52 protein-coding genes, 1 other RNA gene, 1 pseudogene, 1 riboswitch and 1 other annotated feature (1 of these 56 running past the window's edge) are annotated in these 57671 nt (G+C 40.3%); of the genes and pseudogenes, 43 read left to right on the top strand and 11 right to left on the bottom strand.

All coding sequences use genetic code 11. The features are described 5' to 3' along the window. Positions 1-61 precede the first annotated feature (61 nt). The 3 genes from ADA55_RS24215 to ADA55_RS24225 are packed head-to-tail and all read right to left on the bottom strand — an operon-like array spanning position 62 to position 2039. Positions 62-448, bottom strand: coding sequence for a 5-carboxymethyl-2-hydroxymuconate Delta-isomerase (locus tag ADA55_RS24215; protein ID WP_048688491.1), 387 nt, complete (start codon positions 446-448; stop codon positions 62-64). A gap of 17 nt (positions 449-465) precedes the next feature. Further along, positions 466-1254, bottom strand: a complete 789-nt coding sequence (locus ADA55_RS24220; RefSeq protein WP_048688339.1) for a fumarylacetoacetate hydrolase family protein — start codon at positions 1252-1254, stop codon at positions 466-468. Next, a complete protein-coding gene (locus tag ADA55_RS24225) occupies positions 1251-2039 on the bottom strand; it encodes a fumarylacetoacetate hydrolase family protein (protein ID WP_048688344.1) in 789 nt (262 codons plus the stop codon). Before ADA55_RS24225 ends, ADA55_RS24220 begins: the two co-directional genes overlap by 4 nt. A gap of 204 nt (positions 2040-2243) precedes the next feature. On the opposite strand from ADA55_RS24225, the gene ADA55_RS24230 reads away from it, so the two are divergent. From ADA55_RS24230 to ADA55_RS24255, 6 genes are all read left to right on the top strand, one after another. After that, positions 2244-3773 (top strand): 4-hydroxyphenylacetate 3-hydroxylase family protein, encoded by a 1530-nt coding sequence (locus tag ADA55_RS24230; RefSeq protein WP_048688347.1) that lies wholly within the window; start codon positions 2244-2246, stop codon positions 3771-3773. Between the two features lie 146 nt (positions 3774-3919). Beyond that, entirely contained in the window at positions 3920-5779 is a 1860-nt protein-coding gene (locus ADA55_RS24235) for a XylR N-terminal domain-containing protein (protein WP_048688349.1), read from the top strand. 247 nt (positions 5780-6026) lie between these two features. Beyond that, complete coding sequence (asnS, locus tag ADA55_RS24240) at positions 6027-7319, top strand: asparagine--tRNA ligase (RefSeq protein WP_048688353.1); 1293 nt, start codon at positions 6027-6029, stop codon at positions 7317-7319. A 114-nt stretch (positions 7320-7433) separates the two neighbouring features. Beyond that, positions 7434-8129 carry a DnaD domain-containing protein gene (locus tag ADA55_RS24245; protein WP_048688355.1) on the top strand — a complete coding sequence of 232 codons (696 nt, stop codon included), beginning with the start codon at positions 7434-7436 and terminating at the stop codon, positions 8127-8129. Positions 8130-8151: 22 nt separating this feature from the next. Continuing rightward, a complete protein-coding gene (nth, locus tag ADA55_RS24250; protein ID WP_048688359.1) occupies positions 8152-8808 on the top strand; it encodes an endonuclease III in 657 nt (218 codons plus the stop codon). Further along, positions 8805-9344, top strand: coding sequence for a YpoC family protein (locus ADA55_RS24255; RefSeq protein ID WP_048688362.1), 540 nt, complete (start codon positions 8805-8807; stop codon positions 9342-9344). Before nth ends, ADA55_RS24255 begins: the two co-directional genes overlap by 4 nt. A 43-nt stretch (positions 9345-9387) precedes the next feature. On the opposite strand, the gene ADA55_RS24260 is transcribed toward ADA55_RS24255, so the two are convergent. Both ADA55_RS24260 and recU read right to left on the bottom strand, forming a co-directional pair. Continuing rightward, on the bottom strand, positions 9388-12147 hold the full coding sequence (locus ADA55_RS24260; RefSeq protein WP_053087459.1) for a PBP1A family penicillin-binding protein: 2760 nt from the start codon (positions 12145-12147) through the stop codon (positions 9388-9390). Positions 12148-12173: 26 nt separating this feature from the next. Next, positions 12174-12785: a Holliday junction resolvase RecU gene (recU, locus tag ADA55_RS24265; RefSeq protein ID WP_072273947.1), complete on the bottom strand. Its 612-nt coding sequence runs from the start codon at positions 12783-12785 to the stop codon at positions 12174-12176. Positions 12786-12928: 143 nt separating this feature from the next. On the opposite strand from recU, the gene ADA55_RS24270 reads away from it, so the two are divergent. From ADA55_RS24270 to ADA55_RS27820, 4 genes are all read left to right on the top strand, one after another. Continuing rightward, positions 12929-13876, top strand: coding sequence for a DUF2515 family protein (locus ADA55_RS24270; RefSeq protein ID WP_048688366.1), 948 nt, complete (start codon positions 12929-12931; stop codon positions 13874-13876). 355 nt (positions 13877-14231) lie between these two features. Beyond that, positions 14232-14507, top strand: coding sequence for a hypothetical protein (locus tag ADA55_RS24275; RefSeq protein ID WP_048688368.1), 276 nt, complete (start codon positions 14232-14234; stop codon positions 14505-14507). Positions 14508-14576: 69 nt separating this feature from the next. Then, on the top strand, positions 14577-14945 hold the full coding sequence (locus ADA55_RS24280) for a YppE family protein (RefSeq protein WP_048688372.1): 369 nt from the start codon (positions 14577-14579) through the stop codon (positions 14943-14945). Between the two features lie 76 nt (positions 14946-15021). Next, the gene (locus ADA55_RS27820; RefSeq protein WP_053087460.1) at positions 15022-15660 is read left to right on the top strand and encodes a YppG family protein; all 639 of its coding nucleotides are present in this window, start codon (positions 15022-15024) and stop codon (positions 15658-15660) included. A gap of 70 nt (positions 15661-15730) precedes the next feature. On the opposite strand, the gene ADA55_RS24290 is transcribed toward ADA55_RS27820, so the two are convergent. After that, on the bottom strand, positions 15731-16183 hold the full coding sequence (locus ADA55_RS24290; RefSeq protein ID WP_048688374.1) for an Hsp20/alpha crystallin family protein: 453 nt from the start codon (positions 16181-16183) through the stop codon (positions 15731-15733). A 141-nt stretch (positions 16184-16324) separates the two neighbouring features. On the opposite strand from ADA55_RS24290, the gene ADA55_RS24295 reads away from it, so the two are divergent. The 11 genes from ADA55_RS24295 (at position 16325) to ADA55_RS24340 (ending at position 29276) form a co-directional block, all read left to right on the top strand. Next, positions 16325-17086, top strand: a complete 762-nt coding sequence (locus ADA55_RS24295) for an alpha/beta fold hydrolase (protein WP_048688377.1) — start codon at positions 16325-16327, stop codon at positions 17084-17086. Positions 17087-17208: 122 nt separating this feature from the next. Then, the gene (locus ADA55_RS24300; protein WP_048688380.1) at positions 17209-19485 is read left to right on the top strand and encodes a DEAD/DEAH box helicase; all 2277 of its coding nucleotides are present in this window, start codon (positions 17209-17211) and stop codon (positions 19483-19485) included. 36 nt (positions 19486-19521) lie between these two features. Beyond that, on the top strand, positions 19522-20778 hold the full coding sequence (locus ADA55_RS24305; protein ID WP_048688383.1) for a ribonuclease H-like domain-containing protein: 1257 nt from the start codon (positions 19522-19524) through the stop codon (positions 20776-20778). Positions 20779-21230: 452 nt separating this feature from the next. Continuing rightward, on the top strand, positions 21231-21728 hold the full coding sequence (locus ADA55_RS30815) for a CotD family spore coat protein (RefSeq protein WP_226990540.1): 498 nt from the start codon (positions 21231-21233) through the stop codon (positions 21726-21728). A 65-nt stretch (positions 21729-21793) separates the two neighbouring features. After that, entirely contained in the window at positions 21794-22345 is a 552-nt protein-coding gene (locus tag ADA55_RS24315) for a DUF1273 domain-containing protein (RefSeq protein ID WP_048688386.1), read from the top strand. Positions 22346-22543: 198 nt separating this feature from the next. Beyond that, complete coding sequence (gene gpsB / locus ADA55_RS24320) at positions 22544-22855, top strand: cell division regulator GpsB (protein ID WP_034307876.1); 312 nt, start codon at positions 22544-22546, stop codon at positions 22853-22855. Positions 22856-22935: 80 nt separating this feature from the next. Next, positions 22936-23325: RNase P RNA component class B (rnpB, locus tag ADA55_RS28050), an RNA gene on the top strand. A 621-nt stretch (positions 23326-23946) separates the two neighbouring features. Beyond that, on the top strand, positions 23947-25095 hold the full coding sequence (locus tag ADA55_RS24325; protein ID WP_048688389.1) for a THUMP domain-containing class I SAM-dependent RNA methyltransferase: 1149 nt from the start codon (positions 23947-23949) through the stop codon (positions 25093-25095). 193 nt (positions 25096-25288) lie between these two features. Next, complete coding sequence (locus ADA55_RS24330; RefSeq protein WP_034307871.1) at positions 25289-25489, top strand: cold-shock protein; 201 nt, start codon at positions 25289-25291, stop codon at positions 25487-25489. Positions 25490-25718: 229 nt separating this feature from the next. After that, a complete protein-coding gene (locus ADA55_RS24335; RefSeq protein WP_048688392.1) occupies positions 25719-27632 on the top strand; it encodes an ATP-dependent DNA helicase in 1914 nt (637 codons plus the stop codon). Positions 27633-27764: 132 nt separating this feature from the next. After that, complete coding sequence (locus tag ADA55_RS24340; RefSeq protein WP_048688395.1) at positions 27765-29276, top strand: carboxypeptidase M32; 1512 nt, start codon at positions 27765-27767, stop codon at positions 29274-29276. Between the two features lie 167 nt (positions 29277-29443). On the opposite strand, the pseudogene ADA55_RS30820 reads toward ADA55_RS24340, so the two are convergent. Continuing rightward, positions 29444-29727, bottom strand: a pseudogene (locus ADA55_RS30820) (IS5/IS1182 family transposase); the annotation flags it as partial. Positions 29728-30150: 423 nt separating this feature from the next. Then, positions 30151-30252: riboswitch (purine riboswitch) on the top strand. A 159-nt stretch (positions 30253-30411) separates the two neighbouring features. Between ADA55_RS30820 and ADA55_RS24345 the strand changes: the two are divergent. Together ADA55_RS24345 and ADA55_RS24350 are read left to right on the top strand one after the other, a co-directional pair. Continuing rightward, complete coding sequence (locus tag ADA55_RS24345) at positions 30412-31011, top strand: xanthine phosphoribosyltransferase (protein ID WP_034311269.1); 600 nt, start codon at positions 30412-30414, stop codon at positions 31009-31011. Further along, entirely contained in the window at positions 31004-32317 is a 1314-nt protein-coding gene (locus ADA55_RS24350) for a nucleobase:cation symporter-2 family protein (protein ID WP_034307865.1), read from the top strand. The genes ADA55_RS24345 and ADA55_RS24350 overlap by 8 nt, the downstream gene beginning before the upstream one ends. 375 nt (positions 32318-32692) lie before the next feature. Here ADA55_RS24350 and ADA55_RS30160 read toward each other — a convergent pair whose 3' ends face one another. Further along, complete coding sequence (locus ADA55_RS30160; RefSeq protein ID WP_161922408.1) at positions 32693-32863, bottom strand: hypothetical protein; 171 nt, start codon at positions 32861-32863, stop codon at positions 32693-32695. 350 nt (positions 32864-33213) lie between these two features. Here ADA55_RS30160 and ADA55_RS24360 point away from each other — a divergent pair, with 350 nt between their 5' ends. The 8 genes from ADA55_RS24360 to ADA55_RS24390 all read left to right on the top strand — a co-directional run bounded on the left by ADA55_RS24360 (position 33214) and on the right by ADA55_RS24390 (position 42189). Further along, complete coding sequence (locus ADA55_RS24360; RefSeq protein WP_048688404.1) at positions 33214-34302, top strand: type III polyketide synthase; 1089 nt, start codon at positions 33214-33216, stop codon at positions 34300-34302. Next, a complete protein-coding gene (locus tag ADA55_RS24365) occupies positions 34302-34832 on the top strand; it encodes an isoprenylcysteine carboxyl methyltransferase family protein (protein ID WP_048688407.1) in 531 nt (176 codons plus the stop codon). The genes ADA55_RS24360 and ADA55_RS24365 overlap by 1 nt, the downstream gene beginning before the upstream one ends. A gap of 146 nt (positions 34833-34978) precedes the next feature. Then, positions 34979-35137, top strand: coding sequence for a hypothetical protein (locus ADA55_RS30165; protein WP_153246172.1), 159 nt, complete (start codon positions 34979-34981; stop codon positions 35135-35137). Between the two features lie 189 nt (positions 35138-35326). Then, on the top strand, positions 35327-39040 hold the full coding sequence (locus tag ADA55_RS24370; RefSeq protein ID WP_048688410.1) for a dynamin family protein: 3714 nt from the start codon (positions 35327-35329) through the stop codon (positions 39038-39040). A gap of 15 nt (positions 39041-39055) precedes the next feature. Further along, positions 39056-39817, top strand: coding sequence for a nucleotidyltransferase domain-containing protein (locus ADA55_RS24375; RefSeq protein ID WP_048688412.1), 762 nt, complete (start codon positions 39056-39058; stop codon positions 39815-39817). A gap of 11 nt (positions 39818-39828) precedes the next feature. Further along, on the top strand, positions 39829-40656 hold the full coding sequence (locus ADA55_RS24380) for a sulfurtransferase (protein WP_048688415.1): 828 nt from the start codon (positions 39829-39831) through the stop codon (positions 40654-40656). Positions 40657-40741: 85 nt separating this feature from the next. Continuing rightward, the gene (locus ADA55_RS24385; protein ID WP_048688418.1) at positions 40742-41617 is read left to right on the top strand and encodes a 5'-3' exonuclease; all 876 of its coding nucleotides are present in this window, start codon (positions 40742-40744) and stop codon (positions 41615-41617) included. A 278-nt stretch (positions 41618-41895) separates the two neighbouring features. Beyond that, on the top strand, positions 41896-42189 hold the full coding sequence (locus tag ADA55_RS24390) for a DUF6123 family protein (RefSeq protein WP_048688421.1): 294 nt from the start codon (positions 41896-41898) through the stop codon (positions 42187-42189). 44 nt (positions 42190-42233) lie between these two features. On the opposite strand, the gene ADA55_RS24395 is transcribed toward ADA55_RS24390, so the two are convergent. Together ADA55_RS24395 and ADA55_RS24400 are read right to left on the bottom strand one after the other, a co-directional pair. Beyond that, positions 42234-43142: a DMT family transporter gene (locus ADA55_RS24395; RefSeq protein WP_048688425.1), complete on the bottom strand. Its 909-nt coding sequence runs from the start codon at positions 43140-43142 to the stop codon at positions 42234-42236. Beyond that, a complete protein-coding gene (locus ADA55_RS24400; RefSeq protein ID WP_048688428.1) occupies positions 43126-43539 on the bottom strand; it encodes a reverse transcriptase-like protein in 414 nt (137 codons plus the stop codon). The genes ADA55_RS24395 and ADA55_RS24400 overlap by 17 nt, the downstream gene beginning before the upstream one ends. Before the next feature lie 211 nt (positions 43540-43750). Between ADA55_RS24400 and ADA55_RS24405 the strand changes: the two genes are divergently transcribed. The 3 genes from ADA55_RS24405 (at position 43751) to ADA55_RS24415 (ending at position 45672) form a co-directional block, all read left to right on the top strand. Then, the gene (locus ADA55_RS24405) at positions 43751-44422 is read left to right on the top strand and encodes a ribonuclease H family protein (protein WP_048688434.1); all 672 of its coding nucleotides are present in this window, start codon (positions 43751-43753) and stop codon (positions 44420-44422) included. A 5-nt stretch (positions 44423-44427) separates the two neighbouring features. After that, positions 44428-44613 carry a zinc-finger domain-containing protein gene (locus ADA55_RS24410; RefSeq protein WP_034307842.1) on the top strand — a complete coding sequence of 62 codons (186 nt, stop codon included), beginning with the start codon at positions 44428-44430 and terminating at the stop codon, positions 44611-44613. Positions 44614-44697: 84 nt separating this feature from the next. Beyond that, the gene (locus ADA55_RS24415) at positions 44698-45672 is read left to right on the top strand and encodes an HD-GYP domain-containing protein (protein WP_048688440.1); all 975 of its coding nucleotides are present in this window, start codon (positions 44698-44700) and stop codon (positions 45670-45672) included. Positions 45673-45687: 15 nt separating this feature from the next. Here ADA55_RS24415 and ADA55_RS24420 read toward each other — a convergent pair whose 3' ends face one another. Next, positions 45688-46152: an RrF2 family transcriptional regulator gene (locus tag ADA55_RS24420; protein ID WP_048688442.1), complete on the bottom strand. Its 465-nt coding sequence runs from the start codon at positions 46150-46152 to the stop codon at positions 45688-45690. A gap of 170 nt (positions 46153-46322) precedes the next feature. On the opposite strand from ADA55_RS24420, the gene hmpA reads away from it, so the two are divergent. The 9 genes from hmpA to ADA55_RS24470 form a co-directional block, all read left to right on the top strand. After that, a complete protein-coding gene (gene hmpA / locus ADA55_RS24425; protein WP_048688446.1) occupies positions 46323-47531 on the top strand; it encodes an NO-inducible flavohemoprotein in 1209 nt (402 codons plus the stop codon). A gap of 62 nt (positions 47532-47593) precedes the next feature. Next, positions 47594-47808 (top strand) — a binding site (T-box leader). 57 nt (positions 47809-47865) lie between these two features. Then, positions 47866-48954, top strand: a complete 1089-nt coding sequence (gene proB, locus ADA55_RS24435) for a glutamate 5-kinase (RefSeq protein ID WP_048688451.1) — start codon at positions 47866-47868, stop codon at positions 48952-48954. 35 nt (positions 48955-48989) lie between these two features. Next, the gene (locus ADA55_RS24440; protein ID WP_048688460.1) at positions 48990-50237 is read left to right on the top strand and encodes a glutamate-5-semialdehyde dehydrogenase; all 1248 of its coding nucleotides are present in this window, start codon (positions 48990-48992) and stop codon (positions 50235-50237) included. An 80-nt stretch (positions 50238-50317) separates the two neighbouring features. After that, on the top strand, positions 50318-50752 hold the full coding sequence (locus ADA55_RS24445; protein ID WP_081088807.1) for a general stress protein: 435 nt from the start codon (positions 50318-50320) through the stop codon (positions 50750-50752). Between the two features lie 657 nt (positions 50753-51409). Beyond that, a complete protein-coding gene (locus tag ADA55_RS24450; protein ID WP_048688463.1) occupies positions 51410-53344 on the top strand; it encodes a sigma-54-dependent Fis family transcriptional regulator in 1935 nt (644 codons plus the stop codon). Between the two features lie 188 nt (positions 53345-53532). Beyond that, a complete protein-coding gene (locus ADA55_RS24455; protein WP_048688465.1) occupies positions 53533-54507 on the top strand; it encodes a hydroxyacid dehydrogenase in 975 nt (324 codons plus the stop codon). A gap of 86 nt (positions 54508-54593) precedes the next feature. After that, entirely contained in the window at positions 54594-54785 is a 192-nt protein-coding gene (locus tag ADA55_RS24460) for a DUF3311 domain-containing protein (protein WP_034307824.1), read from the top strand. Further along, positions 54785-56281 (top strand): sodium:solute symporter family protein, encoded by a 1497-nt coding sequence (locus ADA55_RS24465; protein ID WP_048688468.1) that lies wholly within the window; start codon positions 54785-54787, stop codon positions 56279-56281. Before ADA55_RS24460 ends, ADA55_RS24465 begins: the two co-directional genes overlap by 1 nt. Positions 56282-56360: 79 nt before the next feature. Further along, positions 56361-57671, top strand: partial view of a thiamine pyrophosphate-dependent enzyme gene (locus ADA55_RS24470; protein WP_048688471.1) — the 5' portion only. 354 nt of this gene lie beyond the right edge of the window; only the first 1311 of its 1665 coding nucleotides appear in the window; it begins with the start codon at positions 56361-56363; its stop codon lies off the right edge, out of view.

Raw genomic sequence — 57671 nt, forward strand, 5'->3', positions numbered from 1 at the left:
TAAAAATAGACAAACTCGATTTTCATCGAGTTTGTCTACAGTCTGAAATATGAAATATTGTTCATTTATTATATCGATTATGGATATTATTCTTTTTATATGTGCCAAAATCACTGAATTCCGTAAGTTCCATGGAGAGGGCAAGATATCTTTTTGAAAAGAGGGATGCCAAATGGGACTCCAACGTTTCGAAAAGGTGGTCACATACTTTTGTTTTATCACTGTCCTGGCGTCCAGCGCCAATTTTTAGTATGGCATGAACAAAAGCATCATCCTCTGTACCATCGGCAACAAGATAATGCTTCAATTCAATCGCCCGGGATCGAATCCCGCCAATTGGAAAAATGGAGGGATAGGATATCAGTACATCATTCACCTTTCTTAATAACCCGTCAATCTGGATTTCATCTTTGATATTATCCGTATATTCAATAATTATATGAGGCATATGATCAGTCCCTTCCATTATTTGTGGATTTTTAGATGAGGCCGATCCCCGTTTTCAGTAAATACATCGTCCCCGACTATTGTGCTAACGAGTTTTCCGATACCTTCAATTTCAGTGATGATTTCATCGCCTACAGCAGTATCCGCCAAGCCTTCAGGTGTGCCTGTCAATATGATATCGTTTGGACTCAATGTCATGAAGCTGCTGAAATATTCAATTAAATCAGCAATGCCGAAAATCATGTCTTTCGTGTTGCCTTGCTGAGTCAATTTTCCGTTGACGTAAGTTTTGATGGCAAGATTCGAAGGATCTGGAATATCTTCGGCATCGACGAGCCAGGGACCAATGGGGGTGCAGGTATCGCGATTTTTGACCTTTAGATTTGGCCGGTAGTAGTTCTCCAGATAATCCCGTATTGCATAATCATTTGCAATCGTATATCCACTTACATAATTAAAGGCTTCTTCCTTTTTTATGTTCTTCGCCTTTTTACCGATGATCACTGCCAGTTCACATTCATAATGCATATAAGCTGCATCAGCAGGCCGCCTTGTCTGTCCCCGGTGGCCGATGAATGTATTGGGACCTTTTAAGAACGCAAGGGGTTCTTCCGGGGATTTAAAAGCTAGTTCCTTCGCATGGTCTGCATAATTCAAACCAAGCGCGAAGACAGTTCGTGGTTCCACCGGGGGAAGCCAGACAACGTCCTGCTCATTGACAATCCGGCCATCCGCCAATTGGAGCTGGCCATGATATTCACTTGCTGGATGTATGGCACCTGCATAGGCTACACGTGCTCTCTTCATAAAATCCCCTCCAGTGATAATTTTTCCTCGGAAATGATCGTATTTTCCAAATAACCGATTTCGTCTATTTCTATCCTGACTTGATCATTGGCTTTGGCCAGCGGTGCATTCTCAGGAACACCAACTAGAAGGACGTCACCCGTACTCAAGGTCATGAAGTCCGTTACATCCTCAATAAGCCGGGGGATGGAGCGAATTAGATTTGAAGTTGAATTTTCTTGCCTTAGCTCTCCATTAATATATACACGAAGTCCTAAAGAATCGGGGTTGGAGATGGATTCCTTGGATACGACCCATGGACCGATCGGGCAAAATCCATCACGGGCTTTATGGCGGATAGCAGGACGGAAAACGCTTTCGTGAGGAATGCTAATATCATTGGCGATCGTAAAACCTTCTATATAATCCGATGCATGTTCTTTCTTGACTCTTGTGGCCGTTTTACTGATCACTACTCCAAGTGCTGCTCCGATTTCCAATTCAGGTATGCCGGTTGGAAGGGGAACTGGATTGGAATAAGAAGAAAACGTGTTTCTAGGTTTAATATAAAGGATCGGCCCTTTAGGAGGTTCATTATAAGGCGGATGGTCGATCTTCCCCTTCAATGCTTCCAATGACCCTTTATAGTTTAATAATGTTCCATATACCGTTCCTGAAATAGGGTTATCCAACTTGATTCGTGATACCTCATACTTAAAACCGTTCAATAATATATAGCGGTTCGACAGTATTTCCACTTCTTCTGAATAATCTGACTTTTGAAGTTTCACTCTTGCTTTTGCCATGGACACTCACCCCTTGATTTTATGATTAATCATATATGATATCGTATATGATTTTTTGTTTAAGTTCAACATATTTAGATTATTCAGTATAATTAGACAAAAAATGTTAGAAAAAAGATGGGTTTCAACAGAAAAATGCCTGGAACATTTAGTTAGTATGAAGCTAGGAATTCAATTGAAAGATTGTGAATGGGGGATGTTCCGATGATGAATGGCAAAGAGTATTTAGAAAGTTTACGAGATGGACGAACGGTATTCTTGAACGGTGATAAGGTAGATGATGTGACGACACACCCAGCATATCGCAATTCTGCCAGGTCAATTGCGCAGCTATATGATGCTCTACATGATCCGGATACTGCACGGATTTTAACGGCTAAGACAGATGAAGGCCATACTACCCATAAGTTCTTCAAGGCCTCAAAGAACGCAACAGAGCTACTTGAAGCAAGGGATGCCATAGCACAATGGTCAAAGTTGAGCTATGGTTTCATGGGTCGTACCCCTGATTACAAAGCTGCATTTACAGGATCATTGGGACCTTATAGCGATTTTTATAAGGGATTTGAAGATAATGCGAAAAGATGGTATGAAAAAACCACAAGGGACGTTCCCTTCTGTAACCATACAATTATAAATCCGGCAATGGACAGGAATAAACCGCTACATGAAAATAAAGAGGTATTTGTACGTACCGTGGAAGAGCGGGATGATGGAATAATCGTAAGCGGAGCCAAAATGGTTGGAACTTCTGCAGCACTTACGAATTATAATTTTGTCGCTAATTATTCTCCTGTCGATCTTGGGGAAGGAGATAGGAGCCATGCATTGATTTTCTTTGTGCCGATGAATGCGCCGGGATTAAAAATGATCAGCAGACAGTCTTTTGAAGAAACGGCTGCCAAGACAGGCACTCCTTTCGATTACCCGCTTTCTAGTCGGTTCGACGAAAATGACGCAGTCATCGTCCTTGATCATGTATTCGTGCCATGGGAGAATGTATTCGCCTATAATAATGTGGAAATTGCAAATGGATTTAGATCCAAGACTGGGTGGATGAATCGATATACATTTCATGGCTGCACACGCTATGCAGTGAAATTGGACTTTATGGCTGGGCTTCTGATGAAGGCTACGGAAATGGCAGGAACGAATCAATTCAGGGGAGTTCAAGCCAATATCGGGGAAGTGCTTGCTTACAGGAATATGTTTTGGGCAATCTCGACAGCGATGGCTACAGATCCGATGGAAGGGCCGAATGGCACTGTTCTCCCCAATAGCACATATGCAACTGCTTATAGGGTGTTCGCACCTATGGTTTGGCCGAAGGTGAAACAGATATTTGAACAGGTTGTAGCAGGTAATCTCATTCAACTCCCATCAAGCTCCAAGGATTTTTTAAACCCTGAGGTCCGTCCATATCTCGATAAATATTATAAGGGTTCAGGTGCGGTTTCGGCAGTGGAAAGGGTAAAACTGATGAAACTTATCTGGGATTCCATCGGAACGGAATTTGGCGGCAGAAATGAGTTATATGAAATCAATTATGCGGGTAACCATGAAAATATTAGGCTTGAAACCATGAAAATGGCTGATTTAAATGGACAATCGGATAAATTCAAAGCTTTTGTGGACTTGGCAATGGACGATTATGACCTTCATGGCTGGACAAATGATAAGTGGATAAATGAAGATGAAGACATTAATGATTTGATTCAGCTCCGGATGAATTAAACTGTTTAAGAAAACGTGTAAAGAATGGTATGTATCGACTCCCACCGGTTTTTCCCCACGGCATGATATGAATGCGTTTACATTTATCTTGATAGGTAAGGTGTGGAAAAAGTATAATATTATGTAAAAGGAAAGCCGGGGGAATCATGACGAATCTTTTGAATCTTAAGAATGATGATGGTGAAATTCATTTAAATGATGAGAGGATGATCCTGACCTCCTCTTCAATTTTCGGTACCTTAAGAAAGGACCTGATCGAGAATATTGGATTTGAAAGAATGAAGTCTTTTTTAATACGATATGGCTGGAATATTGGTGTCAATGATGCTAAAAAAGCACTAAAAGGGAATTTGTCAACGGTTAAGGAGATACTGAGGCAAGGCCCCATATTACATATGATGCAAGGCTATACAAAAGTCAATACGACGAAACTGGAATTATCGATGGATGGTCATGCGGATGTACACTCTGTAAAGGTGGAAGGGGTTTGGGTCAATTCCTATGAGGCAGAGGAACATATCACCCAGACTGGAATCGCGGAAAAGCCAGTCTGTTATACATTGACGGGGTATGCAAGTGGATTTTATTCAACGGTCTGCGGTCATGAAGTGATTTTTAAGGAAAGCGACTGTAAGGGAGCAGGGTATTCAGCGTGTAGATACGAAGGTAAATCGATACATTTATGGGGCATGGAGATTCAGGATGAGTTGAAATATTATAAAACCAAACCGATTGTCCAAGAGCTTGCCGTAACATATGAAAAGCTGCTGGAGGAGCGCAATAGTTTGTCAAAAGTGATGGATATTCATAATTTGCTGACAGAAGAGTTAATTAACGGAAGAAGCCTTCAATCGATAGTGAGGATGGTTTATCAGAAAACAAAAATACCTTTGTTGATGGAGAATTTCAATAACAATCAAGTTTATCATGCTGGTTTTCACAAAGGGAAGGCAGAGGATGTCAGGAATCAGCTTAAACTAATGAGGGAAGATGGACCTGTCACTTTGGAGACCGGAAGAATCGTAAAAGATGGGATGGAACTGCTTTATACTCCCATTACATTACAAAATAAAACTTACGGCTATTGTGCCTTTGTGCAAGCTGATCGAGCTGAAGGTAAAACGAACCTGGAAATCAATCGAATGATTCTTGAGAGGGTGTCCATGACTGGTTCCTTATTCCTCTTAAATGAGAAAAGCAGTTTTGAAGCGCTTGAAAGGGTAAAAGGTTTATTCCTTGAACAAATATTAAATGGAGAGTTTGCTTCTAAAGAAGAAATAATCAAAAAAAGTATGTATTTAGACGTTTCATTGGATCATCCTTTCACAATTGCGGTGCTGGGCTATCGTTTTTCCTCCAATCGGGGGACAGAGAATGACTATTTCATTCAGCAGAAAATCATCGAAGAGATTTATAGTTTCTTTAAAAAGCGGAATCAAGTCGTCTTAACAGCATTAAGGGATGGTCATATCGTATTGCTAATACCGCTGAGTCCAGGAAATGAATTCCCATTACGAACCAAGGAATGCATCGATCATTTATATACGGTTTTCAGCGGATATAACTTTAAAGTGGGACTTGGTACAATAAGTGATGAATTGGAACGGGCTCACGAGATTTTTCAAGAAGCTTTAACCGCTTTGAATATGAATGAAGGAACTCGGGATATTATCAAATTCGAAGAAGTCGATCTGCTATCCATTTTAATGCATACTGGGAGTACTCCGGCGGTACTGAAAAAAGCTGAGAAAATGCTGGGTCCTTTATTGATGGAAGATGACCCCAAAATGAAAGAATTATTGAAAACGCTTTACGTATTTCTCCAATGCGGTGGAAATCTTGAATGCAGTATGAAAGATTTGAACATTTCAATGAGTGGTTTACGCTATCGGATCAAAAGACTTGAAGAACTGCTTTCCTGCCAAATAAGAAATCCTAAAAGTGCTTTTCAATTATATGCATCATTTGAAACCCTGTTAAAGGCGAAAATGATTACCATTCGTTAATTTGTTTAGGAAATGGAAAAGTCCATCGATAACATATACCGAGATGATTTTACTGTAATAAGAGCGGGTGTTCGTGAATGGTAAACTACCATGCAATCTAGCGAATACACTAAAAAACATAATAAGAATGATATAAAAGGCATGGAACCCCCGCTTCAATTGATTTATTTGCTTGTAAGCAGGGCTATGGGTATAATAAGTAGAGTAAATTCATTAGTAAGTTAAGTTATTTTTGGAGGTAAATTCCGTGAAAATTACAATAAAAGATGCTAGCAAATTCGTCGATCAAGAAGTAACCATTGGAGGCTGGCTTGCCAGCAAACGTTCCAGTGGGAAAATTGCTTTCCTTCAAATACGTGATGGCTCTGGTTTTATTCAAGGGGTGGTCGTGAAAGCTGAAGTGGGTGAAGAGATTTTCGCTCGTGCGAAATCGGTTTCACAAGAGTCATCCTTGTATGTAACAGGTGTCATTCAAAAGGATGAACGCTCGCCGTTCGGTTTTGAATTACAGGTGAAAGATATTGAAATCATTCATGAATCATTGGATTATCCGATTACACCTAAAGCGCATGGTCCTGAATTTTTAATGGATAACCGCCATTTGTGGCTGCGTTCAAAACGGCAGCATGCAGTCATGAAAATTCGGAATGAAATAATCCGTGCTACATATGAATTCTTTAATGAAGAAGGCTTCGTTAAAGTGGATCCCCCAATTTTAACGGGAAGCGCACCAGAGGGAACGAGTGAATTGTTCGCGACTAAATACTTTGATGAGGATGCTTACCTTTCACAAAGTGGTCAACTCTATATGGAAGCGGCTGCCATGGCACTTGGGAAGGTATTTTCATTTGGTCCAACCTTCAGGGCGGAAAAATCCAAAACAAGACGACACTTAATCGAGTTCTGGATGATTGAACCAGAAATGGCTTTCATCGAATTTAAAGAAAACCTGGAGGTCCAGGAGAAATTCGTTTCTTCCATCATCCAATCCGTGTTGAAAAACTGTGAGCTTGAGTTGAATACACTGGGCCGTGATACATCGAAGCTTGAACAAATCCAAGCTCCTTTCCCGCGCATTACATATGATGAAGCCATTAAGTTCCTTCATGAACAAGGATTTGATGATATTCAATGGGGTGATGATTTTGGAGCTCCGCATGAAACTGCGATAGCGGAAAGTTATGATAAGCCCGTTTTCATAACTCATTACCCAACCAAAATCAAACCTTTCTATATGCAGCCAGATCCTGCCAGGGAAGAAGTCGTTCTTTGTGCCGATTTGATCGCTCCGGAAGGATATGGAGAAATAATTGGCGGTTCAGAACGGATTCATGATCAGGAATTGCTTGAACAGAGAATCAATGAGCATGGCTTGAGCGAAGATGCTTACAAATGGTATATGGAATTAAGAAAATATGGCTCTGTGCCGCATTCAGGCTTCGGTTTGGGATTGGAACGCACCGTGGCATGGATCAGTGGGGTCGAGCATGTCCGTGAAACCATCCCGTTCCCACGTCTATTAAATCGATTATATCCTTGATTCCGTAGTGAAGCGGTTATCTTGCCTATTGGCAGATAACCGTTTTTTGTTAAAATTATAAACTTATTCGATGAGCCGTATTCATGTTATACTAAACCAGAGGTGTCCAAAAACATGAATAAAGAACATTTATATGCGTGGTTTAAGGAAGGAACGATAACGATTCCATCCTTTTTGTTGACTAACTATAGTACAATGGGACTGAATGAACAAGAAATGGTCCTATTATTACAATTGCAAAGCTTCATCGATAAAGGTAATCATTTCCCTGCACCATCCCAACTTTCTGACCGAATGACATTGCAGGAAACGGAATGTCTATTCATGATCCAGCGTTTGGTCCAAAGGGGATTTGTTGAAATGGTGGTTGAGGGGAGCCAAGAAATCGGACAGGAAAAATATTCGTTGTCTCCACTGTATGAAAAAATGATGGACTGTTTCTTGAAAACTTTGAAACAGGCAGAGTCTGCAGAAATCCAAAAAGCGGGGGAGAGCCTTTATACGATTTTTGAACAGGAGTTCGGCCGCCCTTTATCTCCCTTTGAATGTGAGACATTGGCAATGTGGATGGAGGATGACCATCAACCTGAAATCATTAAGTCAGCTCTGAGGGAGTCTGTCATTTCCGGAAAATTGAATTTCCGATACATTGATCGAATTTTATTCGAGTGGAAAAAGAATGGAATTAAAACCTTGGAACAGGCAAGGGAGCAAGGACAAAAATTTAGAGTTCATCAAAAGAGGGACCGAAAAACGGAAACTGCACAACCATTGAAAGATGTGCCTTTCTATAACTGGCTCGAGCAGTAATGTAAATTGAAGGAGAACCAATATGTTGAATAAAGCTCAAATTCGATATTGTCTGGATACGATGGGTGAAATGTTTCCGGATGCCCATTGTGAGCTGAATCACTCCAATCCATTTGAATTGGTGGTTGCTGTTGCCCTGTCAGCTCAGTGTACGGATGTATTAGTCAATAAAGTGACGAAGGATTTATTTCAGAAATATAAAACGCCTGAGGATTACATAAGCGTTCCGATTGAAGAGTTGGAAAATGACATTCGCTCAATCGGTTTGTTTCGTAACAAGGCTAAGAATATACAAAAGCTGTCGCGCATGCTGATCGAAGAATACGGTAAGGAAGTTCCGAGAGATCGTGATGAGCTTGTTAAATTGCCTGGGGTTGGCAGAAAGACTGCGAATGTAGTCGTTTCCGTTGCTTTTGATGTGCCGGCGATCGCTGTGGATACCCATGTAGAGCGTGTTTCCAAGCGCCTGGGATTATGCCGTTGGAAGGATAGTGTCCTCGACGTTGAGAAAACGTTGATGGCTAAGATACCAAAGGAAGAGTGGTCCGTTACGCATCACCGCCTGATATTCTTTGGACGCTATCATTGCAAGGCCCAGTCACCAAGATGTGAAACCTGCCCGCTTCTAGAATTATGCCGTGAAGGAAAAAAAAGAATGAAAAGGAAAGAAGCCAATTGACGCAGTCCATATCATTAAAAGTCCCTGAAGAATTGGTCCATCATTTGTTTTTTCCTGAAAAGGAAACCATCTTGGAAAAAGAACGATATGCAGGTTGGAGTGAAACGGTTCCATTGGAGTCTTTCCCATACGAGTTACTTTATTATAATGATGTAGAAGCGTATGCTCCTTGGACGAAGGGGGCAATGCATGTAAAGGAACTGCTGGAGAGATGGAAGGGAATTGATTCGGAATGCAGTTTGCTATTTTCTGAGCGAAAATCGGGACAGACCTTGGGACTCATGAAGCAGGGGATCGGTTTATTTTTAACCGCAGTCTTCTGGATGCATGGGCAGCCAGTGGCATTGAATGATATCCGGTGCCAAATACAATCCTTTAACAATATTCCGGTGAACATGGATGAAAGGCTTTCTTTCATCCTTGCTAGACCCGCTTTTTTTCATTCTTATAGACAGCTCAGTGAGTTGTTCCGAGAATTTGAAAAACAATATGTAAAGTTCATGATCAAAAATAAGAACAGCCAAAAAAACGTCTAAGCCAAAAGCTTAGACGTTTTTTTAGGTCAATCTTCATATATATTTATTCGGTATCTTGGTTTGGATCTGGGTCCGGATTAGGATCGGGATCAGGGGTCTCGACTGGTTTTTCCTCTTCTACCGTTCCAGGGTCAGTGGTATCATCCCCGCCCTCGACATCCTCTCCATTATTGCCATTTCCGTCATCCGTGTTGTTGCCATTACCATTTCCATTACCATTTCCATTATTACCATTATTACCATTGTTGCCATTGTCATTATTGTCGTTATTGCCATTATTGTCGTTATTATCTTTATTGCCGTTTTCGCCATTGTTATTTTTGTCTTCGTCTTGTTTATCTTCTTCGCCTTCAGCAGGAGTTTCTTGTTCCGTATCCTCACCTTCGGCCGGATCTTCAATCTCCTCGTCCTCAGTATCCTCAGGGACTGCCGCTTCAGCAGGTATTTTGACAGATGTACTCGCAGGATCACTTTGTTGGTTATCAACTAGAGCTACCACTGAGAAAGTATATTTACTTCCAGGGGTTGGATTAGGAATCGTTAAACTAGTATCCTTCGATTTTTTCAATACGCTCTGTGCGCCGCCGTCAACGGACATCTTAACCTCGAATTGGGTATTCCCATTACCTTTAGGATATGACCATGATAAATTGATTTCATTGCTTTCCTGGTTGTAAGAAGCGCTAATGCCAGGTGAGTCGATTTTTTCATATTCTGTCGTCACCTGTGTTGGCTCGTGACCTTTAACATAATATTCATAAGTGATTTTACTGCTTGGTGTATATTCATTGGCTTTAACAGCTGGATTCGAACCTTTGATGACTCCAACCTTCACAACACTGTCAGGTTGATCAAAGTCTTTCGTTTCTTTTGATTGAGCCATATGTTCCATTAAATTCTTAAAGATGGATTTAGGGATTCTTTGAGATGATTCACCCAGATATTCCATTTGCTCACCAGATGCATTATCATAACCAGCCCAAACCGCGACTGTATAATTGGTTGTATAACCTGCCATCCAGCTATCTTTTACACCGGAAGATGGGATGTTGTTCGCTGCACGCTGCTCAGGTGTGAAATTGGTCGACCCCGTTTTACCGGCTACTGGAAGACTAGGTATATTGGCTAACCTTCCTGTTCCATAAGGTTCTTTCATGACGCTTTTCAACATGTCCGTCACGATGAAAGCTGTGGAATCTTTCATGACCGGTTTTGATTCAGTCTTATTTTTGATGGTTGTTTTATCACGTAAAACAATCTTTTTCACACTATGCGGTTCATTATAGATACCGTTGTTTCCGAATGAACTGTATGCACCGGCAAGTTCAAGTGTTGAAACATCCTTACCGCCGCCCAATGCTGCCGATTCGGTAATTTCCTTGTCAAAAGGAATCCCAAGGTCAGTGGCAAAATCACGTGCCCGGTCCAATCCGACTGCTTGAAGCGTTTTTAAGGCAGGAATATTTAATGACCGTGCCAGTGCTTCACGAGTCGTTACAGTACCATAATGTCGTCCTGAAGCATTTTTAAGCGGTGTTCCATCACTGTATCTATATTCCTCATCTTTGATTTGATGGTAAGTGGACCAATTTAAATATTCCACGGCAGGACCATAATCCAGAATCGGCTTAATGGTCGAACCAGGTGATCGCTTGGCATCCGTTGCATAATTCCAGCCGCGTTTAACTGTCGTGTTCCTGCCGCCGCCCACTGCTTTAATTTCACCAGTTTCTGTATCGAGTAATGTGACTCCTGCTTGTAGATCTTTACTTGGATAATTGATGATTTCATCACTGTTCAACATGTTATAGACATATTCCTGGGCATCTTTATCAATGGTCGTCTGGATTTCCAAACCATCGGTAAAGACGTTATAGTCACCCATATCCCCGACTTCCTCAATTACCAAATCGATGAATGCATCGTATGCGGTCGTATCGATTTGGCTCTTATCGATTTCTTGAAGTCCTTCTGTTATATCGATGCTTTGTGCATTTTTCATTTCCGTTTCGGTGATATAACCATGTTTATTCATTAAGTGCAGGACAATATCACGGCGTTCTTTCGCACGTTCAGGGTATTTATACGGGTCATACCTGCTTGGGCTTTGCGGTAATCCTACAAGCATGGCCGCTTCGTTCAATTTCAATTCGCTAAGATCTTTTCCATAATAAGTTTGCGATGCAGTTAAGATACCGTTGGCACGGTTTGCAAAGAAAATCTTATTCACATACATTTCGAAAATTTCTTCTTTTGTATACTTTCTTTCAAGCTGTATGGATAGCCACATTTCCTGGACTTTCCTTTTAATGGTCTTATCAGGCGTTAAATAAGAACGCTTGATGACCTGCTGGGTCAATGTACTTGCACCCTCTGAGCCGAATCCATTTTTGAAGTTGGCTATGACGGCACTGCCCAGACGTAAGAAATCGACCCCGTGATGCTCATAAAAGCGGGAATCTTCCGTTGCCAGGAAAGCTTCTTCGACAAGATCGGGTATGTCTTCATAATTTACATAATCCCGGTTTTCCTTTCCGATTTCAGCAAGTAATTTACCATTTTCATCGAGAATCTTGGATGTGACAGGATCTTTCAAAAGCTTTTCGTCAAGTTCTGGAGCGTCGCTTATAAAGTAAGCCATTGCAGCTCCTCCGGCAACCAGGCCTATTATTCCGATTGTAACAAGTATAAGGAAAATCCGCTTAAGCATATTGGTTGGCTTTTGAGGACTTTTATTCTGTCCCTTTTTTTGTGTCTGCCCCTGCTTTCGGCGTTCTTCTCTAGTATTATATTTTTCAGCCATTACAGCTAACCTGCCTTTCTAAAAAACTAAAAATTTTCTGAGATGAGCGAATCTACTACTTTAATATAGTCAATTCTCGGTTGAAAGCCAAGAGTAATCTTTCGTGAACTGCTTTCAACCTCTTGAAGAGTTATAGATTTGCGTCCGCCGTCTTTCATTCTCTTCCAATAAAAACTCAGTTGTTCGGAACTCATTAAATATATATCATCCATTGCGGAAAACCGGATGATGACAAACGCAATTCCGTCATGCTGAACGATATGCTTCATATGTTCAATTTGATGGTCATGAAAATTCTTCAGAGGGAACGAACTGCTGTTTTTCGTTTCCTTTGCCTCAAAATCAATGTACTTTCCTTTATAAACACCATTATAATCGGTGGTCGATGCTTGTTTGAAATAAGCTTCTTTAATGACTGCAGCACTTCTTTTCGGATAGTGGACATCGACAATTTGAATGGGTGTCGGTTTTTTATGGATGACGGCAATGCCGTGTGCTAAATAATACTGATTGGTTTCGTTCAAATCGTCTTCCAATGTTTTTCCCCGGTTGCTGTAACTGTTTTTTTTTAGTGGGCTTTTCTTTTCTTCCATAGCCTGCGGTACAAATCTTCGTCCGTTGGGATAATGAAATGCCACTTTTACCCCTCCTTTTTTTCACTTATCTATATTAGCAAAAAAAGAATCCAATATGTGAATAAAAAGAATTGTTTCTTAGAACGATAGGATTTATGTACAACTATATGTCACAATTCATCGCTATAGAAAGGCTGGACACATAGATGCGAATGTTAAAGACGGAAAAGCAATTGCTCCATTCCATAAAAGCCCAAACCGCTAAAGGGAATAGGGATAATATATCAAGAACGAAAGCATATGAACAATTTTTCAGAATCCATCCAGAAATACAATGGTCATTTTTAGCCGGGATGGTTTCCAGGAATGCAGGCTGGAATATGTGTGATCTTGAAGGGATTTGGTTTTCCAATTTACTTGGCCTTAAATACAGGCGTCAATTATTCCTAACGTATGAAGAAGCCAACTGGAGAATATTCCAAGATGCATATCCGCAATTACTTCTCTATCATTATTCGACGAAATATGGACGTCCATTGTTTCACTTATGTCAGTATTTTTTTATTACCAAATTCATGAAGAACGAATGGTATTCCTTTTGGAAACATGGAAATCGTGAAAAATTAGTCAATGCGCTTATCATAAATGAACAAAACATCATTGAAGAACCGGTTATTAAAAAGCAATCCTTCGTTTTTCATTCTCTGCTATTTTTCCTGCAGGACTGGATGCATTTTAGCACCGTTCTATTTCCTACTTGCAATGGAGAACTGTATGGCTCGTCCGTTTCGCATTTTAGAAATATCGATAAAAGGATTGAATTGGGGAAAAGGTTGGCTGGGCTTTTATTTTCTGAAGATTTATTTCCACTATTTTATGAATTCTCCTGCAGGACTGAACCAACGGGTGCCAGATATGATTATGAACAATATCGAAAAAAGCCTAGGTACCATGAAACCCCGATGCTGAGAGGAGTATATCCATTGATTCATCATCAAGCAGGGGAGACAGAGCAATGGGATATGAAAAAAAAGGTTAAAAAAAAATGGTTCATTGAACCCAAATGGGAAGAAGACCCGCATTTGACGGAATGGTATGATCATAAACAAAAACAGCTGCACACGGCAGCAATAATCAAAAATTGGATTTTATAATAGGAAACAGGGAAGACGTCGATAAAGCCTTCCCTGTTTATCGTTCAGTATTTATTACTTACGTAGAGGGGCGGTTTTCTCCACTAAGTTTCGGGTTTCCCGTTCCTGCCTTTTTAGTGGGCGGCTTTTGTCGTTTTTCGTTTTTCTGCTGTCTGCTTTCATTCGACTGCATAAAATCACCTCCTGTCTGTATTCTTGTTTAAAACTTCATTCTTCATTCTGCCATTGTTGTCGAAGGGCATAATAAATTAAGTGAATTGCACTTTCTTTGCCGATTCGCTTCTAGTTTTGTCAGTCATGAAGGGCTTTCAGATAAAAAAAAGAATAGTACAGGTAAAGAATGGGAGGGATCAGCATGGTCAATAAAAGTGTCGCAACAGAAGAGATATTAAGGATGATAGCTGAGATCAGTACCAGCCTGGATCGTTTGGAAATTTCATATGGGGAAACTGTAAATACAGTGCGGTGTAAACTATGGGCGGAACAATATACATTAGTTAATGAAGCCCAGGAAGCCATTGAGAAAGCCGAGGATTATTGGGTGAATGCTGAAGGTGTGAACCACTCCTTTTCCATTGTTCCGGAAAAAACAATTATAAAACACAAGGTTTTCACTGAATTGCACGTATAATCCGCAGGAATTTCATTTTATGAAGAACTGGATTATACTAAGGGAAACAAACGTACGGAGGAATATATTGTGCAAAAAGAAAAACTGCAGCTATTAACAGAACAATTGATTAAATATACGGACCAGGCAGATGATATTTATGAGGGTGTACGCCTGGAAGGAAAGGAAAAGGATTTCTTTTCGGAAGTAAAGCCGTTTGCAGATCAGGTCATGACCGTATGCATCGAATGGGAAACCGGAATGAAGGAGTGGATGAAAGAAACCGAATTTAGGCATCTTTTCCCCGAGCAAATCGAACAAACCGCCCATAACCTTTCTGATGTGGCCGTTCAGGCATTTTTTCCTAAAACAAGTTATAAGCGATTTAAAAGCCATGTCCAGTCGATCGAATTCATCCTTAATAATGTAAAAACGGAAATCGATCGGATTTTATCATAAAAACACCTACACTTTATTCCTTCTTTTTTCATATATTATCAGAACCATGTAATGAAAAAGAGGAGGGCTCATTGACATGATGAGATCCGGTTATAACCAAATCTCCCCAAATCAAGGACAGTTTCCTCAATCAATGCCGGAAAATTGGGGAGGATACCAACAGCCAATGCCGTATCCTCCGCCAAATGATCATAATCTTGAACAACCATTTATGTATCCATATCATCACCAGGATACAGGGGGCTATGTGACGCCATATCATGATCCTTATCAGCAGGCAGCATATCACCCATTTCAACCAATCCCGCAGCAGGCGATGCCTGTGGGAGCTTATCCGGGCAACAGTGTTATGCAGCCAATGGTACAAATGCAGCCAATGGTACAAATGCAGCCAATGGCACAAATGCAGCCAATGACACAAATGCAGCCAATCCAGTCCAATCTTCACCCGCAAGCTTTTAGTCCGTTCGCAAATCCGTTACAGCCAGCTAAAAGACCTCCGCAAAGTCAGCAGCAGGCTCATAATCCATATCCAAAGCAGCAGTTCATGCAAAAACCCCAGCCATCGGGTTTCAAATCGGTCATGAATCAATTTAAAACACAAGATGGCTCCATGGATATAACGAAGATGATGAATACAGCTGGACAAATGATGAATACAGTTTCCCAAGTATCTTCAATGGTCAAAGGAGTAGGGGGCTTCTTCAAAGCATAGATGGTGAATAAAAGAAAAAAGCAGACTTACAAGTGACCAGCCACTTTTTTAAGTCTGCTTTTATTCATGCCTAATGGATTTCAATCCGATTCCCCCTGATTTTGGGTAGGTGAAGCGTGAGGATGCCATCGCGATGTCGAGCGGTCACATTTGCTTCATCAATCGGTTTTGGAAAGGAAATGGTTCTTGAAAAAGTACCGGCTGAAACTTCCTTTTGGAACAATCCTTGATTTTTATGCTTTCTATCTACATGCTTTGCAGATATGGTTACGGCATGGGCCAGTACATCAATTGATATTTGGCTGCGTGGAATTCCGGGCAAGGTGGCAGTAAGGGTATATTCTGAATGCGTTTCGTGAATATCAACCGGAAAGCTGCGTTCTTTCGCCGAACCGAAGAAATCGTCAAGAGATTTCAACATGCCTTTAGGAGGCCTTTCGGAAAACAGCCGATCCATTTTGTTAATGAAATGGGAAAAGGGTTCTATTCGATTCCGATTATTATTTTTTTCAGAAGAGGTCATCACGGTGCTCCTTTCTAAAAAATTCCTTTGCCTATAAGCTATGTGAGGAATGAAGAAATGTGAATGGACTGTTGGGTTTCAGATTCAGGTCCAAAGGGAATAACGGTACTGAATGATTAATAAAGGAAATGAGGGATTAATATGACAGATAGCAAGCTTTCCTACATAGATACCGGGAAAGGAAAGGAAACATTGTTGTTTATCCATGGATTTTGCGGAAGCCATGAATATTGGAGTGACATCATTGCTGGATTAAAGGAAGAATACCGGGTAATTGCCGTTGATTTACGGGGACATGGTTCAAGTGAGGAAATAGGGGAATCTTTCTCAATTGAAGATATGGCTGCTGATATTGCATCATTTTTGGAAGAACTGGAAATCGGACAGGTATATATGTTTGGTCATTCGCTAGGGGGCTATATCACCTTGGCATTCGCAGAAAGGTTTCCTGGGAAATTGTCTGGTTTTTCATTGGTACATTCCACCGCTTTCCCGGATGATGAGACTGGTAAGGCGGGGCGCTTAAAATCTGTCGAGAAAATCGAAAGTGAGGGAATCCCTGCGTTCATTGACGGACTTATACCAAAGCTTTTCGCTAATTCCGATGATCCCAATATTGACCATACAAAGGAAATCGGATATAAAACAAGTGAAATTGGTGCGATAGGGTCTTTACATGCCATGAGGAACAGAATAGACAGAAATCATGTTCTCAAAGATACGAAGTTGCCTGTCCTTTTGGTAGCAGGTGAACAGGATAAGGTGATTCCCGTTGAAAAAACCTTTTCTGTAAAAGGGAGCCATATCAATGAAGTAATACTTAAGGGCAGCGGCCATATGGGAATGGTGGAAGCTCCAGGCAGACTAATCGAAGAAATCATTCGCTTTGTCGAGAAAAATTAAATCAAAAAAATGACCGGGCTGGAAACGAGATGTTGACGTTTCCAGCTTTTTTTTTGAATAGGAAATAGTTTCCCTTTTGCATAGAACGTTCATTCGGTAGAATAGGAGTATGAGGTGGTTAAATGAAACTGCGAAAAAATTTATTAGAAGTCATCAAGGATCTAAAAACAAATGAAGATTTTAAAGATAATATAGTACATTGGCAAGTCATTGAAGCAAAAGAGGCAAAACATGTTCCTTTTCCCGATGCAATGAATGATAGGATCAAGCATGCTCTTGAAATACGGGGGATAAATGGGTTGTATACCCATCAGGCTACTGCATTTGATACTGCTGTCAGCGGCAATAGCCTTGTTGCGGTCACACCTACAGCTTCTGGTAAAACATTATGCTATAATTTGCCGGTCCTTCAAAAAATACTGGAAGATGAAAAAACCAGGGCGCTTTATATTTTTCCGACAAAAGCACTAAGCTATGATCAAAAAAGCGAATTGAATGAAATGATCCATGAAATGGATGCTGAAATAAATAGTTATACATACGACGGGGATACACCTTCAAATATCAGGCAAAAAATCCGCCAGGCCGGACATATCGTGATCACCAATCCTGATATGCTCCATTCAGGAATCCTGCCCCATCATACGAAATGGGTCTCTTTGTTTGAAAACTTGAAGTATGTGGTCATCGATGAACTTCATATTTACCGCGGCGTTTTCGGAAGTCATACAGCCAATGTCATTAGAAGGTTAAAAAGGATTTGCAATTTTTATGGAAGCGACCCTGTATTCATCTGTACTTCCGCAACGATCAATAACCCAAAAGAGTTGGCAGAAGAGCTTACGGAAAAACAAATGGTCCTTATCGATAATAACGGAGCCCCGAGTGGGAAAAAGCATTTTGTGTTTTACAATCCCCCAATAGTCAATAAACCGCTGAACATACGCAGGAGTGCGGTTTTGGAAGTCAGGAAGCTGGCAAATGAATTTTTGAAAAATAAAATTCAAACCATCGTTTTTGCGCGAAGCAGGGTTCGTGTGGAAATTCTATTGACATATTTACAGGAACTTGTGTCAAAGCAATTGGGGCCAAAATCAATCAGGGGCTATCGCGGCGGATATCTGCCAACACAGCGTAGGGAAATTGAACAAGGCCTCAGGGATGGTTCCATTTATGGAGTGGTATCCACGAATGCACTTGAGTTGGGTGTCGATATCGGCCAGCTTCAGGTTTGCATAATGACTGGTTACCCGGGATCCATATCGAGTGCCTGGCAACAGGCCGGACGGGCAGGAAGAAGACATGGTGAAGCATTGATCATCATGGTTGGCAGTTCCAGTGCCCTTGATCAATATATCGTACAGCATCCCGATTATTTCTTTACCAGAAATCCAGAAACGGCAAGAATCAATCCGGATAATCTTTTGATCCTGGTTGATCATGTGAAATGTGCAGCATATGAGCTGCCATTTAAAAAGGGCGATACATTTGGGAAAACAGAGATTATGGACGTTCTTGAATTCCTTACGGAAGAAAGGGTCTTACACTTGAATGGGGACAAATGGCATTGGATGAATGATGCTTTTCCCGCAAGCAATATCAGCCTGCGTTCAGCGGCACAGGAAAATGTCGTGATCATCGACCAAACGAATGCACCGGTTAATCGGGTCATCGGGGAAATGGATACGTTCAGTGCAATGACCCTTCTCCACGATGAAGCCATTTATTTGCACCAGGGAATTCAATTTCAGGTGGAAGAACTTGATTGGGATGAAAAGAAAGCTTATGTACGAGAAGTCAATGTGGACTATTATACGGATGCTAACCTTGCTGTCCAGTTGTCTGTATTGGAAGTCGATAAACAGCGATCTTTCGCTTCCACAGCAGCTGCTTTTGGTGATGTCGCAATCCGGGCAATGCCTACGATCTTCAAGAAAATCAAATTCGAAACTCATGAAAATATTGGGTCAGGACCAATCAGTCTTCCGGAGATGGAGCTGCATACGAGTTCGGCCATGCTTTCCATGGATTCTGATATATTCAATTGGGACGAAAATCGAATAGAACAAGGAATGATAGGAGCCTCCCATGCTCTAAATTACATGATTCCGCTATATGTCATGTGCGATCCGCATGATATCCATGTGTATCCGCAGGTTAAGGCAGCGCATAATGAAAAACCGACCATTTTCATCTATGATAGTTATCCGGGTGGCATAGGGTTAAGTGATAAAGTATATGAAAACTCTGAAGTCATCCTGATGGAAACAATATCAATGATCGAGAATTGCACTTGTGAAAGCGGCTGTCCCTCCTGTATCGGAACGGAATCCGCAACGAAAACAGCCAAGAGTGATGCCAAACAATTATTAGGTCAATTTTGTAAGCAAAAACATTAATAGATTACAGTGATCCGTGAAAAGAGGTGTAATTTCATGTCTTTAAAAAATAAACTAAACCGTATGAAAACCCATATGAACCTAGAGAAACATACTTCTCCTATAGAAGTAATTGACCAGAAAGAGAATGAAGAAATTCCCTACTTTGAAAAGTGGCTGGAGAACGATACCGTTTCCTTTCATTTCGATGGCGACTATTGTTTCATTAGGGAAGTCCGCTACCCTTTAAATCACAAACACGGCTTATATGCATTTTCCGAGCTGAAAAAGGTCGTAAAAGAGTGGAATCAAGCTTCATTGGAGCATCCACTCTCCGCCAAGGGTGTTAAAAGTGAAGATCTGTTTTTCTTCGATACGGAAACGACAGGGCTTGGAGGAGGAGCCGGCAATACCATTTTTTTACTTGGCTATGCGTATTTAGAAGGTGAAGAAGTTGTCGTGAAGCAACATATCCTTCCGCAGCCTGGAAGTGAAATCCCGCTTTATCAAAGCTTTCTGGAAAACATCAATTACGAAACCCTTGTCACATATAATGGTAAATCCTTTGATTGGCCTCAGCTAAAAACAAGACATACCTTGATAAAAGAACATGTACCAAAACTACCGGAGTTCGGACATTTCGATTTGTATCATGCTTCAAGACGCCTTTGGAGAAACAAATTGGAGCGAGTGAAATTATCTGCGGTCGAAACAGATATTCTAGGTGTACATAGAGAGGATGATATTCCTGGATATTTGGCGCCGATGATATATTTTGATTTTGTTGAGAGGAAGAATCCGGAAATTCTGTTTGGGATCATGAAGCATAATGAATGGGATATCCTATCACTGATCACATTGTATATTCATTTGTCCCGAAAAATCCTCCAAATCGATGGATATACGGAAGAGTCCATGGAGATTGCACGATGGCTCGATTATTTGGGAAAAAAAGAGGAGTCAGTTGAGACATATCAAAAAATATTGGAAGCGGGAAGTGAGGAAGATCGGATAATGGCTGGTCATGCCTTAGCTTTCCAGAAAAAGAAGCTAAAACAATTCAATGAAGCTTTGGAGATTTGGAAGGAAGTTGCCTTAAAAGGGAATGTGCAAATAAGGATACAGGCACAGATTGAATGTGCAAAATTATACGAACATCAATTTAAGGAAGTCGGTCATGCTCTAAAATGTTCAATAATCGCCCATCAAGAGATGGTAAGAGAAGGGATCACTCAGGGAAAAAAACAATTGGAATTGGAAAAGAGGATACGGCGGCTCGAAAAGAAAGAAAATTCAAAGGATATTTCTGTATAAAATAAAGGAATGAGAATGGTCTTTTAGTGCAAAAGGATGAAAATAAAAAATATGTATACAATTATTGTAGCCTTCAACTATTGTGTGTAAAATGGAAAGAGTTGAGGGTGAAATTCCAAGCGTTCATTTCATACCTTTACATCAAATAAAATTAAGGTGAAAGCGGAGCGGAGAAATGTATAAAACGACTTTATTTCTATTTTTTGTTGTCCTTTGTTTAACGATTGTTTTATTTACTTCATTAAAAGACAGTCTCTATTCCTTTTTGTAGAAAATTACCCTCTATATTTGAAGAGATAGCATTCATATAATAGTGTACTTATCGACAGCCATACATCGTTTTATACTTATTCTGTATAATTAGGTCATTTCATCAGTACACGTATCCCCTTTTTTTCATAGTCTGTAATGGTAAGACTAAACTTATCATGATGAAAGGGGACGTATTATAAATGTATTTTCGTAATTGTGGAGGAAATAAACCCCATGTTATGGGAGCATCCAACAATGTTATGGGAACATCCAATGTAATGGGAGCATCCAACAATGTAATGGGCGCACACAACAATGTAATGGGCGCACACAACAATGTAATGGGCGCATCAACCGGTAAAAAAAATTCCAACGTAATGGGAGCGTCTGACGTAATGGGAGCCTATAGTCCATCGGCTGTGTCTCCAGCGCAATTTGGTCCAACACAAACTTCTCCATCTCAAGTTGCCCCAGCGCAAGTCTCTCCAACACAGCAATATGTCAATACGAATGTATCGAACACAGTGATTCCTGTCGTTCATCCATCACATACTACAAATGTCAATAAACATGTGAACACGTATAAGCATTATTTCCCGCATACTCAATCCGTTGTGAACGAGTGCTATAATCAACACTTGATCTGTGGAAGGCCGCCGCATAACCCAGGCTGTCCGCCTAGGCATTTTGGATACTAAAAAATAAGGGCTTATTAAGCCCTTGTTTTCTTACATAATCATGTAAAAGGGAGATTGACTATGCAATGAAGGTTTTGTATATGACCGGCTACAAAGCTTTTGAATTCGGGATATTTAAAAATGACCATGAAGCCGTAAAATATATAAAGAAAGCGATGAAACAGCGTCTCCTGCCATTGGTGGAAGATGGGCTGGAATGGGTGATCATCTCAGGTCAGTTGGGTACGGAACTATGGGGTGCCGAAGTGGTTTTCGAATTACAGGAAGAATTTCATCAGCTTAAATTAGGGGTGCTTACTCCTTTCCTGAAACAGGAAGAGTCATGGAATGAAAAGAATCAAGAGTTTTACCGATCCATATTGGCCCGTGCCGATTTTGTTGAATCCATTTTCAACAAACCATATGAAGGGCCCGAACAGCTTAAAATCAAAAATAGGTATATGGTCCATAAAAGCGATGCCATGCTCATCATTTTCGAAGCCGAAAAAGAAGGATCAGCCCGATATCCTTATTTCGAAGCGATGAAAAAAGCTGAAACACAGCCATACCCCATCTTTCAGATAAACTTTGATGATTTGCAATCAGCTGCTGAAGAAGCGAGCTGGTCCGAAGAATGAGAGAAAATAATTATGGATTAAAAGTTGTTTCTAAAGCATAATCATATTATTATGAAATTTAGATACAGTTTTAATGGGAATACATACCGTTCACTGAAACAGTAAGATACAAAAAGGTGTTTCGTTGACAAACCCAAGCAGATTTGAAAAAATAATAAAAAGTCGATTGTATTGGCGAAAGTATTGAGGTGAAGTCTTATGCTATCCGATAAGATAAAATTAACGGCTAAAGATATTCTTGAAAAAGATTTTAAAACAGCCATGCGCGGGTATAAACCTGAAGATGTGGATCAATTCCTGGATCTGATCATTAAAGATTATGAAGTGTTCCATCAGGAAATTGAAGATCTTAAACAAGAAAATCTTAAATTGAAAAAACAAGCCGACGAGAGTACAAAACGTCCAAATCAACCTGCTCCAAGTGCCACCCCGGGAACCACTAACTTTGACATCCTTAAACGGTTATCCAACTTGGAAAAGCACGTTTTTGGTAACAAGCTTTTTGATTGAGGTTTTGCATTGTTAAAGTAAAAATTATTTTGGTATTGTGTTTTCATGAATAATGGAGTATAATCAATTATGTTATGTTAACGTTTGGGTAATTGCTGCTGCATTTATGCAGTAGAGGAAAGTCCATGCTCGCACGGACTGCGATGTCCGTAGTGTTCGTGCCTGGCGAAAAAATAAGCTTGGGCAGCAATCTTGGATTGCTGACGGCTGGGAAAATGCCTAAGTCCTTTTGGATATGGCATGAATACCTATAAAAGTGCCACAGTGACGTAGCCTTTACAGAAATGTAAAGGGTGGAACGAGGTAAACCCCACGAGCGAGAAACCCAAATTAATGGTAGGGGCGCTTTCTTCCTTGGAAATGAACGAGGAGAAGGACAGGAGCACATGCTTCTGTAGATAGATGATTACCGCCGAAGTACGAGACGCGAGTCGCTTGCAGTACTGAGGAACAAAACATGGCTTACAAAACGTTATCATATTACACCAAAAGCACAACTCTCCTTTTAAAAGGAGAGTTTTTGTTTATGGAAATTGCCCTAACATAAAAAGATTGGGCATTTCCTTTTATTTTTCGTTTTCGGAAACTCCGCTGTGTTAAACTAAGAACTTGGCAAGTTTTTCATTCCATTCGAAAAGTGTCCAGCGGAAAGAAAATGGCTTGAATGAAGTCTTCGGAAACGTTTTTAAAAATAGTGTTGGAATGTTAAGCATTTCCTTGATTCTGGGTATCCTATTTATAAAGGTTCCTTAACTCTTCTGTTAGCCCTAAAAATGAAGGTGGATTATGGATGGGAACCATACATAATTGGTTTGGATGATTTCAAGCATATAATTGCAGCGATTATCTTAAGGTGCAGTGATAATAGAGTAAAGCTTTTATTTCACGGTAATCCATAGATGTTCCCGCTATATGATCATGATAGTAGCTAGGCCAACAATGAAGAATTCTAACGACAAGATAAAAGGCGGTGGACCTTTTAAATAAGGTTTACATGTAAAAAATCAATGCCTGCTTCTAAAATACATAAATGAAGAAATTCGTGAAAAGGTGCCATTGATTTGGATTAATGGAAAGAAGGTGCAGAATTAATGAAACAATTCGATATTATCGCAACATCAGCAATGGGATTGGAATCAATTGTTGCCAAGGAGGTTCGGGATCTTGGTTACGATTGTCAAGTCGAAAATGGTAAAATCACGTATAAAGGTGATCAATCCGCCATTGCCCGCTCTAATTTATGGTTGCGCACTGCCGATAGGGTGAAAATTAAAGTCGCGGAATTTAAAGCATATTCATTTGATGAGTTGTTTGAAAAAACAAAGGCATTGAATTGGGAAGATTACTTATCGGCCGATGTCGAGTTTCCCGTGAGTGGAAAATCCGTTAAGTCAAAGCTTTACAGTGTCCCTGATTGTCAGGCAATTGTCAAAAAGGCAATTGTTGATAGATTGAAAAGTAAATACAAGCAAGTGTCTTGGTTTGCCGAGACTGGTCCTTTGTTTAAAATTGAAGTATCTATTTTAAAAGATGTTGTGACACTTACCATAGACACTTCAGGTGCAGGTTTGCATAAACGGGGATATCGAACCGGACAGGGGGAGGCACCTCTTAAAGAAACATTGGCGGCTGCGTTAATCATGCTGACCAATTGGAAAGCGGATAAACCTTTCATAGATCCATTTTGTGGATCTGGAACGATTCCCATCGAGGCGGCCTTAATTGGTCAGAACATAGCACCGGGGTTTAATAGGGAATTCGTATCTGAAACTTGGTCATGGATGGACAGCAAGGTTTGGGATGAAGCACGGATCGAGGCTGAAGATTTAGCCGATTATGATCAGTACTTGGACATAACCGGTTGTGATATTGACCATCGAATGGTCGATATAGCTAAAGCTAATAGTTTTGAAGCCGGTCTTGGTGATCTGATTGAATTCAAACAAATGCAGGTGAGGGATATCTCGACCAGGAAAGAGTATGGTGTCATTGTCGGGAACCCGCCTTATGGAGAACGTCTTGGTGAGAAAAAAGCGGTTGAGCAGATGTATAGGGAAATGGGCCAAGCCTTCAAGAAGCTTGATACATGGTCAGTATACATGATTACCTCCAACCCTGACTTCGAACAGCATTATGGTAAGCCTGCAACGAAAAAAAGGAAATTGTTCAATGGTTTCATCCGTGCTGACCTTTATCAATATTGGGGGAAAAGGCCGCCAAGACAGCCTCAAGGTGAATAAGTAGGTAGAATATAACGGAGGATTTTGCTAGTCAGGACGATTTATTCATAATAGGTTCCAGTCTTGCTTATCATTTCCTTTTCTGTTATTCTAATAATGAATTATTTTTGTTCAGATTTAAGGAATACCTTAATATTCTTTTGAGCAAGGATAGTAATATAATGTGTGGAGAACACACTAGGAGGCAACAAAAATGGAACAAGGTAAAGTAAAATGGTTTAACGCAGAAAAAGGTTTTGGATTCATCGAACGTGAAGGTGGAGACGATGTATTCGTACATTTCTCAGCTATCCAAGGCGAAGGTTTCAAAACTCTTGAAGAAGGCCAAGACGTTACATTTGATGTAGAACAAGGTCAACGTGGACCACAAGCATCAAACGTAAACAAAGCTTAATTCAACCCTATATTATTTACAGACAGGCTCTCTTTTGGAGCCTGTCTTTTATTTTACGAATGGGGCAACCAGGCAGCATGCATAGAAAAAACATACCTAATACGTTTCATTTTCTAATGGTTGGTAAATATCTTGACTATTAATGTGAAATAAAGGATAATATACTTTTGCCTAAGATTATAATGATTCGAATTCTATACACTGATGATAGATAAAAGGGGAGACCAGGATGCTTAAAACACTGCCTTTTTCGGTAACAAAGGAAGATTCTTTTTACGATAAGCTTTCAGAATGGATCGGTGATGTTTTTTACGATATTCTTCCCGAAAAAGGATTTGAGCTGCGTGACGAACAAATCTTCATGGCATTTCAGTTAGAAAAAGCCTTTAAGGAAAAGAATGTAAGTTTTGCTGAAGCAGGGGTAGGGACCGGTAAGACATTGGTCTATTTACTATATGCGATTTGTTATGCGAGATATACGAATAAACCGGCCATTATTTCGTGTGCAGATGAAACGTTGATTGAACAGCTTGTCAAAGAGGAAGGCGACATCCAAAAAATCAAGAATGCTTTAGGTATTGAAGTGGATGTTCGGCTTGCCAAATACCACGATCAATATGTATGTCTAAAGAAGTTGGATTACGCAGTGAATCATGAAGATTCAGAAGGAATAGATCAACTATATGATGAACTTCCCAAGTTTGTCCATGATAACTCATCCATGAACGCCTATACAGCATATGGGGACCGTAAACAGTACCCATATTTAAATGATGAAGACTGGTCTAAAGTTGGCTGGGATCAACTCCAAAACTGTTTCACTTGTGATAAACGCCATCGATGCGGGCAAACCCTATCACGGGACCACTATCGAAAATCAAGTGATTTGATCATTTGTTCACATGACTTCTTCATGGAGCATGTATGGACCAAGGAAAAGCGTAAGCGTGAAGGACAGTTACCATTGCTGCCAGATCATAGCTGCGTTGTCTTTGATGAAGGTCACTTATTGGAATTTGCTGCTCAAAAGGCTTTAACCTATAAAGTTGGGGAACAAACCCTTGCCTCGGTTTTAGAATTGCTTACAGCCAATCAGGTTCGTGAAGAAACCTTATATATCATTGAGGATTTAATTGATATCAATGAAGAATTTTTTGATTTGTTGGATGAAAAAGCGATACATGTCAGCGGATCTAATCGTTATGAAATCCCAATGTCCAAAGAAATTACAAGCTTTGCCCATAAGCTTCACAAAAAGGTTGAGGAATTAGAGGAGAACCTAGTTTTTGAAGCGGAAATGTACACGATCAATGATTATGATTTAAAAGTGACGGAAGAATATTTAGAGCAGCTGGGCTACTCCCTTTCTCTATTTGTAAAGGATGAACAGGCCGTTTCCTGGTTTGAAGAAAATGAAATGACCAAAACATTGGTCATCATGCCAAGGCTCGTACAGGATATTTTGTCTGAACAGGTATTCTCTAAAAAAATCCCTTACATTTTTTCATCGGCAACATTATCGGATAATAAATCCTTCCAATACATTGCAGATAGTTTAGGGATAGAAAAGTATGACAGCTTCTCCGTTGAATCACCGTTTGATTACGATGAAGTCATGAAAATGAACATGCCTGCCTTCGAAAATGGAAATCAATTGGCTAAACTTCAATATACGATGAAGACAATTGAGGAAAATGAAGGTCGAACACTCGTGTTGTTCCAGTCAAAAGAAGAATTGCAATGGTTCAAGGAAAACTGCCCAATGTCTTCTTATCCATTTTATTTTGAAGGGGAAGCGGAAATCAGCGAGCTGGTTAAGAAGTTCCAAGAGGAAGAGCAATCTGTCCTTTTCTCCTATCATTTATGGGAAGGGCTTGATGTTCCAGGGCCTTCATTACAAAATGTTGTGATACACTCCCTGCCATTCCCGCCGCGCGATCCAGTTTTCGAGGCCAAACGCAACTCGGTTACCGACGCATTTGAAGAAGTGGACCTTCCATACATGCTCCTTCGCTTGCGCCAGGGAATAGGGCGTTTGATCAGGACGAGCAATGATTCGGGGACAGTCCAGATTTTGATTGATAAGGATCTTTCGGAGCAGGTTAAAGAGAAGATTGTATCCATTCTTCCTGTAACGCTTTAACTCCATTCTATCCAAAAAAAGAGCCAAGGTGCCCCTTGGTTCTTTTTTTATTTTAATTTGTTAATCGGAGTGGTTCTGATAGGAATGATTTTTGTATAATATGGTAAAGTGTAGTTGGAAGGAGCAGTGAATATGACAAAAAAGGGTATCGATCTGATAGAAAAAGAGTTTAAAGAATATGTAAAGAAAATCTCGGCGTATAATGAAGCACTCGCGTTAATTTTTTGGGATTTGCGTACAGGTGCACCGAAAAAGGGTGTTGAGCAGCGTTCCGAAGTTATCGGGGTGCTTTCCTCCGAGGTGTTTAATATGAGCACAAGTAAAGAAATGGAATCCTTCATTGCAGAACTTTCGATGGAGCCTCTTAGTGAAACGACTAATAAAATGGTGCAAGTGTGTAAGAAAGATTTTGAAAGGAATAAGAAAATTCCTGCTAACGAATATAAGGAATTCGTCATTTTACAATCGCGTTCTGAAAGTGCATGGGAAGAGGCAAGGGAAAAAGCTGATTTTTCTTTATTTCAACCTTATCTGGAGCAAATTGTAGCGTATACCCGCAGGTTTGTAGAATACTGGGGATATGAAGGGACGAAATATAATACCCTTTTGGATATGTATGAACCAGGCATGACTGTAGATGTACTTGACAGCGTATTCAGTGAGCTTCGGTCGAGAATCGTTCCTTTGGTAAAACAGATTGCAACAAGCGAACATAGACCTGAAACAGGGTTCCTTTATAAAGAATTTCCTAAAGAAAAACAGCATCAACTCAACTTGGAAATTCTAAAACAGCTAGGATACGATTTCAAGGCTGGCAGGCTGGATGAAACGGTTCACCCTTTCGAAATTAGAATAAATAGGGGCGATGTCCGGGTGACGACCCGATACGATGAAAATGATTTTAGGGGGGCAATCTTTGGTACCATTCATGAATGTGGACATGCCATTTATGAACAGAATATCGCCAATGAGTTAACCGGAACACTTCTTGATTCCGGGACATCCATGGGGATCCATGAATCACAATCTTTATTTTTCGAAAACTTCATTGGACGGAACCATAGCTTCTGGAAAAATAAATTCTCCTTATTAAAAGAATATGCCTCCGAACAATTCAATGACGTGACGCTGGATGAATTTTACCGGGGCATTAACGAATCGAAACCATCGTTCATCCGTATTGAAGCAGATGAACTGACGTATCCTCTGCATATAATGATTCGGTATGAACTGGAAAAGGCTCTCTTTAATGGAGAACTTGAAGTGAAGGATTTACCGGGAGTCTGGAATGAAAAATACAAGGATTATTTGGGAATTGTTCCTGAAAATGATGCCATGGGCGTGTTGCAAGATGTACACTGGGCAGATGGCAGCTTTGGTTATTTCCCTTCTTATGCATTGGGCTATATGTATGCAGCCCAAATCAAGCAAGCGATGCTTAAAGATTTGCCTGATTTTGATGGACTGTTGGAAGCGGGGGATATTGCGCCAATCAGGGAATGGCTTAATGAAAAGATACATAAATATGGAAAAACAAAAAAACCTTTGGAGATTTTGAAAGAAACGACAGGGGAAGGCCTGAATGTTCAGTATTTAATAAAGTATCTTGAAGATAAATATAAAGAAGTTTATAAAATCAAATGAATCAAAGGAAGAAGGACTTGCATTAAATGTAAAGGCCTTCTCAGTTTGAAGACAAAAGGGGTTCGGAATTAAAAAATTCCGAACCCCTTTTTAAATTCCCTTTAAATTTCCGCCTAAAGAGATTGGGGCTCTAGAAGCCCACTAGGTTAGGCTATTTTTGGACCTTACTATGTCCAATTGGCCATCTTTTTAAAATAATCGCAGCGAAAGTAAGCATCGCCTGCATCGTCAATTTTTGCATACCATTCTTTTGCATATGCGAATACACGATCAATCGTTTCTTTACGTTTCGCATATATAGTTTTTACATCTTAATGATGAAGCAGATGATGTGCTTCTTCCACATATGTTTGCCAGATATTCTTTTTGTACACTGTGATAAAGATGAGGATGTTGCACAGATGTGTTTTGGAGATTTGTACTCACGATAGCCGTGGAGTACATTAATAGCTCACCCAAAGGGCGGTTTAACTGATATAACTGGATCAATACTTTGGCGTCTTTACCTCTGAATAGTTGATTTAAAGTAATCATTTCCAGTTGATTTCGCTGAATAGAATCATGATAGAAAGCTTCATTCCTTCAAGTTTTATAAATTTATAAACAACCAAGACTTTAGGCGAAAGGGTTCTATCTAAAAGTTAAAACAAAGTTGATTGGAGCGGGTGTGCGAGACTCCTGCGGGAAAACTAGTCCCGGGGAGAACCCGCATGCGCGATGTTTTTTCTTTATAGGTAAATCCATTCCTATTTAGGGTTAGTGATTTCACAATTTTCTAATAATACGAATGATGACTTATTTTTTTTATTGAAAGTTCGGTTTTTATCAAAAATAACTTTTCAAATAGAGTCAGCGTTGTTATAATTCATATATTAATAAAATATTAAGTTTCACTCGTATAATAGCAGGGATATGGCCTGCAAGTTTCTACCGGATTACCGTAAATAATTCGACTATGGGTGAGTAATAGATCTTGTTGCATAATGAAGGCTTTTGCTGATTCATTTTTCATTCATGCCCAAGAAGTATTGCTTCACTCCAAAAAAGTGCTGCAATGTTTCTTGGGCTTTTTTATATGCCTGGAAACAATTGCATGGTTTATGGTCAATAAACATCCAGATTGGGAGGAACCTTCATGCAACTTTTAAAGGATAAAATTTTGTCCGAGGGTCAAGCTTTATCAGAAGATATTTTAAAAGTGGATTCATTTTTAAATCATCAAATGGATCCTATGTTAATGAAAGAAATTGGTAAAGAATTCGTAAAACGTTTCGAACAAAAGGAAATTACGAAAGTGCTGACAATTGAATCTTCTGGCATTGGACCTGGTTTGATGGCTGCGCTGGAATTGGAAGTTCCGCTCATTTTTGCCCGTAAACGTAAATCACTTACTTTAACAAATGATTTAGTAACGGCGTCCGTTCATTCCTTTACAAAAAAAGAAACCAATACCATTACGGTTTCCAATAAATATATTGAAGCTGGAGATAAGGTTTTGATCATCGATGACTTCCTTGCTGTCGGACAGGCAGCCCGGGGTTTGGTGGAAATCTGTAAGCAGGTTGGAGCAGAAGTGGCCGGAATCGGCATCGTGATTGAAAAAGCATTCCAAAGCGGTGGTAAGGATCTTAGGGAACAAGGTTTTCAAGTGGAATCACTTGCACGGATTGCTGAGTTGAAATTCGGTGAGATAACGTTCGCTGAGGAAAAGGAAGGAGAAGCCGTCAATGTCTAATCAATCACCATTAAAAGTTGCTTCATTAGGATTACAACATGTTCTTGCCATGTATGCCGGTGCAGTCGTCATTCCATTGATAGTCGGTGGGGCGCTGGGATTGACTGCAGCGCAGTTAACTTATTTAGTTTCGATAGACATTTTGATGTGCGGGATAGCAACTTTATTGCAAGTATGGAAAAATAAATTCTTTGGAATTGGGCTTCCTGTCGTCCTGGGCTGCACATTTACAGCGGTTAGCCCGATGATTGCAATTGGTACGCAATATGGAATCAACTCCATTTATGGATCTATTTTGGCGTCGGGATTGATCGTCATTATCATTAGTAAGTTTTTCGGAAAACTGGCAAGGTTCTTCCCGCCCATTGTCACTGGATCGGTCGTTTTGATTATTGGCATTACGCTCATTCCTGTTGCCATCAACAACCTTGGTGGTGGCCAAGGAGCTGCTGATTTCGGAGACTTGAATAATGTAGCTCTTGGTTTCGGAACTTTGTTATTCATTATATTCATGTATAAATTCTCATCAGGATTCGTACGCTCCATCTCTATTTTATTGGGGCTGTTAGTAGGAACATTTGCAGCTTTCTTCCTTGGGAAAGTGGACTTTAGCTCGGTTGTCAGTGCCACTTGGCTGCATATGCCTCATTTTTTCTACTTTGGAACCCCGACATTCAACGTCACGGCAATCATTACAATGACATTGGTGGCGATCGTCAGCTTGGTGGAATCGACTGGTGTTTATTATGCTCTTGGTGAAATCACGGACAAAGAGATTTCAGAAGACGATCTGGCTCGCGGATATCGTTCTGAAGGACTTGCCATCATGATTGGCGGTTTGTTCAATGCGTTTCCGTATACAGCTTTTTCACAAAATGTGGGCTTGATTCAATTGTCAGGCATTAAAACAAGAAATGTCATATACACAACGGCTGGCATTCTTATTTTCATAGGTTTTGTTCCAAAAATCGGTGCATTCACGACAATTATCCCTTCATCCGTGCTTGGCGGTGCAATGGTGGCGATGTTCGGGATGGTAATTGCCGCTGGAATTAAGATGTTGAGCAAAGTGGATTTTGCTTCTCAAGAAAATTTATTGATCATCGCTTGTTCAGTAGGGATGGGACTAGGGGTGACCGTCGTTCCTGAGCTATTTGCGCAAATTCCGGAAAGTTTTCAAATCCTAACGGAAAACGGTATTGTTGCCGGAAGTTTGACAGCCATATTCTTGAATATCGTCTTTAACATCATCCCTACAAAAGGGAAGGTGAAGGAAGCCCGTATTGAAGGGCAAAATGTAGCCTGATTAAAAATAGATTCGGGTAATCTTGATAGATTCACCCATTTACATGCCCAAAATTCTCAGTTAAAGAGGATTTTGGGCATTTTTTTCATTTAGGGCCGAAGCATATCATTGATAATGTATTTGGAGTTTTGTCAGATAAAAGGAAACTCTCTTCACTTTTTGAATATATTGATAGTATATGTTCAGGAAAGTAGTGATAGGGATGGAGAAAAAATATTGTATTCATTGCCGTACCATACTAAGCCAGGAGTATAGGTGCAGTGTGTGTGGAAAAGAGGAGTTTCAAAACATCATTATACAAGTGCAAAATCAATCTTCAGTAAAGAAAGAAGACTGAAAGCGCCCCCTTACCAAATTATAGGTAAGGGGGTTTTATTATATCGTGAATACTTTTCGATTATTAAGATGATATGAAGGGTACCTCGCCCTTTTATCGATATTGCCCATATGGGTATGATACCAATCAATGCTTTGTCTCCTGCTAAAGAGGCGGTAATAGTTACCGGCAAGCATGCTGCCGAATTCTGCTGCAAAGGATTTAAGCATTCCCCCTTCTAACGGCATGCCAAACATGATTTCACCGTTTTACTCAGCCCATCCGTTTGTTCCCTCGATCATTAAATCCGTTATTCATTGGACATTCAAAAGCCGTATCTCAAAAGACAGCCTTTCGTACAGGAAATCCATTAGCGTCCTTTTCGGCATGAAAGGTGATATTCGTGGAAGTATTCCTCCGCTTGTATGGTTATATTCTTTCTTTTTTAGTTACCTAGTTATGTAGAAGAAAATTGAAAAAATATTATTAAATGCCTATACATATAACCATTTAGCTATAAAGCATAATTGATGTCCTGGTGGGTATATTAACCATATCATGAATAATTAGGGGTGGAATCATGCCATATTTATTATCTGCATCTCATGTAAAGCTGCCACATTTGCTTTCACAAGAAAAAATCATGGAATTTTCGAGAGAAATATTTGGGGCATCATTTAAGAATATAGAACGGTTACTAAAGGCCTTTAAGAATGGACAAGTGGAAAATCGATATTTTTCAAATGATCTCGATTGGTTTAAAGAGGATCATTCTTTTGCCGATCGGAATGATTTATATATACAGCAGGCAATCAAATTTGGGAAAGAAGCTATAGAAAAATGCTTAGCCAACACAGAATTTTTAAAAGAAGGACTGCAGGCAAACGAACTAGATGCTTTCTTCTTTATCTCAAGCACGGGGATTGCCACCCCGACCATTGATGCCAGGATAATGAATGAACTTACATTTAATCCGCATGCTAAAAGGATTCCGATTTGGGGGCTTGGCTGTGCAGGGGGAGCGAGTGGCCTATCACGTGCTTTTGAATATTGCCAAGCATACCCGACGGCGAAAGTCATTGTTTTAAGCGTGGAGTTATGCAGTCTGACATTTCAAAGGAATGATATCTCCAAAAGCAATTTAATTGGGACTTCCTTATTTTCCGACGGAGTAAGCTGTGTTTTGGTTTGCGGTGATGAAGTGCCGAGTGAACAGTTTTCAAAAAAAGTAAGGCATTTGCAATTTTTGGATTCGCAATCGACGCTTATGCCGGATTCATTGGATGTTATGGGGTGGGATGTTAAAGATCAAGGGTTATACGTTATTTTTTCGAAAGATATCCCTACAATCATCAAGGATTGGCTTAAACCGAATGTTCAAGAGTTCTTAATGGAGAATGGATTCGATCTAAACGATGTAAAAGATTTCATCGCTCATCCTGGAGGCAAGAAAGTAATTGATGCTTATCACGAAGCCCTCGGGTTCGATGAAAGCATGACGGCAGAGTCAATGAGCATATTGCGTGAATTCGGCAATATGTCCTCAGCAACTATTTTGTACGTTCTGGAGAGGTTCATGCAGCGGGGCGGGGATAAAGGTGAGGTGGGACTGGCTGCTGCATTGGGGCCTGGGTTTTCATCTGAACTTGTGTTAATGAGGTGGAAGTGATGATCTTCGCCATTTTCATTATCTTGATCGCTATACAGCGCCTTGTTGAATTATATATCGCCAAACAAAATGAAAAACAGTTGAAAGCTGGAGGAGCAATAGAATACGGTGAGTCCCATTACAAATGGATGGTTCTAATGCATCTTAGTTTTTTTATTGTTCTCATTATTGAAGTGATCGCCCTTGAAAGGGATATATCTGGACTTTGGCCGATTTGGCTGACCCTTTTTCTAATTGCGCAGTCAGGAAGGGTTTGGGTAATCCGTTCATTGGGAAAACATTGGAATACAAAAATCATAGTGGTTCCTGATGCCGATGTAGTCATTAAAGGTCCTTATAAATTTTTCAAACATCCGAACTATATCATAGTGGCAACTGAGATTTTAGTTATTTCCTTATTATTCAATGCATATTATACTGCTATCATCTTTAGTTTATTGAATGTTTGGATGATGATGGTAAGAATCCCACTGGAAGAGAAGGCATTAAAGGAACACACGGAATATTCTACGGTTTTTAAGGGAGAATAATAAAAAAATTTAATTACTTATTGAAAATGATTATCGTTCGTGATAAGATTCTAAATGAAGATGAAAATTATTCTCATTCGGATTTCAATCATTTATTTTAACTAAAAACTAAAAGCTAATCAATATAAAAGAGGATGGTGTTGGTAATGGTTTGGGTATTCATTTTATTGACAATCGCTACATATGGTTTTGTGATGAAACATGTATTGAATAATATTCAAAAAACGGCAAAGGCAGTAAAACCTTATACCGAATCACCAATGGAAAACCGAGCTGCTTTTAACCCCACCCCAACAACCAGGTAAACATCCTGGTTTTTTTTTCCATTCCAACAATATGATCAAATTGCGCGAATCCACCAATTGGTGGTTTTTTTTTTGAACATGGCCTGTAATGAATCATATAGTAAAAATAAAGCGGGACGGTATGAATAACAAACGAAATCGTTTACAATAAGAATATCAAAATGACGATAGATTAAGGGGTATGGATTCATGATTCAAGAAACATTAAAGCAACAGTCCAAATTGGGAATTTTGACTGCCATGTATGAGAAATTTCAATCGGCAGGTGATACAGGCAATGCAGATAAAATGAAACAGTTAATCATGAAAGTGAATAATGAGGAGTTCATCATTGCTTTTTGCGGGCATTTTTCAGCGGGGAAATCTAGTATGATCAACTTTCTCCTTGGTGATCAAGTATTGCCTTCAAGTCCGATTCCTACGAGTGCAAATACGGTAAAGGTACAAAAAGGGGAAGACTATGCCAAAGTCTTTTACCATCATCAGCCACCAGTCTTATTTCCTGCACCTTATGATTTTAAAGAGGTCAAGAAATTTGCCAAGGATGGAGATTCAGTATCGGCAATAACGATAAGTTCCAATGATTTTTCACTGCCGGATTCATGTGCGATCATGGATACGCCAGGAATCGATTCGACAGACGATGCACATAGAGTTTCTACGGAATCTGCCCTGCATCTAGCTGATGTCGTCTTTTATGTCATGGACTACAATCACGTCCAATCAGAAGTCAACTTCCTATTCACGAAAGAATTGTTGGAGGCTGAAAAACCGACATACTTAATTATCAATATGATCGATAAGCATGATGAGAACGAGCTTGGATTTCAAGACTTCAAGCTTTCCGTTTCTGAAGCTTTTGCGAACTGGAATGTATATCCTGATGGTATTTTTTATACATCCGTAAGAGACTTGAACAATACCGAAAATGAAATAGAAGTGGTCAAGCAATTCATATATGACATGGCGGGCAAAGGTTTAAATGATGGGAAAGATGCCATCATGCAATCGGCTAATGCCCTTGTCGAAAGACATCTTAATTGGCTGAAGGAGCAGTATGAAGAGGAACATGCCGGTGATTTTGAAGTACTATCAGAACTGCCTCATGAAGAGCGGAAACACCTGACGAATCAGGTGGACAGCCTATTGAAAGAAAAAAAATCATTGACTGGACGCATAGAGGAAATCAAGGGCCAATATGCCGATGCATTGGAAACCATTTTAAAAGGCGCATACATCATGCCTGCGGCAACACGGGACCTAGGTAAATCATTCTTGGAATCGGCTCAGCCGGACTTTAAAATGGGTCTATTATTTGCCAAGAAAAAAACGGATGCCGAACGTGAGGCACGTATTAAGGCGTTCTTGAGCGATCTACAAGAAAAGGTGAAAACCCAGCTTGAATGGCATCTTAAAGAACTGGCGGTAAAAACGCTTAATCAAGCGGAAATCCACGATTCAACACTTGAAAGTAAGGCTCAGGCACTTCAAATCGAGGTAACGGAATCTTACATAAAAAACTCTTTGAAGCCTCAAGTCGATATTACGGGTGAATACGTTTTAAACTATACGAATGATTTGGCATCAGCGATCAAAAAGAAAGCACGTGATGTATCAGAAGGATTTTTGAATGATATGGTTACCGTTATGGAAGGAATAGTGGAACAGCAGTCTATGTCCATCGATAAGGAACTTGAAGGTTTTTCTGAATTTGCGGAAGCTCTTAAAGTTACTGCTGCGATGAACGCGGAAATCGAGTACCAAACGGAACGTTTAGAGGCCATTGCCCATCAAACTGAATCATTAGTCGATGAGCGTGAAATCGATATGCTGTTAACTCAATGGAATGAAGAGGAAAAAAATATTACAGTCAAAATCATGACAACCGATAAAGTAAGTAATTCAAGGTCCGTCAACGAACAATCTGTAAGTGATCATGTTAAAGAAATCACGGAAGCTGTACCTTCCGTGACTGTTTCTTCATCTGATGCTACTGATTTACGCGGAAAAGAAAAGCTGATGGAAACTGCAGCGAGTTTAAAACAGGCGGCCGAGCTGATCCAACCTCTGAGAGGGTTTCAATCGCTTTATAAAGAATTGAAAGAGAAGGCAAATCGCTTGGAACAACAGACGTTCACGGTTGCCCTCTTCGGTGCATTCAGTGCGGGTAAATCTTCCTTTGCCAATGCTTTGATGGGAGAAAGCGTCCTTCCTGTCTCACCAAATCCGACAACTGCCGCAATCAACAAAATCATGTCTTCGGACGCTGAGCATCCACATGGAACGGCAACCGTCAAATTAAAGACCGAAGCGATGCTGTTGGAAGATGTAAGCCTGGCATTGGCAGCTTTTGATAAATCGGCAAAGACTCTGGATGAAGCACTTCAACTAGCAGGGCAAATCATTGCGAAGGCAGGGGAAGTTGATAAGGGTAAAACGCATTTATCGTTTCTTAGGGCGTTTCATCAAGGGCTTCCCGAGTACCAAAATGATTTAGGAAATGTGGTTACGGTAGACCTTGAAGGATTTAAACGGTTTGCTGCGGAAGAATCCAAGTCATGTCTTGTTGATCTGATCGAATTGCGTTATGACTGTGAAATGACAAAGCAGGGGATGGTCCTTGTTGACACACCTGGGGCCGATTCGATAAATGCACGCCATACAGGAGCAGCTTTCGAATATATTAAGAATTCGGACGCCATCCTATTTGTGACCTATTATAATCATCCATTTTCCCGCGCAGACAGGGAGTTCCTGATACAGCTTGGACGTGTGAAAGATTCTTTCGCTATGGATAAGATGTTTTTCATCGTCAATGCCGTCGACCTGGCACAAACGACTGACGAATTGGACGAAGTGATGGATTATGTCACAGATCAATTGAATGGATTCGGTATCCGTTTTCCAAAACTGTTCCCGCTTACGAGTAAGGGGGCGTTGATGGAAAAACAAACGCCTGGTTCGTTTAAGCATTCATTCCTTCCTAATAGCGGAATCATGGAATTCCAAGGCCAATTCGATTCTTTCATAGAAAACGATTTAACTGGACTTGCGATTGAATCGGCTCAAGCGGCTGTAAAAAGAACCGAAGAATTGCTACGAGATGTAATTACAGCTTCCAGACAGGATGAGAAAGCGAAACGAAAAGCCCTGGAGACCCTTTCTCATGAGTCACAGGCCATTTCGGAACTCCTTTCAGTCATTAAAGGGGATGCCGAAAAGCAACGGTTGAAAAAAGAGATAGACGAATTGACTTTCTATAGTAAACAACGGGTCTTCTTCCGGTTTAATGATTTCTTCAAAGAATCGTTCAATCCAGCTGTTTTAAAAGATGATGGAGGCGATCTGAAAATTGTCCTCAAGCAATCGATGAAGAACTTATTGGATGCCTTAGGCTTTGACCTTGCCCAGGAAATGCGGGCTACGGCTTTAAGGACGGAAATGTTCGTAAATAAATTACTGAATGAGAAACAGGGCAGTTTGCTTCAGCAAATGCAAAAAATAAGAAGAACCCTTTCATTACAGCCATATGAACCCAATGAGAGGGAATCCCTTGAATTCACTGGAGCTTTTGCCCAATTGGATACAGGGGAATTCAAAAAGGAATTGGCATTATTCAAGAATCCAAAATCTTTCTTTGAAAAGAATGAAAAAGCGAAAATGAGCGAAGGTCTTCAGAAGCGTTTGGATGAACCTGCCCTTATATATGCAAAAGAACAGGGTGAGCGGATTTACGAAATGTATAATGAAGTCCTCGATCAAGAGTTACTCGCGATTCAAAAAGAGTTTAAGACGGAAGTATCGGATATCTTTGCAGGGTTACGTGCAGCATTGGAGGAAACGGTTGATTTACCGTATTATGAAAATGCTGTAGCGGAATTGGCTAAAATGCATTCGAAATAGAAACGAGGTTCATTCATGAAAGAAAACCTTATTTCACGCTTGAGATACCTGGAAAAGAATGAGGATATAACCATATTGATGGCTGCTGTTACTGGCAGCCATTCTTTTGGTTTATCATCGGTCCAATCGGATTACGATGTTCGGTTTATATATGTTCATAATGATAAGCGATCATACTTGAGCTTGAGTCAGCCAGTTGAAGTCATTCAAGTGAAAGAAGGCCTATTTGACATGGAAGGCTGGGATCTCTTTAAATCATCCCGACTTACCTTAAAGAGTAACCCTGCTCTATTTGAATTGTTTCAGTCACCTATCAGGTTGATAACTCATCCGGATTATTATAGGAAGATGACTGGTTTGATAGCGGATTGCTATTCCAAAAAGGCACTGGGGCACCATTACTATCGGATGATGAGCGACAATCTTCAACAATTGACAAAAAAAAGGGGTTCCGAAAGAAAAGAGCTAAAAATATGGGTACAAGTATACCGTTCGTATTTAACCCTTGAATATATCATCCAACGGGGTTCGCTGCCACCATTATCGGTATGGGAATTACTTGATACGGTTTCAACGGATCAAGGAATGAAAAACAGGATGACTCGGATATTTAAAGCAAAACAAATGGAAGAATGTATAAGCAACAATGAAAGTGAAAATAATCTTTCGCTAATAGAAGGGAAATCACTTTCCATAAAGAATGAGATAACTAGGCTACATCAAGGGAAGAACATGGAAATGGAACTTAATGAATTAATTTGGGGCATTTTGGAATAGGGGGATATGAGATGAGTTTTATAATCGAAAAAGAAGAGCTGTTGCCGTTGTTGAATTCTAGAGATATCAGAATTTGTGACTGCCGCTTTCAATTAGGCTCTCCTGACGCAGGGTATAATGATTACAAAAAAGACCATATTTCAGGCGCTGTTTATTTCGATCTTGAAAAGGACTTATCGGGTCAGGTTCAAGAACATGGCGGAAGACATCCTCTTCCTGACCTGGAAACCATTAAAGATAAACTGGAATCAAATGGAATCACCAACGATACTGTACTTATCGCTTATGATGGCGGGGAAGGTTCTTTTGCTTCCAGGTTTGTCTGGCTGCTAAGCTACCTTGGGCATCAGAAAGTCTTTGTCCTGAACGGGGGATATCGCGCCTGGAGGGATGCGGGCTATCCGATTGACTCGATTCAAATGAATTATATGCCAACCGAATATCGTATCGATTTAAATGAGCACGTTTTTGCATCTTTTCGAAAAGTGAAGGATTACACTTTGAATAGACCTGACGATATCGTATTAATGGATTCACGGGAATCTAAGCGCTACGAGGGAATCGAGGAGCCAATTGATAAAAAAGCCGGCCATATACCTGGTGCAGTAAATAAGGTGTGGACGAACGTTCTGGAAAATGGCTATTTTAAAAAGAAGGAAGATCTTCAGTCGAATTTCACAAGCATCGGTAAAGATAAGGAAATCATTGTGTACTGCGGTTCAGGTGTAACGGCCTCACCCAATTATATCGCCCTGAAAGAAGCGGGCTTTAAAGATGTGAAGATTTATATTGGCAGTTTCAGTGACTGGATCTCGTATGATGATAATCCAATTGAATAATATTTTTTCCAATTAAACGATCCTTAAAAAAAGGGACAGTTATGTTAAAATGGAAGTACATCATGATAGAGGTGATAATGTGTTAATGAAAGAAAATGAGCAGCATCCATCCTTTATGCTTGTCGATGGAATGGCGCTTTTATTTAGAGCTTTTTATGCAACGGCCGTTACTGGTCAATTCATGGTTAACTCCAAAGGCATCCCGACCAATGCCGTTCAAGGTTTTTTGAAGCATATGCTGACGGCGGTGAATCACTTTTCACCCAGTCATGTAGCGGTATGCTGGGATATGGGCAGCAAGACTTTCAGAAATGAATTATTTGATGGATACAAGGCGAATCGATCAGAAGCTCCAGTCGAAATGATCCCTCAATTCGACTTAGCGAAAAAAGCGGTTGAAGCATTCGATATCCCTAACATAGGACTCTCTGGTTATGAGGCGGATGACTGTATCGGAACAATTGCCAAAGCATCTGCACAGCATAGCCGAGTGGGTATATTGACTGGCGATCAAGATATGCTTCAGTTAATAGATGAAAACATTTCCGTACTATTGTTAAAAAAAGGGTATGGTAACTATGAGGTGCATAATCCCGATAGCTTTTTTGAGTGGAAAGGGATTACACCAAGGCAAATGATCGATTTAAAAGCTTTAATGGGTGATACAGCTGATAACTATCCCGGGGTTAAAGGAATTGGGGAGAAGACAGCATTGAAATTATTGATACAGTATCAAAGTATCGAAGGCATTCTTGAAAATGTTGCTTCATTGACGAATGGGCAACGGGCTAAAATTGAATCCGCTGTCGATATGCTTCATTTATCCAGAAAGCTAGCAGAAATAAAATGTGATGTACCAATTTCATGTCCTTTGGACGATGCGGTCTATCAGTATGATCGCGAAAAGGTCAAAAATCTGGCTAGGGATCATGAATTCAGGACTTTACTGCGAATGATCTAATCAAAAAAGGGGAGCTCCCCTTTTGAAATTCCCTTTAAATTTTCGCCTGAATTTAAGAGATTGGGGCTCTACTAGCCCGCGTGTTGAAGGGAGACCCTGCAGGCGCTTGCGCCGAGGGCGGACCGCCCGCGAAAAACGAGTGCCCTACGTTCCAATCAACGTTCAAATTGTACAGTCTGGGACCTCCCTAATGGGAGGTCCTTTATTTTGTACGATGATTTTTTTGTCGAAAAATGGATAGTCAAATTCTTTTATATACGGTAAGATGAAAATAAGGCATGAAGTATGGAGTGGATGCAGAAGTGGCGAAATCAACTGAAGAGTATGTTAGTTTTTTAGAGGGTAAGGGATTCACTTTTGGTAATGACGCGATTGGTTTTATTTATTTTGGTAAGCGCTACACGGATGCAAGTGATATTTTAGTCAATGCAGCAATAGAGTTGACATTGAAGGTACAAAAGAATTTTGATGGCAGCTTTTATATCTCCTTTTTGGAAAACTTAAAACAAAATGGCATTGAAACGCGTAGTGCAGCGGTATCGTTTGCAAAAGAACAGGGGCTACTTAAATAAATCGGACTTCGTAACTGGAAGTCCGATTTATTTTATTGGGCTTTTCAAGAAAACCCCTGTGTCACCGGTTTCTTTTTCTTAGCAGGCAGTTCTGCAAAAATCATTCCCAAGAATATGAATGCGCAGCCGATGATGGAAGCGGAAGTCAATTTTTCCCCTATCAATATGTATGAGGATAACGCTGCAAAAACCGGTTCCATTGAAAAGATCAGCGCCACTCTTGTAGGTGTCGTATAGGCTTGGAAGAAGGTTTGTGCGAAAAAGGCGAACGCCGTGGCAAGGGCTGCCGTAACCAATAAAGCAGTCCATACATCCTTCTGTAACATGACCTCTGAGCTGAAGATGACGGAATGATTCTCTTTGAAAATGAAAGCTGAAACAAATGATAATAAAGATACGGTGGAAACCTGAACCAACGTCAGCGGTAAAGCGGGAAGGGTCTTGGCATATTTAGCGGTAGTGATGATTTGCATGGCAAAACTGATTGCACATAAAAATACCAGTAAATCACCGATATTCAAATTGGAGCGGTCAGCGAAAGTCATTAAATAAAGTCCGATGGTTGCGGCTGCGACACCTATTATTGTATTGCGGGAAAGCCTATGCTTTAATAGCAGCAGGGAAAAAACAGGTACCATGACAACACTTAATCCTGTTATAAAGCCAGTCTTTGCAGGCGTTGTATAATTCAATCCGATCGTTTGAAGCCCATAACCGAGAAAAAGCCATACACCAATATGAAACCCAGCTTTAAAAAGGCCCTTGCTCCCGTTTTTCCCCTTTTTGTGTAGAGTCAATAAATAAGGGATGAGCAAGAATACGAACGCCATGAAAAAACGGACGCCATTAAACGTGAAGGGGTCAAGAAAAGACAGCGCATTTTGGACCATGACAAAAGTGACGCCCCAGATGAATACAACGAATAATAACGAAAAATCAGCTGTCTTGTTCATGAATTTCCTCAGCCTTATTCAATCGAATGGCCCGTCTCGCCAACTCATCCGCGGACTTATTTTCGATATTTGGAATCCATTTCATGAAAAATAAATCAAGCTCGTCGGAAAGCTTTAAAGCCCGTTCCAGCAGAAGGGCATACTTATTTTTTGCAAATCTTTTTTCAATGGCCTGGTTGATGGCTTGGGAGTCCGTACGAAAAGAAACGACTTGATACTTATTGGCCACACAAATCTCCAATGCTTTGATTAAGGCATGGTACTCCGCTTCATGGTTTTCCATATTCCCAAGAGGAAAGGAATGCCTCTCGACCACACCGTTATTATTTATGAAAACACCTGCACCGCTAGGCCCTGGGCTGCCCGCACTGGCACCATCAATATACACTTCGATCAAGATATGCTCCTCCTCGAGTTTAACTGTTAAAATGTTACGTTTCATTTAAAATTAAGATTGAAACATGAGAATTTCAGGCTGATATGGGAACTATAATTAAAAAGAGTGATTAAAATGCTTACAATATATTATAAAGGGTATGACGAAAAAAAGGTATGAAATTTGTAAGCTGTTCTGCATGAATCGTGAATGGATAAGGAGCTGGAAATCTTTGAAGGTAATTATGCAATGGACATATCAAGCTTCAAAAAAACCATCTGCCGATTTCGTTTCGGATTGGCTCGATGCCGGGACTGCACTGGTCATTACGGAAGATCTTGAAAAGGCAGGAAGGCTGAAAGAAGTGGAATTCAAGGATGAATTCGATACAACATGGACCAAGAAGGAGTTAAAGAAACTCCTGACGGAAATTGAGGAAGAACCGCAGGATGTGACGGTTTTCTTTGATGGAGGTTTTCAAAAAGATGAAAAGGTGGCAGGAATTGGTGTTGCCATTTATTATCGTCAAGGAAAAAAGTTCTGGCGGTTACGCACCAATGTGAAATTGGAGCAATTCGAATCCAATAATGAAGCTGAATATGCGGCTTTTCATGAAGCGGTCAGGCAGATGGACGAACTTGGAATCCACCATCAAAGCTGTGTCTTTAAAGGGGATTCTCTCGTCGTCTTAAATCAACTTTCCGGTGAATGGCCCTGTATGGAAGAAAACTTAAATAAATGGCTGGACCGCATTGAAGCGAAACTGGATAAATTAAAGATCAATCCTGTCTGCAAGCCGATTTCTCGAAAGGAAAACCAGGAAGCCGATCGCCTGGCCACACTTGCACTGCAAGGAAAAGCCATTTTCAGTAAAATAGAAATTGCTGGGTCAAAGGAGCCATAACAACAATGAACAGGAAAAAAATATATGAAGAAGTGGAAGATGTTCTCGCTTCATTTTGCCAAGATTGTTTTTTAAGAAAGCATTTTCGAAAAGAGAAGGGGCGTACGTATGCCCATCAGTTCTGTATTTCAGAATGCACGGTTGGTGAAAAATTAAAACAGCTTGGCAATGAACTTAGTGACCGAACTTAAGTGCCCAAAAATTGCTTTCATAAAGACACAAGGCAATGAAGGATATGGTATTATAGGTGAAAAATAGAGAAAAGTGTGAGAGCAATGAAAAATAGAAGAGGGAAACTATATAATGCGAAAACGCCTCTTACCATACCCAGAATTGATTTCATAAGGGAAGAATTGAAAAAAGATGCAACTTCTTTAACGGTAGATCATGCACGACCTAACGTAAATATTCAGGAAAGAATCAACGAAGCTTCGCTTCAATTGAAAAACATCTTTCAAGATATACGAAATGAAGGAAAAATACAGCTTGATAAGATTGTATTGATTAAAGCAAAAGTTGCACCTGTCATTGCAGAAGCTGCAAAGAATCCTGATGTTTATTACCTTTTCGAAGAGCTGCAAGCAAATAACGAGTACACCTATAAGCATAATATCGGTGTCGGGATCATTGCCACTTATCTAGGGATGAAGCTTGGATTATCGAAAGAAAACCTTTCAGCACTGACACTGGCAGCCACACTGCATGACGTGGGTAAAACAAGGATTCCGGATAGTATATTGGAAAAGCCGGGTAAACTGACTGCGGCAGAATATGAAGAAATGAAACGCCATGCCATTTATGGTTATGAATTACTTAAAAGTATCCCAGGAATCCCACCATCGATTGCATTAACAGCCCTTCAGCACCATGAACGGGAAGATGGGAAAGGCTATCCACATGGTCTGATGGGGAATGATATCCATCATCATGCGAAAATCGTCGCAATAGCCGATGTATTCCATGCGATGTCTTCAAATCGTGTATATCATCGGGCCATGCCGTTTTATAAGGTGATTGAGCAAATGAACAGCGATAAGTTCGGTAAATTCAATCCTGAGATCCTAATGGAGTTTGTAAACCGATTAATGTCCACTTTAGTCGGAAAAGAAGTCACCCTTACCAATGGACGAAACGGGACGATCATCATGATCGATCCATACGATCCCCTTAAAGCTTTGTTGAAAACCGGTACAGAGATCATAGATTTACGAATGGAAAAAGAATGGCAAATCGAACGAATCATCGGTTAATGAAAAAGAGCCCGATTATAAAAAATCGGGCTTTTCGTCATTCTGCTTTACCGAATCAAAATAGGTTTTGAGCATTACTTTATTTTCGCTGAAGTCTGCAATCGTATATTGATCAAGGACCTTTAAAAAAGCATCCAAGGCATTGTTAAGGACAAATTTCAATGAACAAACGGGAGAAATCACACAGTTATCGTGATCTTTAAAACATTCCACTAAATAAAAATCTTCTTCGGTTCTCCGCACAAGTTCCCCTACATTTATTTCGGCGGGTGATTTTGCAAGCCGGAAACCGCCATTTCTTCCACGTATCGTCTCAATATAGCCTAATTTACCTAGATTATGAACAATTTTCATCAAATGATTTTTAGACAGTTGATATACTTCAGAAATCTCTTTGATATTTGATAATTTGCTTTGGTCGTGGGTAGCCAGGTAAATCAACACTCTAAGTGAGTAATCGGAATAACTCGTCAACCTCATGTTTATCGCCTCACATTCTATCCCCATTTGACTATATCATAAATGTGAACATTTTATAAACATGAAAACTTATTATCTGAAAAGATGTATAAAAAATATTGCTTTTAATGCATTTAAGTTCTAATATAAACCTGTATTCAAAATACTTGTTTATGAAAAGGGGTTTACCTATGCTATCCCAGAAAACCATCGATATTATCAAATCAACCGTACCTGTATTAGAAGTGCATGGTACAACTATCACAACTGTATTCTATAAAAATCTTTTCGAAGCACATCCTGAATTATTAAATGTTTTCAATCATGCCAATCAAAAAAAGGGGCGCCAGCAAACTGCACTTGCCAACACGGTATTGGCTGCAGCTAAATATATAGATCAACTAGAAACGATTTTACCTGCCGTGAAGCAAATAGCACAAAAACATAGAAGCCTTGCAGTCAAAGCCGAACATTATCCGATTGTTGGAGAACACCTATTAGGTGCAATCAAAGAAGTGTTACAAGATTCGGCTACAGAAGAAATCCTTCAAGCTTGGGGAGAGGCGTATGGAGTCATTGCGAATGTTTTCATTAGCATCGAAAAGGAAATGTACGACGAAGCTTCCAATCAGGTCGGCGGATGGTCTGATTTCAAACGATTCACAGTGGTGGAAAAAGTACGGGAAAGTGAAGTAATCACATCCTTTTATCTAAAGCCATCAGATGGAGATAAGGTTCCGGCATTTCTTCCAGGACAATATATTACCGTTCGGATTGAAATACCGGGTGAACGCTATTTATTCAACCGTCAGTATAGTTTATCTGATGTTCCGGGAAAAGATTATTTCCGTATTTCCGTTAAAAAAGAAAAGCCGGGAACCTCTCCTGATGGTAGGGTCTCTAACTACTTGCATGAATCCATTCAGATGGGTGACAGTATTGACGTAACGGCTCCTGCAGGTGATTTCACCATCGACTTGGATAAACGAACACCAGCAGTATTCTTGAGCGGAGGCGTTGGCATAACGCCTTACATGAGCATGGTGCATGCGGTAGCTGAACAAACACCTGAGCGTGATGTACAATTCATTCATGCAACAGATAATGGCCATTTACAGCCGTTCAGAATGGAACTGACAGAACTAGGACACAAGCTTACAAACTATCAATTATCCTTTGTCTTTAAAAATCCGAGTGAGGATGATAAGAACCTCCCGAATTTTGAAAAGGAAGGGTATATTGATAAGGAATTATTGAGCAGTATTGTTAAACCTGAGGCTGATTATTATGTGTGCGGCCCTGTGCCTTTCATGAAGGCCATCATCACTTACCTGAAAGAGCTTGGGGTAGATACGGATAAAATTCACTATGAGTTCTTCGGCCCAGCAATCGCTTTATAAGGATCATTCATCGCAGGAATGTTATTGACATCAAGAAGATAATTTTGCATACTATATTAAAACAATGAACGTTGAGAGAAGATTAGTATGCGAGAATCACTGTGACAGAGAGCGGCGTCGATTGCTGGAAGACCCGCGACAGGAAAGCGCAGAACCTGCTTCTTGAGTCCTATGCAAAACATAGGCGCAAATCCTGGCGTTATCAGGCAAAGTGGAATGCATGAACTTGCATTCAATGAAGGTGGTACCACGGAGAGCAGCCCTTTTCGTCCTTATTTCGAGGATGAAAAGGGCTTTTTTTCATGTCTTAGATATTTATTGGAGGAAGTAATCGATGGAAAAGAAACGCATCGTTGTAAAGATAGGAAGTAGTTCTTTGACCAATACACAAGGTGAAATCGACCAAAACAAATTTTCCGATCATATCCAGGCAGTGGCAGCGTTAAGGAAAGCGGGGCATGAAGTTGTCCTTGTTTCATCTGGTGCTGTAGCGACAGGTTTTCGCAAGCTCGGCTATCCTACGCGACCTGTCACTCTCAAAGGAAAACAAGCTGCTGCAGCGGTGGGGCAAAGCCTATTGATTCAATCATATATGGAACAATTAGGGAACTTTGGAATCATTCCGGCGCAGATTTTATTAACAAGGAAAGATTTCTCGAAAAAGGATAGATATAAAAATGCCTATGCGACATTGATGGAATTGCTTGAACGCGGCATCCTTCCGATCATAAATGAAAATGATACAGTATCGGTCGAGGAGTTGACTTTTGGTGATAATGATATGCTATCCGCCTTGGTAAGCGGATTAGTCCACGCGTCCAACTTGATCATATTAACGGATATTAATGGGCTCTATGATTCCAATCCACAGACAAATCCAGGGGCTAAACGATTTGATAAGCTATCCGAAATAACGGATGATTTATTGCAAATGGCAGAAGGTGCAGGTTCCAATGTCGGAACCGGTGGGATGAAATCGAAGCTGATTGCAGCGCAAACGGCATTGTCTCTAGGGGTGAAAGTATTCATCGGTTCTGGTTTGGGGAGTGATAAACTTCTAACAATCCTTGAAGGCAATGGTGATGGCACGTATATTGGGAATGATCTCTTGACGACGGTAACGAAAAACAAACAATGGATATCACTTCATTCAAAAGTATCCGGGAAAATTTTCGTTGATGAAGGTGCCGAAAGGGCCTTAGTTTCAAATGGCAGCAGTCTGCTGCCAGCTGGAATTTATGAAATTAAAGGAGTCTTCAATAAGGGCGATGTTGTCGAAGTCTTTGGTGCAAATGGGTTATTAGGGCGGGGTGAGGTCCTTTATTCCGACGAAGAATTAAAACAGGCGATGGGAAAGAGGACATCCGAGCTTATAATCACTTCCATAGAAGTTATTCATCGTGATAAATGGGTGAAAGCATAAAAAATCAATTTCAAGAAAAAAGGGGGAGTTTAGAAATGAGTGAAGTGACGGCGAAAGGAAAGGCAGCCAAAAAAGCCAGTTATCAGCTAATCGGATTGAGTACGGAAAAGAAGAATGAGGCTCTTGGGAAAATTGCGAAACAACTTATTATCGATAAAGATTTTTTGATAAAGGAAAACCAAAAGGATCTGGAAGATGGCAGGAAAAAAGGTCTCAGCGAGTCTATATTAGATCGAATTATGTTGAATGGTAACCGTATTGATGACATGGCAGCGGCCATTGAGCTTCTAATCGATTTAAATGATCCGATTGGGGAACAATTGGAGACGATTGAAAAAGAGAATGGTTTATTGATTAAAAAGCAACGGGTGCCGATCGGGGTAATCGGAATGATTTATGAAGCAAGGCCTAACGTGACCATCGATGCTGCTACATTATCCTTGAAAACGGGGAATGCTGTCATCTTAAGAGGCAGCTCGTCAGCCAAACACTCCAATATGGCACTAGTCTCTTCCATTCATAAAGCATTGGAGAATACGGAAATCCCTGTAGAAGCTGTTCAGTTGATCGAGGATACAAGTCGTGAAACCGCTAAGGAACTTTTTCATCTTAATGAGTATTTAGATGTTTTGATTCCCCGCGGCGGAAAGAATTTAATTGAAACGGTCATTAAGGAGTCCACTGTTCCCGTCCTTGAAACAGGTGCAGGCAATTGCCATATCTTCATCGATCAGACCGCAGATATTACGATGGTCGAGAAAATTGTCTTAAACGGTAAAACTCAGCGCCCATCCGTATGCAATGCTATTGAGGGGCTTCTGATCCATGAAAAATGGTTTGAAGAAAATGGAGTGCGTATTCTGGAACTCCTGGACGAAAAGGGTATTGAATTATATGGAGATGAAGCGGTTTGCAGCTCCTTTCCGAGAGCGAAAACGGCTACGGAGGAAGATTGGTCAACTGAGTACCTGGCTTTAAAACTCAGCGTGAAAACTGTAAAAGGTGTATCCGATGCCATTGATCACATAAACCGATACGGTTCCAAGCATTCTGAAGCAATCTTAACGGGGGATGAACAAAATGCTTCTGCATTTTTGAATAAAGTGGATGCCGCAGCCGTTTATCACAATGCTTCAACCCGATTTACCGACGGCTTTGAATTTGGTTATGGCGCAGAAATCGGCATTTCCACACAAAAGCTGCATGCGCGCGGACCAATGGGTTTACCTGCATTAACATCAAGCAAGTACTTCATTTATGGCCAGGGGCAAATCCGGGAATAGGATTCATTTCTTTCATGGAAGGTTATTAAAACTCAATTAAGGGTATTGTATAATACATTACTTTTAAAGGAGCAGATACCATGGACAAGAGGTTTATAGCAATATATGAAAATGAAAATGAAGCGATTTCAGCAGTCGAAAACTTAAAGGAACAAGGATATACATCCGATCAAATATCAGTATTGGCAAAAAACATCGATAAATTACCAAATGAAGCCGAGGAAGTCAGCCCGGCAAAAACTGATGGATTAGTAGCTGGGGCAGCAGCCGGCGGAGCTGTCGGATTGACAGGCCTGCTTATTGGAATGAGTGCATTGGCCGTACCAGGAATAGGTCCGATATTGGCAGCAGGACCGATTTTCGCCACTTTTGGGGGAGCGGCAGCCGGGGCAGCATCGGGAGCAGGCGGATTGAGAAAGCCATTATTGGACATTGGACTGGAGGAAGCCGAAGTCGATCAATATATGGAGGATATTAAAGCAGGGAAAATCCTTGTCATAGCCGACCCTTTTTAAGTTTGCAAGTAAAACCACCTTGAATGAACAGACTTATGATGTTTGAGAACTAAACTCCATAAAAACTCAAAATTAAACAGCTCTTATTTATTGAAAAACCCCGTTCAGGATTCTTGAACGGGGTTAATCTGTTTGTAGGCTAATTTTATTGTCACTAACGATAAAATCAAAAGGAATTCCACATTGGTATGAAGAATAAAGGAATATAGTCCTATTAGCGAGAAAGGGAGGGGGATTATGGTGAAAAAGCAGAAGCCGATGCCACTTTAAGAAATTATAGATATTTTATTCATGATGATTTTCCCTTTGAGAATCATTATACTGATTATAATGTTAAAAAGCGTTACCAGTGATGAAAAGCAAGTTTAATTGAGAAGAATTGAATGACCATTCTTTTTGTGATATTTAATACCAATCGAAATCCTTGTAATGAAAAAACCCACGATAACAGGGTTTTTTATTTTTAAAAGTGAAAGATGGAATATCTTGATAAAACGGGGAATTAATCTCATGCGTACTTAAGGCATTAACTTTTCATATTCTGGCTTTGAAAAACTCTAAGGCATTCTTAGCTAACTCGAACTATCAAGACCTTGTATGACCAGGCTTTGAGCTTTATCCAATAAAGCAAAATGATTTAGGTTGGAGGTGGGTGTTTTGATAAAAATAAAACTCGTTGTTCCTCGAAAAGGGTATATTACGGACGCCTTTGAAAGATTTGAGGAATTCAACAAGTTGGAAGCATCGGAAAACAATGATAACGGATCGGTGAAGTTTGTATTAGAGGAGGTAGTTGAGGATGCCGATAAGATTGGGAAGTTGAAGCTTGATGCCGATGTAATCATTTCAAGGGGATTAATCACGAAACTATTAAAAGAATGCAATGAATTCATTCCTATCGTTGATATACCTGTACAGGGCATTGACCTCATTCGTTCCCTGCATGATTGCAAGGCTCGTTTTGGCAATAAAAAAGTGGCTGTCATAGGTGCGTTAAATATGATTTATGGTGTTGAAAACCTTTCAGATATCGTTGATTTGCCAATTCAGTCCTATATATTAAATGATATCGAGTCCTCAGTCAGTTTAGTGGATTTAGCCGCCAGAGATGGCTGTGAGGTTGTGTTAAGTGGGTTAAGTACCTGTAAATATGCCGAAGAAATAGGGTTGGGAGCCATTCTGGTTGATACTGGAAAGGAATCATTTCGGCAGGCGTTGATTGAGGCGAAACGAGTAGCTCTTGTCAGCAGAAGGGAACAGGAGAAGACCAAGCGTTACCAAACGATTCTTAATTATGCCTATGAAGGGGTTATTGCAATAGATTTAAAAGGACAAATATCCGTATTCAATACGGCCGCTCAGGAGATATTAGCCATTTCCAAGGGGAGCTTAATTGGAAATTCTGTATACGATATAATAAGGCCCGGAAAATTTCGTAATATGCTTTTAAGCGACGATGAATACGAAAAAGATACCGTTGCTTACCAATCCATTCAATTATCGGTAAAAAAAGTCGGGATATTTTTAAAAGGTAAAAAAGTGGGGGATATGGTCGCCTTTCAAGACGTTACCCGCATTCAGGAGATGGAAGGGAAGTTCTTTAGAAAGCTTCATTCACGCGGACATGTGGCGAAGTACACATTTGATGATATATTGTATCGGAGTTCGGAAATCAAGAGGACGATTGAAACGGCTCAACGTTATAGTGAAGTAGATTCAAACATTCTTATAATTGGAGAAACTGGAACGGGCAAGGAAATATTCGCCCAAAGCATACATAATCATAGCAACCGTAAAAATAACCCGTTTGTAGCCATTAATTGCGCAGCCCTTCCCGAAAATCTATTGGAAAGTGAGCTTTTCGGATATGCAGAAGGAGCTTTCACGGGAGCCATGAAAGGCGGAAAGCAAGGATTTTTTGAACTGGCCCATAGAGGTACGATTTTTTTAGATGAAATAGGAGAAATCTCCCCAAAAATGCAAAGCCGGCTGCTGCGTGTCCTGCAGGAGCGTGAAATCATGCGCATCGGTGATGATAAAGTAATCCCGGTTGATGTGAGAATAGTGTCGGCAACGAACAAAGATCTCATGCAAATGGTAAAGAGTAATGACTTTCGGGAGGATCTGTATTATCGCTTGAGTGTGCTGGACCTTGTATTGCCTCCGCTTCGGGAACGCAGAGAAGATATTCCGTTATTGGTGAATGCCTTTATTCGGAAAGGTCATTCGGAACAAAAACAAATCAAGATCACGGATAGTGCCATGAAAAAGCTAAGTGAAGGGAATTGGGAGGGGAATATTCGCCAATTGCAAAATTTTTGTGAGCGATTATGTGCTCTTTATAAGAACAAATTAATTGATGTGTATGATATCGAGATGTATTTTCCGAATAAAAGTAATAAGAAAATACTGTTTTCGGACCAAAACGAAGAGATGGATATGTCACCTGGGATACATTTATCCGAGCGTGAAAGAATTGTTCAAACGTTAATGAAGGTGAATTTTAATAAAGGAAAAGCTGCCTTTGAGTTAGGCATGAGTCGCACGACTTTATGGAGAAAGATGAAAGATATGAATATTGGAACAAATTGAAACGGATTGAAACAAAATAATTCATTATGAAACAATTTGATTACTTTATTTATCTCTTAATTTGAGAACGAATTGGCTTCTTTCTTGAATAAACGGATGTTTTTTATCTTGGCACAATAATTGTATATAAACAATGTAGTAGGAAAGGTTTTTCCTTCAAGGTTAACATGAAAGGTTGGTGGGAATGTGTGAGTCATTTAGTGTATATTCCTCAAGATATTGAGAAAGAGGGGAAAAGTTATTTAGTAGAAAAAGGCTTTAATATTAAGGTAGGGTCTGATTTGTCGCAAGAAATTCTTATGGAAGAAATCAAGGGTTGTGATGCAGTACTAACGAGATCAACGGCTGTAATAAATAGAGAAGTTATTACAGCAGCTGAAAACCTCAAAGTAATAGCTAAGTATGGAGTGGGCTTGGACAATATCGATATCGAAGCCGCTACAGAGCGTGGCATATATGTAACAAATACCCCAGAGGCGAATGCGAATTCTGTAGCGGAACATGTAATGGCATTAATTTTATCATTGTCCAAAAACTTAAGCTTGGCTGATAAAGAGCTGCGCAGCGGGAATTTTGCTATCCGTAATCAACTTTTTGGCATGGACCTGGAAGGCAAGACTTTGGGGATTATCGGACTGGGGAGAATCGGTAGAATACTGGCAAAAAAAGCTTCCGAAGGCTTCGATATGAAAGTAATTTGCTACGACCCTTATGTTACAGCCAGCCCGAATTCTGAGCTGGAGATAGCAACAGATTTAGAAGGGGTATTCAGAAACGCTGATGTTATTAGTCTGCATCTGCCGTTAACGAAAACAACAAAAGGAATAATAGGAAGCCGTGAGTTTTCCTGGATGAAAACTTCCGCCTTTTTTGTAAACGCTTCCAGGGGCGGTGTGGTGAAGGAAATTGATTTAGTAAACGCTTTGCAAGCAGGCGAGATTGCCGGTGCTGGAATAGACGTATTTGAAGTTGAACCTCCTGATAAATGGAATCCACTTTTTAAATTGGATAATGTGATTGTCAGTCCTCATAATGCCGCTTTGACGAAGGAAGGTTCCGTACGCATGGCTGTACATGCCGCAATGCAGGTGGAACAAGTTCTTACTGGCGCGAAACCGAACTGGGCTGTAAATGAGCCCTTAACCAAAGGGGTGTCAATGTAATAATACATTAATAATTATCTGTTTTTTCTGAAAAATGAGGTTTGGAAAATTCGAGTTTGGCATTTGTTGATAAGGGTGGTGAACAAATGAAGAAAATAATCTATGTGATAAGTGCAATACCGGCACTTGGCTCGCTTGTGGTTATCAATCGAATTGAACCTTATGTGTTAGGGATGCCATTTGTTCTTTTTTGGGCCATATTATGGGTCTGTCTTACATCAGTTTTTTTGATAATTGCCAATAAACTTGATCCTGCAACCGAGGAGGAAGAAGACTGATGAATGAAGCCCTGCTTGTTATCCTTTTCTTTCTGGTTCTGTGTATTTGGTTAGGGCTTCAAGCTCGAAAAGGTAAAAATATGAGTTTGGAACAATGGGCTATAGGCGGAAGAGGCTTCGGCAGCTTTTTGCTCTTCTTCTTGATAGCAGGTGAAATGTTTACGACATATACGTTTTTGGGGGCAAGCGGCGGAGCTTATCGATCTGGTATGCCTCCTGCCTTATACGCTTTCAATTGCTTCTATTTTGTAATCGCCTATTGGCTGTTGCCGCCTATTTGGAGGTATGCCAAAAAAAATAATGTCATTTCTCAATCTGATTTTTATGACAAAAAGTACAACAGTCCTGCTCTAGGTGTTCTTGTGGCGGTAATTAGCGTCATTTCAATTATTCCATATCTGATCATGCAGTTGAAAGGATTAGGAATAATCGTATCGGAAGCCTCCTATGGGTCCATATCTCCGAATGTGGCTATAGTTGTTGGGGTAATTGCGATCACAATTTATGTAACGGCTTCAGGGATGCATGGAGTGGCGTGGACCGCGGTCATTAAAGATATCATGATTCTGGCTGTTGTCGTCTTTATGGGGATTTATTTTCCACTTCATTATTACGATGGTATACAGCCGATGTTTGAAGCAATCGATACAGCAAAACAAGGATTTTTGATTTTCCCGGAACAAGGTTTGAGTATCTCTTGGTTTATATCAGCTACGATCATGACAGCACTGGCATTCTATATGTTTCCTCATATGTTAGCGGGAGTGTTCTCAGCAAAAAGTCCGAAATCACTTCGTTGGAATGCTGGGGTTATGCCAATTTATCAAGTAATCATCATTTTTTCTTTATTTATTGGTTTTTCTGCGATTCTCCAAGTCCCGAATTTACAGGGAGCAGAAGCAGATTTAGCTTTATTTAAAATGGCGAAGATGTCATTTGATCCCTGGTTTGTCGGAGTTATTGGAGCATCAGGGGCAATGGCCGCCCTTATTCCCAGTTCACTCGTGTTGACGGCTACGGCTACGATACTTTCAAAAAATGTATATAAGGTATGGAAGCCGAATACATCAGATGACCAGCTACAAAGATTGAGCAGGATGTTAGTACCTGTCATTTCTATAGTGACTCTATATTTTACGTTCAATGGCGGGGAGTCGATTTTTACGTTGTATCTTATGGCATATAGCTTCATGGCACAGTTGTTTCCAGCACTATTTTTCAGTCTGTGGAAAAAGAATCCTGTCACGGTTCAAGGAGCATTTGCTGGAATGATCGTAGGAATTCTAATCGTTGTATACTCGACCACATCAGGTACGACACTTGCTACATTATTTCCATCTCTGCCGCAAGCCATACAAGATCTTGATGTAGGGTTAGCTGTATTATTCATCAACATCGCAGTAACTTTGGGAGTGAGTGCCGTTACAAGAAAAACTTCAATTGGGATGAAAGAAGATAATAAACAGGCTTCAGGAATGGAAAATATTGTTGAATGACAGTGGGAATCAGTCCAATATTCATATAATCGTAGATTACTAGAATAAAAACACGTTTTCGAAAGCGGGAGGCTTGATTATGAAAGTCAGTGGAGGAAGAGCAGTCGTAGAAGTAATGGCTAAAGAAGGGGTAAAAAAAGCTTTTTGTGTACCAGGTGAAAGTTATCTTAGTGTAATGGATGCACTATACCAACATCCTGAAATAGAACTTATTTCCGCAAGGCATGAAGGAGGTGCCTCTTTTATGGCGGAAGGGTATGCCAAGGCTTCAGGAGAGGTGGGAGTCTGTATGGCAACGCGTGGAGTGGGTGCTACAAACTTAGCTATCGGCATTCATACTGCTGCTCAGGATTCAACCCCTTTGGTTGCGCTTATTGGCCAAGTCGAACGCCCTTTTAAAGAAAAGGAAGCATTTCAGGAAGTGAATTTGACGGGTTTTTTCAGTCATTTATGTAAATGGACGGTAGAAGTCGATCGTGTGGAAAGAATCCCGGAATTATTGCAACGGGCTTTCCATATTGCGAGGTCGGGGCGTCCGGGCCCTGTGTTAGTGGCTTTGCCGCATGACATGTTGGAAGACGAGGCAGAGTTGAACATAAATCCTTCTTATCGCTCGCTTCCTCCTCAACCACATATGGAAGATGTGAAGCAGGCGATGGATAGGATACGAAACGCGGAGCGCCCCGTATTGATTGCTGGCGGAGGTGTGATTCATGCTAAGGCCAACAGGTTGCTTGTACAGTTTGTGGAGACAATGAAACTTCCTGTCGTTACAGCTTTCCGTCGGTTTGACGCGTTTCCGAACTCACATCCTTGCTATGCAGGGTGGCTTGGATTTGGGACACCTCAATATTTACTTGATGCAATCCGGGATGCAGATGTAGTTTTGGCATTAGGGACACGATTCTCCCAAGTAGGAACACAAGATTACACCTTGCTTTCTAAAAATTCAAAGCTGATCCATGTGGATATTTGTCCCGATATTTTTGGTAAAGTGTATGCTCCTTCTCTTGCCATTGAAGCGGATGCCAAGAGCTTTTTGGAACAAGCACTGCAAGCGCCAGAATCAGGATCTTTTATTTCAGGCGAAGATCATCTGAAAGAATTGCACGATAAATATATGGAATTTTCTGAACCGAAGGCCGATTATACAGAGGATTTCGTGGATATGGACGGATTGATGCATGATCTGGCTGTCTGCCTGCCGAAGGATACCATCATTACAAATGATGCAGGCAACTTTTTTGGATGGCTATCAAGATATTATCGTTTTGAACAAGAAAACACATACGTGGGGCCAACGTCGGGTGCAATGGGATATGGACTGCCTGCTGCTATTGGGGCAAAACTGGCGCAGCCTCACAAACATGTTGTTTCTATTTCGGGGGAT

This window comes from Bacillus sp. 220_BSPC (assembly GCF_001054655.1).
Classification (GTDB): Bacteria; Bacillota; Bacilli; order Bacillales; family DSM-1321; genus Peribacillus; species Peribacillus frigoritolerans.

Coding starts and splice junctions, on each gene's coding strand:
- ADA55_RS24215 (WP_048688491.1), bottom strand. CDS start 448: ATGCCTCATATAATTATTGAATATACGGATAATATCAAAGATGAAATC.
- ADA55_RS24220 (WP_048688339.1), bottom strand. CDS start 1,254: ATGAAGAGAGCACGTGTAGCCTATGCAGGTGCCATACATCCAGCAAGT.
- ADA55_RS24225 (WP_048688344.1), bottom strand. CDS start 2,039: ATGGCAAAAGCAAGAGTGAAACTTCAAAAGTCAGATTATTCAGAAGAA.
- ADA55_RS24230 (WP_048688347.1), top strand. CDS start 2,244: ATGATGAATGGCAAAGAGTATTTAGAAAGTTTACGAGATGGACGAACG.
- ADA55_RS24235 (WP_048688349.1), top strand. CDS start 3,920: ATGACGAATCTTTTGAATCTTAAGAATGATGATGGTGAAATTCATTTA.
- ADA55_RS24245 (WP_048688355.1), top strand. CDS start 7,434: ATGAATAAAGAACATTTATATGCGTGGTTTAAGGAAGGAACGATAACG.
- nth (WP_048688359.1), top strand. CDS start 8,152: ATGTTGAATAAAGCTCAAATTCGATATTGTCTGGATACGATGGGTGAA.
- ADA55_RS24260 (WP_053087459.1), bottom strand. CDS start 12,147: ATGGCTGAAAAATATAATACTAGAGAAGAACGCCGAAAGCAGGGGCAG.
- ADA55_RS24270 (WP_048688366.1), top strand. CDS start 12,929: ATGCGAATGTTAAAGACGGAAAAGCAATTGCTCCATTCCATAAAAGCC.
- ADA55_RS24275 (WP_048688368.1), top strand. CDS start 14,232: ATGGTCAATAAAAGTGTCGCAACAGAAGAGATATTAAGGATGATAGCT.
- ADA55_RS27820 (WP_053087460.1), top strand. CDS start 15,022: ATGATGAGATCCGGTTATAACCAAATCTCCCCAAATCAAGGACAGTTT.
- ADA55_RS24290 (WP_048688374.1), bottom strand. CDS start 16,183: ATGACCTCTTCTGAAAAAAATAATAATCGGAATCGAATAGAACCCTTT.
- ADA55_RS24295 (WP_048688377.1), top strand. CDS start 16,325: ATGACAGATAGCAAGCTTTCCTACATAGATACCGGGAAAGGAAAGGAA.
- ADA55_RS24300 (WP_048688380.1), top strand. CDS start 17,209: ATGAAACTGCGAAAAAATTTATTAGAAGTCATCAAGGATCTAAAAACA.
- ADA55_RS24305 (WP_048688383.1), top strand. CDS start 19,522: ATGTCTTTAAAAAATAAACTAAACCGTATGAAAACCCATATGAACCTA.
- ADA55_RS30815 (WP_226990540.1), top strand. CDS start 21,231: ATGTATTTTCGTAATTGTGGAGGAAATAAACCCCATGTTATGGGAGCA.
- ADA55_RS24315 (WP_048688386.1), top strand. CDS start 21,794: ATGAAGGTTTTGTATATGACCGGCTACAAAGCTTTTGAATTCGGGATA.
- gpsB (WP_034307876.1), top strand. CDS start 22,544: ATGCTATCCGATAAGATAAAATTAACGGCTAAAGATATTCTTGAAAAA.
- ADA55_RS24325 (WP_048688389.1), top strand. CDS start 23,947: ATGAAACAATTCGATATTATCGCAACATCAGCAATGGGATTGGAATCA.
- ADA55_RS24330 (WP_034307871.1), top strand. CDS start 25,289: ATGGAACAAGGTAAAGTAAAATGGTTTAACGCAGAAAAAGGTTTTGGA.
- ADA55_RS24335 (WP_048688392.1), top strand. CDS start 25,719: ATGCTTAAAACACTGCCTTTTTCGGTAACAAAGGAAGATTCTTTTTAC.
- ADA55_RS24340 (WP_048688395.1), top strand. CDS start 27,765: ATGACAAAAAAGGGTATCGATCTGATAGAAAAAGAGTTTAAAGAATAT.
- ADA55_RS24345 (WP_034311269.1), top strand. CDS start 30,412: ATGCAACTTTTAAAGGATAAAATTTTGTCCGAGGGTCAAGCTTTATCA.
- ADA55_RS24350 (WP_034307865.1), top strand. CDS start 31,004: ATGTCTAATCAATCACCATTAAAAGTTGCTTCATTAGGATTACAACAT.
- ADA55_RS30160 (WP_161922408.1), bottom strand. CDS start 32,863: ATGCTTAAATCCTTTGCAGCAGAATTCGGCAGCATGCTTGCCGGTAAC.
- ADA55_RS24360 (WP_048688404.1), top strand. CDS start 33,214: ATGCCATATTTATTATCTGCATCTCATGTAAAGCTGCCACATTTGCTT.
- ADA55_RS24365 (WP_048688407.1), top strand. CDS start 34,302: ATGATCTTCGCCATTTTCATTATCTTGATCGCTATACAGCGCCTTGTT.
- ADA55_RS30165 (WP_153246172.1), top strand. CDS start 34,979: ATGGTTTGGGTATTCATTTTATTGACAATCGCTACATATGGTTTTGTG.
- ADA55_RS24370 (WP_048688410.1), top strand. CDS start 35,327: ATGATTCAAGAAACATTAAAGCAACAGTCCAAATTGGGAATTTTGACT.
- ADA55_RS24375 (WP_048688412.1), top strand. CDS start 39,056: ATGAAAGAAAACCTTATTTCACGCTTGAGATACCTGGAAAAGAATGAG.
- ADA55_RS24380 (WP_048688415.1), top strand. CDS start 39,829: ATGAGTTTTATAATCGAAAAAGAAGAGCTGTTGCCGTTGTTGAATTCT.
- ADA55_RS24385 (WP_048688418.1), top strand. CDS start 40,742: ATGAAAGAAAATGAGCAGCATCCATCCTTTATGCTTGTCGATGGAATG.
- ADA55_RS24390 (WP_048688421.1), top strand. CDS start 41,896: ATGAAGTATGGAGTGGATGCAGAAGTGGCGAAATCAACTGAAGAGTAT.
- ADA55_RS24395 (WP_048688425.1), bottom strand. CDS start 43,142: ATGAACAAGACAGCTGATTTTTCGTTATTATTCGTTGTATTCATCTGG.
- ADA55_RS24410 (WP_034307842.1), top strand. CDS start 44,428: ATGAACAGGAAAAAAATATATGAAGAAGTGGAAGATGTTCTCGCTTCA.
- ADA55_RS24415 (WP_048688440.1), top strand. CDS start 44,698: ATGAAAAATAGAAGAGGGAAACTATATAATGCGAAAACGCCTCTTACC.
- ADA55_RS24420 (WP_048688442.1), bottom strand. CDS start 46,152: ATGAGGTTGACGAGTTATTCCGATTACTCACTTAGAGTGTTGATTTAC.
- hmpA (WP_048688446.1), top strand. CDS start 46,323: ATGCTATCCCAGAAAACCATCGATATTATCAAATCAACCGTACCTGTA.
- proB (WP_048688451.1), top strand. CDS start 47,866: ATGGAAAAGAAACGCATCGTTGTAAAGATAGGAAGTAGTTCTTTGACC.
- ADA55_RS24440 (WP_048688460.1), top strand. CDS start 48,990: ATGAGTGAAGTGACGGCGAAAGGAAAGGCAGCCAAAAAAGCCAGTTAT.
- ADA55_RS24445 (WP_081088807.1), top strand. CDS start 50,318: ATGGACAAGAGGTTTATAGCAATATATGAAAATGAAAATGAAGCGATT.
- ADA55_RS24460 (WP_034307824.1), top strand. CDS start 54,594: ATGAAGAAAATAATCTATGTGATAAGTGCAATACCGGCACTTGGCTCG.
- ADA55_RS24465 (WP_048688468.1), top strand. CDS start 54,785: ATGAATGAAGCCCTGCTTGTTATCCTTTTCTTTCTGGTTCTGTGTATT.